Genomic DNA, 57,671 nt, shown 5'->3' with positions numbered 1-57,671 from the left:
GCCAGCATACCAATCATAGAAATGATATTTGAATAACCAGGAATGGAGCGTTTCACCATGTCTGGAAAGACTTCGGCGACCCGTTCGTCGAAACTCCAGTCTCCTAATTTAGCGATGGGAGTAGATAACAGGCTGTCCCGTTGATTGTGAGGATCTTGATTTGACATAACAACATTGGTTTTGGAAACAATTAAGAATTAGCTATTCTAACAGAATGCAAGAAAAGGCAGAAAGATCTAATCCAACAGAACCTTTTAAGCAGCCAAAAAGATGCCAATTCGAATCAATAATTGGCTTCTTTGTCAGTTAAATATAGGTTACGAATAAGGAGAAAATATCTGTTCCCAAGGCAAATAGTATATATTAGCCACAATCATTATTATCATTGACATAAATGTTGCCCCCATGCCCATTCGCCGCCAGCGGAACTCACGATGGTGCAAGCCATAGTAGTGTAATAACCTGCCTGCAAGTAACAATATGCCACAGATATGCAGCATCCATACTGCTGCGCCATTCATCTCCATTATCAATAATAAGAGTAGAGAAATAGGGATATATTCAACAGCATTACCATGAATGCGAATGGCTGTCTGTAATTCGTAAAAACCACCATCACCGTATGTAACTCGATACTGTGTTCTTAACTTAATCACATCAAAAGACAGTTTAATTACCAGTAATGCGCCCAATACGATATAAAGTGAGCTAACCATTTATAACTCCATTGCCTAACCAAAAACGGCTAACTGATGATAAACCTCAAAAGTAAAACTGTCGCTATAAATCATAATACTTAATGATAAATCCTATCTGATTTATCCGATAGAAAAAATTGTCCTGGCAGGAACCGTGTTATAGCCTTATCTCTGGCTGGAATTTCCAGTATAATGACCTCTTTTTTGACAATTCTTCCTAAAAGAACAATGCCAAAATTTCCGCAGCAGAATGCATAACGAGCTGAGTAAAAGGATATTGTATGCGTACTAATTATTGTGGGCAGTTGAGCCGGGCCCATGAAGGCCAAAAAGTGACTCTTTGTGGTTGGGTAAACCGTCGTCGTGATTTGGGTGGCCTGATTTTTATTGATATGCGAGATCGCGAAGGTATCGTTCAGGTATTCTTTGATCCGGATAAAAAAGACGCATTTGCTCAGGCTTCTGAACTGCGTAATGAGTTTTGTATTCAAATTACGGGGACTGTACGTGCTCGCCCTGACAGCCAGATCAATAAAGATATGGCGACAGGAGAAATTGAAGTTTTCGCTGAATGCCTTGAAATCTTCAACCGTTCAGAGCCATTGCCACTGGACAGCAATCAAAATAACAGTGAAGAACAGCGCCTGAAATATCGTTATCTTGATCTGCGTCGTCCTGAAATGTCACAACGCTTAAAAACCCGAGCAAAAATCACCGGTTTTGTTCGTCGTTTTATGGATGATGCGGGTTTTCTGGATGTGGAAACACCCATGCTGACTAAAGCAACACCGGAAGGTGCGCGGGATTATCTAGTACCAAGCCGTGTTCATAAAGGCAAATTTTATGCATTGCCTCAGTCTCCACAGTTATTTAAACAATTACTGATGATGTCCGGTTTTGACCGTTATTATCAGATTGTAAAATGTTTCCGTGATGAAGACCTGCGTGCAGATCGTCAGCCTGAATTTACTCAGATTGACGTCGAAACCTCATTTATGACTTCTGAGCAGGTTCGTGAAATCATGGAAAGAATGATCCGTGAGTTATGGCTGGAAGTCCGTAGTGTCGATTTAGGAACGTTCCCAATCATGACGTTTGCTGAAGCTATGCGTCGCTTTGGTTCTGATAAACCGGATCTGCGTAACCCGCTGGAATTAGTTGATGTAGCTGATCTGGTCAAGGAAGTGGAATTTTCCGTTTTCGCAGAACCTGCAAACGATTCAAAAGGGCGCGTAGCAACAATTTGTGTACCGGGTGGTGCTGAACTGAGCCGTAAGCAAATTGACGAATACGGTAAGTTTGTTGGCATCTATGGTGCGAAGGGGTTGGCATGGATGAAAGTCAACAATCGTGCAGCAGGTCTGGAAGGTGTCCAAAGCCCGATTGCTAAGTTTCTGTCTGCAGAAGTGGTTGAGGGTCTGTTGTCCCGCACTAATGCACAGGATGGCGACATCCTGTTCTTCGGTGCAGGTCAGAAAAATATGGTCACTGATGCAATGGGTGCACTGCGTCTGAAATTAGGCCGTGATCTGAACCTGACTGATCTGGCAAGCTGGAAACCGCTTTGGGTCGTTGACTTCCCGATGTTTGAAGACGACGGGGAAGGTGGGCTGGCTGCAATGCACCATCCATTTACTTCTCCACGTGATATGTCAGCCGAAGATCTGGAAAGCAAACCGGAATCTGCCATCGCCAATGCTTATGATATGGTTATCAATGGTTATGAAGTGGGTGGCGGCTCTGTCCGTATCCATCGTAATGACATGCAGCAGGCGGTATTCCGCATTTTGGGTATCAACGAAGAAGAACAGCAGGAAAAATTTGGTTTCCTTCTGAATGCACTGAAATACGGTACTCCTCCTCATGCCGGGCTGGCTTTTGGTCTGGATCGCCTCGTTATGTTGTTGACGGATACTGATAATATCCGAGATGTTATCGCATTCCCGAAAACAACAGCGGCAGCATGTTTGATGACTGAAGCACCAAGCTACGCCAATCCGGCGGCACTGGAAGAGTTAGCTATTTCAGTGACTAAAAAAGAGAGCGAATAATGAATTATAAGCGCCCTGAATCTGTACTGGTTGTTATCTATGCTGCCGACAGCAAAAGGGTGCTAATGTTACAAAGGCGGGACGATCCTGATTTCTGGCAATCTGTTACTGGTAGTCTGGAAGAGGACGAAACGCCTTATCAGGCAGCATTGCGTGAAGTACAGGAAGAGATCGGTATTGATATTGCCAGGGCGGATTTTGAACTGATAGATTGCCAGCGCTGTCTTTATTATGAGATTTTTTCACATTTACGTTATCGATATGCTCCCGGTGTGACGCGAAACAAAGAACATTGGTTTTTGCTGGCGTTACCTGAGGAGCGTGAAATTTTGCTGACGGAGCACCTGACTTATCAATGGCTGGTCGCGAAAGAGGCTGCTAAGTTGACTAAGTCATGGAGCAATCGGCAGGCAATTGAAGAATTTGTTATTTAGTCTATCAAGCCTGATGGATTTCAATTTGTAATAAACAAAGCAAGCAGATTGGGATGTGCAGGATAATAAACGTTTTATCGGAGATATTTTCATGGCAGGTCATAGTAAGTGGGCTAATACGAAACATCGTAAAGCTGCGCAGGATGCAAAACGCGGTAAAATTTTCACCAAAATTATCCGCGAGTTGGTAACCGCTGCACGTTTGGGCGGAGGTGATCCTGATTCTAACCCACGTCTTCGTGCTGCAATCGATAAGGCACTGTCCAACAACATGACTCGTGATACTTTAAACCGCGCTATTGCCCGTGGCGTTGGTAATGATGAGTCAGATAATATGGAAACTATCATTTATGAAGGTTATGGTCCGGGTGGTACTGCTGTAATGGTCGAATGCCTGAGCGATAACCGTAACCGTACAGTTTCTGATGTGCGTCACGCATTTACCAAAACGGGGGGTAACTTGGGTACTGATGGCTCTGTTGCCTATTTGTTCACCAAAAAGGGCGTGATTTCTTACGCACCGGGCCTGGATGAAGATGCTGTAATGGAAGCGGCTTTGGAAGCAGGTGCTGATGATGTTGAAACTTATGATGATGGTGCTATCGACGTCTACACTACACCAGAGACTTTTGGTGATGTTAAAGATGCGTTGGATGCAGCAGGTTTCAAAGCGGATTCTGCTGAAGTTTCTATGATCCCATCTACTAAAGCGGAACTGGATGCGGAAACTGCGCCTAAATTGCTTCGTCTGATTGATATGCTTGAAGATTCTGACGACGTTCAAGAGGTTTACCATAATGGTGAAATCTCTGATGAAGTTGCAGCTCTGCTGTAATCAACATCAGGATTCACAGCGTAGAGAAAGTGTACTTCGTGTCAGGGCACTTTCTCTAACGTTTTATTCCATGTTTTTTTGTTCCACTTTTTTTATTCCATTTTTTTATTCCATACTGCAGGTGAATAAATAGATATGGCGGTTATTCTTGGTATTGACCCTGGTTCCAGAGTGACAGGGTATGGTGTTATCCGCCAGCAGGGACGACAACTTATTTATCTTGGTAGTGGTTGCATTCGAACAAAAGTTGATGATCTACCCAGTCGTTTGCAGCGGATCTATGCAGGTATTACCGAAATTATTACCCAATTCCAACCTGATGCTTTTGCAATAGAGCAAGTTTTTATGGCAAAAAATGCAGACTCCGCATTGAAACTGGGACAGGCTCGTGGTGTAGCGATTGTGGCTGCGGTTAATGAATCTATTCCTGTATTTGAGTATGCGGCGCGTCAAGTTAAACAGACGGTTGTTGGGACTGGTGCAGCAGATAAGAGCCAGGTTCAGCATATGGTACGTTCGATGCTGAAACTATCAGCTAATCCACAGGCTGATGCGGCAGATGCTTTAGCGATTGCAATTACACATTGTCATCTGAGCCAGAATTTACTCCGTGTAGGCGATCCACGGTTAAATTTGACGCGAGGGCGTCTGAAATAGCCTTGCCTGGATATACGTCCAGTTTTTTTTATGCTATAAGCTGTATCGAATCATTTATTTTATTTTCAGGGGGTAAGTAGTGATAGGGCGTTTGAGAGGAACTGTATTGGAAAAACAGCCACCATTGGTTTTATTGGAAACGAATGGTGTAGGTTATGAAGTTCATATGCCAATGACCTGTTTCTATGAACTACCTGAAATCGGCCAGGAAGCTATTTTATTTACTCAATTTATTGTGCGTGAAGATGCTCAATTATTATATGGTTTTAATGATAAGCAAGAACGAGCACTTTTCCGCGAACTGATTAAAGTCAATGGCGTCGGGCCGAAACTGGCACTGGCGATCCTTTCTGGTATGTCTGCCCAACAATTCGTGACAGCCATTGAGCAGGAAGCTATTACTTCTCTGGTTAAGCTACCGGGAGTGGGTAAAAAAACAGCGGAAAGGTTAGTGGTAGAAATGAAAGATCGCTTTAAAGGGCTTAAGGGCGATCTGTTTAACCAAAATAGTGACATTAATTTGCCAGCGGCAACTCAGGCGGCTAATTCTGATGCTGATATTGAAGCAGAAGCAGCGGCAGCATTAGTTTCATTGGGGTATAAACCGCAGGAAGCCAGCCGGATGGTTAGCAAAGTTGCTAAACCGGGTACAGATTGTGAAACTCTTATCCGAGAAGCGCTTCGTGCGGCTCTGTAATTGCAGGAGTTAAGTGATGATTGAAGCTGACCGTCTGGTCTCAGCAGAAGTTCTGCAAGATGATGAAGCTATTGATCGTGCTATCAGGCCTAAATTGCTGTCTGAATATGTTGGTCAACCTCATGTTTGTGAGCAGATGGAGATCTTTATTCAGGCTGCGCGGCAACGGGGAGACGCGCTGGATCATTTGCTGATTTTCGGTCCTCCTGGATTGGGTAAAACCACGCTGGCAAATATTGTTGCCAACGAAATGGGTGTAAATCTCCGCACAACTTCAGGGCCGGTATTAGAAAAAGCAGGGGATCTCGCCGCCATGCTGACAAACCTTGAACCTCATGATGTTCTGTTTATTGATGAAATCCATCGGTTGTCTCCGGTTGTAGAAGAAATTCTCTATCCGGCAATGGAAGATTATCAACTGGATATCATGATTGGGGAAGGTCCGGCCGCCCGTTCAATCAAAATTGATCTGCCTCCGTTTACTTTAGTTGGTGCAACAACCCGCGCAGGATCTTTGACTTCTCCTTTGCGCGATAGGTTTGGTATTGTACAACGCCTTGAATTTTATAATGTAGATGACTTGCAAAGCATCGTTTCCCGCAGTGCCCGTTATATAGGGTTGAGTATTTCAGATGACGGAGCTAGACAAATTGCGATGCGCTCTCGTGGAACGCCCCGTATTACCAACCGTTTACTGCGCCGGGTACGTGACTTTGCTCAGGTAAAAGGTGATGGTTCCGTTAACAGCGACATTGCTGCGAAAGCCCTTGATATGCTGAATGTGGATTCAGCGGGCTTTGATTACCTCGACCGTAAGTTACTGGTTGCCATTATTGATAAATTTATGGGTGGGCCGGTTGGCTTGGATAACCTTGCCGCAGCAATTGGTGAAGAGCGAGAAACTATAGAGGATGTTTTAGAGCCTTTCTTAATCCAGCAAGGATTCATTCAGCGCACACCACGAGGCCGTATTGCAACCAATCATGCCTATCGACACTTTGGCTTAAGTAAAGAAAGCGAGTAAAAATTACCTGAAAAATAACTAACATGTACGCAAAAATCATGCTATTGTGACGAAAGTAGCAGTAAAGTCACACAGTTTTTTGACTTCTCAAGCCTCGCGATTGCGGGGTTTTTTATTTGCACACACAATCAAAGAGAAACATATGAAAAAAACACTGAGCGTTATTATTTTCAGCCTCTTTTCTTTTAATGCTTTAGCGCAGCAGGGCGGTTTCGTTTCCCCGGATAGCACTGGTTATTCTCAAGGAGGATTTAAAGGTCCAACTTTCGGCCTGACCAGCGTTGCGAAAGCAAAATCCCTTCATGATGACTCATGGGTTGTGCTGGAAGGTAACATTGTTAAACAGATTGGCCACGAACTTTATGAATTCAGGGATAACAGTGGTTCTGTTTACGTTGACATTGATGACAAAATCTGGCTGGGTCAGACGGTCACTCCGACCGATAAAGTTCATATCGAAGGTGAAGTGGACAAAGACTGGAACAGTATTGAGATTGATGCCAAAGTTATTCACGTTGTGAAATAACACAGGTATTTTAAATACAGCCCCGCATTCGCGGGGCTTTTTACTTGCATGGTAAAAAGGATAAACCATATCAATATTTGCCATTTGAATACTCTCCCAAATAGGAAGATGATACATCAATCAGTAAATTGATATTATTACCTATTTGCGAGGTTTTTTGTTTTTAAAATAAAGAAAACCTTATTATGATAATTTTCATTTCTTTGGTGGTTACTAATTAGTTTTTATAACTGGCTTTTATCTGAGCTAAGTTATCAATGTTATCCTTATTTTAATATGGCGCATTCAGATATCGTGTGGATAATACTTAGTCGATGTCTGAAAAGATTGACTTATATAAATAAGGGGGTTGCTATGATAAATAAAAAAGTGAGTGTTCTTGCGGGATTGTTTTTATCTCTGGTTACTGGCGCTGGGATGGCTATGGAGAAAGCAATAACTGAAAACCTAGGTGTTGTTTCGCCTGATTTCCACTGTACAAAAATAATGACTTCTGGAAATTATATAGGGAAATTGGATTATTTGATTTCTTTAGAACATTTGGGAACAAATGTTTATTGGTTTGTAGGATTAGAATCAAATGATATAGGATGTGTTAGTGTTGATGCATCAAAGGCAAGACATGCTGAAGTTGTTCATGATGCCTTTGTTCAAGGAAAAACCGTAAAAATTAAACTCGAAGCGCATTATATAAAGGCAATCGTATATTAATTTGCTATAAACTTGCACGAAATGTTCTTTGTCAAACCAGCATATTGATAAAATACTGGTTTTTAACTTTTCTATATATCAATAATTATTTACAGATGATCATAGCAATGTGAATAATGCCAAAGCTGATTAGCAGCTTAGATACCTACGTTTTAATATTAATATCTTGTTATGTCGATACTTTTTATCTTGAAATTTGGTCTTAAAAAAAGGGTCATCATCATTAAGATCATAACCCTTGTGTTTATCTAAACAAAGAAGCGAGATTTTTCTATTAACCTGAATGATTAACTTCTTACTTTACACGTTAAACTCAATGCAAATAACACGGCAGCACAAAGTACAACAGAAGGCCCTGCTGGTGTGTTATAAAACGCGGATAAAGTCAGTCCGCCAGTAACAGAGAACATACCTATACCAATGGCGAAAATTGCCATCTGTTCAGGTGTACGAGCGAAACGGCGGGCGGTAGCGGCGGGAATAATTAACAGAGAGGTGATAATCAGTGCACCGACAAATTTCATTGCCAGCCCAATAGTCAGAGCTGTCACCAACATCAACAGTACTCGCAGCCGTTGAATTTTAATGCCATCCACGAAAGCCAGATCCTGACTGACCGTCATCGACAGTAAAGCACGCCATTGCCATACTAATAACCCTGCAACAGTTGCAACACCTGCTGAAATCATCCAGAGATCTTCATAAGTCACAGAGAGTAAATCACCGAATAAATAAGCCATCAGATCAACCCGAATACTGGTCATAAAGCTGACAACCACTAAGCCTAATGACAAGGCACTATGGGCCATGATCCCTAGCAGGGTATCAACAGCGAGTTGTGGGCGTTTTTCCAGCCAGACTAAAACAACAGCTAATATCAGCGTAACAGCAATAACAGCATAAAATGGATTAATACTTAATAAAAATCCGAATGCTACACCGAGCAATGATGCATGTGCCAGTGTATCGCCAAAATAGGACATTCTGCGCCAAACGACAAAAGATCCAAGAGGCCCTGCGGCAATTGCCAATAAAATTCCGGCCAGCCAACCCGGAAATAGTAGTTCGATCATTAACGTGGCTCTCCACCCTTCTTCAAAATAATTTTTCCTCTTATATCATGATGATGATTGTGATGGTGGCGATAAACTGCCAGTTGTTCTGCACCATGACGACCAAACATCGCAATAAATTCTGGATGCATGGATACCACTTCAGGAGTACCCGAACAGCAAATGTGTTGATTAAGGCATAAAACCTCGTCTGTTTTCGCCATCACTAAGTGCAGGTCATGAGATACCATAAGGACAGCGCAATTAAGTTCTGTTCTAATTTGATTGATTAAATCATAAAGTGCTAGCTGACCATTCACATCCACACCCTGTGTCGGTTCGTCAAGAACCAGAAGTTGAGGATGATTGAGTAACGCTTTGGCAAGTAAAACTCGTTGGGTTTCTCCGCCTGATAGCTTCTGCATGGGGTATTGCAATAAATGTGTAGCGTTGACTCGTTCCAAAACAGGGATGATATCTGCTGATTTAACGCCCGGTTTTAGCATCATGAAACGTTTAACGGTCAAAGGTAAGGTGGGATCAAGATTAAGTTTTTGTGGGACATATCCTATCCTTAACGTATGGTTGTGTTCAATAGTGCCGGAAGTTGGGCGAATTAAACCCAGAACGATGCGTACTAACGTTGATTTACCTGCTCCATTGGGGCCGATTAACGTTAGGATTTTACCTTGTGTAAGGTTGAAAGAGATATTGTTTAATACCTTGCGGCTACCAAATTTAACTGTAATGTTTTTTAGGGTAATCATAGTTGACATGTTACATAACAGACATGTTAAAAGTGTCTTGCAGAATCAATGGAGTGTTATAATATAACATTTTTAGATTCAATGCATGGAATATTCATATTATGTTACACAAACCACAAAAATACGCGCATACATTTTTTCGTCAGGTAGCATTGGTTACTGTATTAACAATGGGTATTAATTACTCTGTTCAGGCAGATGTCGTCACATCTATGCGACCATTAGGTTTTATTGCTGCCGCGATTGCTGACGGTGTAACAGATACTCAGGTGCTTTTACCTGATGGAGCTTCTCCACATGATTACGCTTTGAGACCTTCAGATATCCGCAAACTTAATCAGGCGGATTTGGTTGTCTGGATTGGACCAGATATGGAAACATTTTTAGCAAAGCCAGTAGAAAAAATTGCACAGAATAAACAATTGGAATTGGCGGATTTACCTACTATTAAACCTCTATTACTGAAAAATAGCGAAGGTGAACATGATTCAAATGAATCGAATCAGCATAAACATGAGACCGATCACGAACATCACCACCACGGCCAATATAATATGCATATTTGGCTATCACCAGAAATTGCGGAGAAAGCCGCTCAGGCGATATATTCCCGGCTTGTTGAGCTGTATCCTCAACAGAAACAACAACTAGAAGTAAACCTACGTAAATTCAATGGACAGCTTGTACAAACTAACAAGAATATTACCCATATTCTGAAACCCGTGCTAGGACAGGGATATTTCGTTTTTCATGACGCTTATGGTTACTTTGAAACACACTATCAGTTATCACCATTGGGTGTTTTTACTGTGAACCCTGAAATACAACCTGGTGCGCAAAGACTACATTACATACGAACACAATTGGTTGAGCAAAAAGCAAAGTGTATTTTTGCTGAACCTCAATTCAGGCCAGCCGTCATTCATGCCGTAGCAAAAGGTACTAATGTGCGTATTGGAACACTCGACCCATTGGGAAGTGGCATCGTATTGAATAAAGACAGTTACATGAAATTTATAACTCAACTGTCGGAGCAATACTTTGGCTGCCTGAATTAGTATAATAAGGAATTTTATTAGTGCAGCAGATAGTTAAAACTATCGTTCTGGTATATAACAACCTGCCTAAGCCACACAAAATCATGCTCGGCTCTCTGACTTTGGTTACTTTGGCTGTAGCTGTGTGGCGGCCGGTTGTTTATCACGAACAAGAAGAAAGAATGGAAAGAACGGGGCACATTATCCTCACAACGCCCGATAGTATCCCTGATGCGACAGATGACACGATAGGTGATAGTAATGAACAATTCTCGGATGAGGGAATTAGGGATGAGGAGAGTGGCACTGATACAACGGCAAATATTCCCCACCAGTACGTTGTTTCCAGTGGTGATACTCTAAGTTCAATTTTAAACCAGTTTGGTATAGATTCGTCTGATGTCGCTTTGTTAGCAAATCAAAATAAAGCTCTGCGTGATTTAAGTATTGGTCAGTCATTATCATGGACTATTGACGATAATGGCAGTCTGAAAATGTTAACTTGGGGAGTGTCGCGTCGTGAAACGCGTATTTATACCCGTGAAGGTGATGTTTTCAAAGAGACAAAGGAATATCAGAAGGGAGAATGGATAAATAGTGTCATTACCGGTGCTGTGGATGGCAGTTTCACGGGAAGTGCTGTGTCGGCGGGTTTAACCAGTAGTGAAGTAAGGGAAGTGACCAAAGCATTACAATGGCAGATAGATTTCCGTCGGTTACGTAAAGGTGATCGGTTTTCTGTATTGATGTCTCGTGAAATGCTTGATGGGAAAAGTGAACAGAGCCAACTATTGGGTGTTCGTTTGCAAAGTGGCGGTAATGATTATTATGCATTCCGTGCAGAAGATGGTCGCTTCTACGATAGTAATGCATCAGGTTTGGAACGGGGATTCTTACGTTTTCCAACAACAAAACAATTTAGGGTATCTTCTCCTTTTAATCCTCGTCGCTTAAATCCTGTTACAGGACGGGTTACAGCCCATAAAGGGGTTGATTTTGCTATGCCAGTAGGAACACCTGTTCTGGCTGTTGGTGATGGAGAAGTCATCGTTGCCAAGTTTGATGGTGCCGCAGGTAATTTTGTTGCTATTAGACATGGTCGTCAATATACAACCCGATATATGCATATGAGAAAACTGCTGGTGAAACCAGGTCAGAAAGTGAAACGTGGGGAACGTATCGGCTTGTCAGGTAATACGGGTCGTTCAACAGGCCCTCACTTACACTTTGAGTTTTGGGATAATCAGCAACCGGTTAATCCACTTACTGCAAAACTGCCTCGTTCGGGCGGATTAAGTGGTAAAGAACGTTCGGAATATATTGCGATGGTTAAAGAAGTTAAACCGAAACTGTCGTTGAATTAAAAAGTTCAGGTTACTAACACATAAAGCGGATGATTGGTATCATCCGCTTTATGTTATTTTTGCTGAAAAAGAACATACTTTGGAACAAATATATTAGGAAAAAAGACATTGAAAGCGGGTATTGGTAGTCTATGTTGGAACCACCAGAGTTAGCTCATGAATAAAGAGAAAGATACAGATAGTAAATTGGGTTACATCCCAACGTTTCATTTATCTTATTTGCATCCTCGTTATTGGGGGCTTTGGGCTGGTGTAGGGATATTAGCGGGGTTGGCTTATATCCCGGTTAAATGGCGTGATCCCTTTCTGGCCAGAATTGGTATCTGGGCAGGCAGAAAGGCAAAAAGTGCCCGGCGCAGAGCGAAAATTAATCTCCTGTATTGTTTTCCTGAACTGTCGGAACGGCAGCGTGAAATATTAATCGATAAGATGTTTGCCACCGCACCACAATCTTTTGTCATGCTGGCGGAACTTTATTTGAGAGGTGCAGTGTCTACGCTTAAGCGAACTCAGTGGCATGGTGAGGAGATCATTCACGCTTTAAAAGAACAGGGTAAGAATGTGATTTTTATGGTGCCACATGGTTGGGCGGTGGATATTCCTGCTATGTTATTGGCCGCTCGTGGGCAGACAGTATCAGCAATGTTTCACCATCAGAGCAATCCGGTAGCAGATTATCTGTGGAACAAGGCTCGTTACCATTTTGGTGGACGTCTTCATTCTCGTGATGCGGGAATAAAGCCTTTTATTGCATCAGTACGTCAGGGATTCTGGGGATATTATCTGCCTGATCAAGATCATGGCGAAGAGCACAGCGAGTTCGTTGATTTTTTTGCGACTTATAAAGCAACGTTGCCTGCTGTCGGTCGTTTGATGAAAGTTTGTAAGGCTGCCATTGTTCCTCTGTTCCCGGTTTATAATTGTGAAACTCATCAGTTAGATATTTATATTCGCCCACCTATGGATGATATCGCAGGACAGGATGATGCTTATATTGCCCGTCGTATGAATCAGGAGTTGGAAGAATTGGTAAAGCCTAACCCGGAACAATATACCTGGATATTGAAACTACTCAAGACACGGAAAGAAGGGGATATCGAGCCTTATAAAAGGAATGATCTCTGATCTGGTCATTGAAAGGGGGCAATATATTGCCCCCTGAATTTTTACATCTGCTTCATGCACATGCACTTTTTAGTTTATTCCCGTATAGCGTAGTAGTGCCGTTATGAGCGCGGCAGCCAGAATCACTATAATCAGTGGTACTTTTCTCCAGGCAAGAAATACTGCAATAGCAACACCTATTGCGCGTGCCATACCAGCAAAATGTTCACCTTCGTAGAAAGTGGCAGCAAGTGCTACAGAGAACAACAACGTGGTTGCAGCATCGGAAAGAAGAGCCTGAGAACGTTCAGATAATGCAAGCCTGTTCCCCAGTTTTGCTCCACCGAAGCGCATTAAATAAGTACCTAGTGACAGAATCGCAATGCCAATAATAATCAGGGTATAGTTTGCCATTATTTTTTCCTTGTCAGTAAGCCCAGTAGTGACAGTAATACCGGTAAGCCCACGGGTGCGAAAGGTATGGCAGAGAGCGAAATTGCTGCGCCACTAGAAGCGCGAATAAGCGAGGTTTTATTTTTGAATGAAGGGATCACCATTGCCAGCAAAATTGTCGGGAAAACAGCATCCAGACCGATAGTCTCTGGTGTAGGAATAAATTTGCCAACCGTACTGCCAATTAGAGTACCGAGTGGCCAGAATATGGTGACACCGATACCACATAGCCAATATGCGGCTTTACGTTGTTCGGGAGTTGCTTGTGACATTCCGAATACCACACTTTCATCGTTCATAATATGGCAGCCTAAGAACTTTGCCATGTGATTTCCGACTAATTCGCGCACAGCCACCCCAAAGGGTAAATGGCGAGCATTCACCAATAAGCCCGCTGCAGCCGCTGCAAGTGGATTACCACCACTGGCAATAATACCAATAAACATAAATTCGGATGCTCCCGCCAGCACTAATATAGATAAGGCAATAGGAACCCATAACGGAAAACCATAAGCAGTAGCCAGTGAACCGTAAGAAACACCAACCACACCTACCGCCAGACAAACTAGAAATATCGATTTTTTAATGTCTCCTTTCAGACAGGAGAAGAAATGGTGAGTGGACATCTATTTTTCCCATACCGAACTAAATTTCATTATAATGAACAAAATGAAAATGCAAATCAAGACGAACATTTTGTTCGTTTTAATGAACATTGGAGCCATGATATGACACAGCCAATCAGCATAATAGCGAAGAGTTTAGCTCGTGAGCGTGCACGCATTGGCCTTTCTCTGGCAGAGGTTGCCCGGCGTGCAGATATTGCAAAATCTACGTTGTCACAATTGGAAGCAGGTAATGGGAACCCCAGTCTTGAAACACTCTGGGCATTGTGTGTAGCGTTGAATATTCCTTTTGCCCGTTTGCTGGAGCCACAAAGTAACAAAACGCAGGTGATTAGACGTGGTGAGGGTACTAAAATAACAGCAGAGCAGGCGAACTATCAGGTAGTTTTACTGGCAACTTGCCCACCGGGGGCGCGTCGTGACATTTATATGTTAATGACTCAGCCGGGAGCAGATCGTATTTCTAAGCCACATCCACCAGGTTCGGTGGAGCATATTATCATTACTAAAGGCCGAGCATTCGTCGGGCCAACAGCAGCACCAGAAGAATTAAATGAAGGTGATTACATCTGCTATCCGGCAGATCAGGAACATGTGTTCGAAGCGTTGGAGCCAGATACACAGGCGATTCTGGTAGCTGAACAAAATTAATATATTCTGCGCGCTACTTTCGGAAGCGCGCAGAATAATTTTCTTAATTATTTAATTCACTTTTTTATTCTACTTCAAGCACCCGGCAGGTATTGGTACTGCCAATAGTTCCCATTTGATCCCCTTGAGTAACCAGCACCAAATCTCCGGAAGTTAAATAACCTCTATCGCGCAGGCGGCTGACAGCTTCACTTGCTGCGGCGATGCCATCAATGTGGTCGCTACAATAAACCGGAGTAACACCACGGTATAATGCTGTGCGATTCAGGGTGGATTCATGGCGTGACATGGAGAAAATAGGTAAGCCGGAACTGATACGAGACATCATACGAGCTGTACGGCCTGATTCGGTCATGGCAATAATCGCTTTGACGCCTTTTAGATGATTGGCTGCATACATGGCAGACATCGAAATAGCTTCTTCAATGCTGTCGAATGTAATATCCATACGGTGTTTGGATACATTGATACCCGGCATTTTTTCTGCTCCCAAGCAGACTTGAGCCATTGCCGCGACAGTCTCTGCCGGATATTGACCTGAAGCAGTTTCCGCAGACAACATCACTGCATCAGTACCATCAAGTACAGCGTTGGCGACGTCCATAACTTCTGCGCGTGTTGGCATCGGGTTAGTGATCATAGATTCCATCATCTGGGTTGCTGTAATTACGACACGATTCAGTTGACGGGCACGACGAATCAGTTTTTTCTGAACTCCGACCAGCTCAGGATCACCAATTTCAACACCTAAATCGCCACGAGCTACCATGACAACATCTGATGCCAGAATGATTTCATCGATGATTTCATCGTTGCTGACAGCCTCAGCGCGCTCAACTTTGGCAACAATTTGTGTTTCGCAACCAGCATCACGTGCCAGGCGTCGTGCATAATTCAGATCTTCAGCAGAACGAGGGAAAGAAACAGCAAGATAATCAACCCCAATTTTCGCGGCAGTGATGATATCTGCTTTGTCTTTTTCTGTCAGTGCTTCGGCGGATAAACCACCCCCCTGTTTATTGATGCCTTTGTTATTGGAGAGAGGGCCACCCACCGTAACTTCTGTGAAGACTTTCATGCCCTGAACATCCAGGACTTTTAACTGAACCCGGCCATCATCCAGTAACAGGATATTACCGGGCGTCACATCGGATGGTAATCCTTTATAATCAATTCCGACTTTTTCTTTATCCCCTTCTCCTTTGCTCAGATTAGCATCAAGCAGGAACTTATCTCCGACATTCAGAAATATTTTTCCTTCTTTAAAGGTAGAAATACGTATTTTGGGGCCCTGGAGATCACCAAGTATAGCTACGTGGCAACCCAAACGAGCTGCAATTTCCCGTACTCTATTTGCGCGCTGGACATGATCTTCTGCTGTGCCATGAGAAAAATTAAGGCGGACAACATTGGCTCCCGCATTGATCACTTTCTCTAAGTTGTTGTCACGATCTGTAGCAGGGCCAAGTGTAGTAACGATTTTAGTTCTTCTGAGCCGTCTGGACATGTATTAACTCCGTTGACCTGTGAAGTATGGATTTTTGGTTACCGTGAGATAACCAGGCAACTTTTTTTGATTATCAACCCCACAATATAAATGATACTGACGGGGATAAACTTTCCATTATGCTATCAGGCTGGAGAGTTGATAAATAGTGAACAAAAACACAGTCTATTTTCCTGTCTTAATCATGCTTATCAAATCGCGAATCTCGTAATGCTTCTTTGACTTTCTTCAGGTTATCTCGGAATTTTGAGCCCCGGCGTAGTGTAAAACCCGTTGCCAGCACATCAATGATGGTAAGTTGAGCAATTCGGGAAACCATGGGCATATAAATATCAGTATCCTCAGGAACATCTAACAGAATAGAGAGGCTGGCTTCTTGTGCCAGTAGTGAGCCTGTTGAAGTGATGGCGATGACAGTTGCGTCATTTTTACGAGCCAGTCTGGCAAGTTCTACCAGATTTTTAGTACGGCCTGTATGGGAAATAAGTACAACAACGTCACCTTCAGTACTGTTGATACAGCTCATCCGCTGCATAACGATATCATCAAAATAGCTGACGGGGATGTTAAAGCGGAAAAATTTGTTCATGGCATCATGTGCTACAGCAGCAGATGCTCCTAAACCAAAAAAAGAGAGTTTTCTTGCCTGTGTCAGTAAGTCAACGGCTCGGTTAATGGCTGTGATATCTAGATTACTTTTAACTGTTTCCAGATTAGCCATTACCGATTCAAAAATTTTATTGGTATAAGATATGACGCTGTCACTTTCTTCCACATTGCGATTCACATAAGGTGTGCCATTCGCCAGGCTTTGTGCCAGATGTAATTTGAAATCAGGAAAGCCTTTAGTATTCAGGCGGTGACAAAAGCGATTAACCGTGGGTTCACTGACATTCGCCATTTTTGCCAGAGTGGCAATGCTGGAGTGGATGGCAGTATGTGGTGAATCAAGAATGACCTGCGCAACCTTTTTTTCAGACTTACTCAAAATATCAAGACTATTTTGGAGCTGTTCTAGTGTATTCATAAGACGCAGTTCAACCTCGGTTTTAACGATTTCATTAACAGGAGAAATCTATGTAATTTTCGTGAAAATATACTACTTGTTACTGAAAGCTGGCAGAGGGAAAATTCAATAACTTGATATTTTTCATGAAAATATGACAAACATCTAACTTTCAACTTGGTAAGATTACTTCTTATACGTTGTAAATTTTCAATTAATTACCGCTTTCCGATACAAATATCATTCATAATACAATATGAAATATAAATATTTTTACACAGAAAGTAGGGAAATGAGATCTATGCAAGTCATCATAATCGAAGAATGAGATGTTTACTGCATATAATCAAAAGAGTACATTACCTGCGAGTTCTGTAAAAAAATTACAATATCCCGTAATTGAGGAGATGCAACATGGCGGTGACGTCTACAGCTCAGGCTTGTGATTTGGTGATTTTTGGGGCGAAAGGAGACTTAGCACGCCGGAAATTGATGCCTTCCCTTTACCAGTTGGAAAAAGCGGGTTATATCCATCCGGATACCCGGATTATCGGGGTTGGTCGCGCTGACTGGGATAAAAAAGCCTATAAAAAGGTCGTTGAGGAAGCGTTAACAACATTTATGTCCGAAAAACTGGATGCGGAATTGTGGAAGAAACTCAGTTCACGTCTGGAATTTTGCAATTTGGATGTTAATGAAACAGAACATTTCACTCGGTTGGCGAAAATTCTCAATCAGGATAAATTGCCGGCTATTCATTACTTTGCTATGCCGCCCAGTACATTTGGTGCAGTATGTCATGGATTGGGGGCTGCGGGATTGAATCAAGAACCCAATCGTGTTGTGATGGAAAAACCATTGGGTACTGATCTCGCCTCTTCCCGTGATATTAATGATGAAGTAGCAAAGTATTTTAATGAAAATCAGATCTACCGAATTGACCACTACTTGGGTAAAGAAACGGTATTGAACTTGCTGGCGTTACGTTTTGCCAATTCTCTGTTTGTTAATAATTGGGATCATCGCACGATAGACCATGTGCAAATCACCGTTGCCGAAGAGGTAGGTATTGAAGGGCGTTGGGGTTATTTTGATCAGGCCGGTCAGATGCGCGACATGATCCAGAATCACTTGCTGCAAATCTTGACTATGATTGCTATGTCACCTCCGTCTGATTTGTCCGCAGATCGTATTCGTGATGAAAAAGTTAAGGTACTGCGTTCATTACGCCGGATTGATCAAACTAACGTGCGGGAAAAAACCGTTCGAGGGCAATATACCGCTGGTTTCGTGCATGGCAAGAAAGTGCCGGGTTATTTGGAAGAAGAGGGCGCCAATAAGGCCAGTAAAACTGAAACATTTGTCTCAGTTCGTGTTGATATTGATGACTGGCGTTGGTCAGGGGTTCCTTTCTACCTGAGAACAGGTAAGCGTTTACCGGCAAAATGCTCTGAAGTTGTGGTTTATTTCAAAGAGCCGCCATTGAATCTGTTTGCTGAATCCTATCAACAACTACCGCAGAATAAACTAACGATCCGTTTGCAGCCAGATGAAGGTATTGATATTGAAGTACTGAATAAAGCGCCGGGGCTGGAGCACAAACATCGTTTGCAGACAACAAAACTTGATTTGAGTTTCTCTGAAACATTCAACCAAACCCATCTTGCCGATGCTTATGAACGCTTGCTATTGGAAGCAATGCGCGGTATTCAGGCGCTATTCGTCCGTAGGGATGAAGTGGAAGAAGCCTGGAAATGGGTTGATTCCATCATGGATGCTTGGGCAGCGGATAATGAACCACCAAAACCTTATCAGGCAGGAACCTGGGGACCAGTGGCTTCCATTGCCATGATCACACGCGATGGGCGTTCATGGAACGAATTTGAATAATACATTGTATTTTTACTATTATAGGATCTGACCGTATTCACCGGTCAGATCCTATCTTGGCTTACTCTTTCTCGAATTTTTGAAACTAATCACGATAAAAAATTTCCATAAGTATATTTAGTTTCAGCCAACTGAAACGGGTTAGTTGTTTAGCTTAAAAAAACTTGCCCGCCAATTGCGTTTATTGTTTGAATATGTTAGATATATACGACAACTAATTACACCACCATTATGAGGGTTCGTAGTATATCACACAGTGATAATCGTGTGATGAAAGAATAAAATATCATGAATAACGCCAAAAGCGTCAAAATTCAACGTAGTACTAAAATCCAAAGTAATACCCACGTCTTATTTCTCTCTGCAATCTTATCCAGTGAACACTATTGGTGCGGCGCACTTTAGGGTGTTTCTCCTGTTATCCGGTTTCCTCCGGAAAATTCTAATTTCTGACTATATATCAGTTAACTATTAGTCAATTAATTTCTTGCCAAGACATCAAACTATCAAGCGCCGTTTGATATCGCGTTCTTAGATGATTTTATTGGCATTAATGGTTTGATGTCTTGGCATACTTATATAAGGTATGTTCAGGAGAAAAAATGATTTATTGGATATTTCTTGCATTGGCGATTGTGACAGAAGTCATTGGTACGTTGTCCATGAAGCATGCCAGTGTTTCGGGTGGTTTTATCGGTATGATCGTGATGTACACCATGATCACAACGTCTTATATTCTATTGGCAATTGCGGTTAAAAAGGTCGCCTTAGGTGTGGCCTATGCCTTATGGGAAGGGATCGGTATTCTTTTTATTACGGCCTTTAGTGTGATGTGGTTCGATGAATCACTCTCACCCATGAAAGTGGGAGGATTATCGCTATTGATAGTCGGAATAGCACTGATTAAAGCCGGGGCTAAAAAGGCACCAAAACCACAAATGAAAGAAAAGGAGGCATAATATGTCGGCCCATTTTGAATGGTGGCATGCTGCTTTCTTAATCTTGGCTGTTTTTCTGGAAATCGTGGCAAATATTTTATTGAAACTTTCCAATGGCTTTCAACGCTTCTGGATTGGAGTTTTATCGCTGGTGGCAGTTTTAGGTGCATTTAGTGCATTGGCACAGGCAGTAAAAGGTATTGAACTTTCCATCGCGTATGCACTTTGGGGAGCATTCGGAATTATTGCCACAGTTGCGGCAGGCTGGATCATGTTTAATCAACGTCTGAATTTTAAAGGTTGGGGAGGAATTGTGTTATTGTTGATCGGTATGATTATGATCAAAATGGCATAAATTCAATCCATCAAATCTGTAAGATGGCATTGAATAAGCAGATCTTTTTCAATGCCATAAAACAAATATGGTTGTTTAAAGGGCTGCGATGATTTTGATTTCCACTTTGTATGTTGGGTTCATCAGTTCAGCCTGAACAGTACAACGTACAGGGGCACTTCCTGCAACAACCCAGGCATCCCAGGCTGCATTCATGTCATTAAAATCGGCTTTATCTGCCAGAAAAATCGTCGCATCAATGATTTTACTCTTATCAGAACCCAGACGCTGCAACATGATATCAATTGCAGCTAGTGTGTCGGCAGTTTGCTCAATAATGTCTCCATCCAGATTTTCTGGCACACTAGTATAATAAATGGTGTCATTGTGGATAACAGCTTCTGACCAGCGGGTATCCGGATCAATACGTTCAATAGTCATTAAATCTCCTGTTAATTTATACAGTTTTAATGCTGAATTGGCTGGTTATTGCTATTCAGTCTTGGCATAATTCTGCCTTATTTTATTGAAAGAGACGATCTGTGTCAGACGATTTTGCGAAAAATGGTGTACTTGCCAAAGCCATACAAGGCTTCAAACCCCGTGATGCCCAGCGGGAAATGTCTTCTGCCATTACAGCAGCAATTCAAAAGCAACAGCAATTAGTGGTAGAAGCGGGTACTGGAACGGGAAAAACTTTCGCTTATCTGGTGCCTGCATTGCGTTCGGGCAAGAAAGTGATTATTTCAACAGGCTCCAAGGCACTACAGGATCAGCTCTATAATCGTGATTTACCTACTATCGCTGATGCGTTGAAATTTTCTGGTCGTTCGGCGTTATTAAAAGGACGTTCAAATTACTTATGTCTTGAGCGTCTTGAACAACAATCAATTGGTGGATCTCAGCTTGAGCCTGAAATGCTGTCAGAAGTGATTAAGCTGAAAAGCTGGTCATCTCAAACTGAAGATGGAGATACCAGCAGTTGTCATCAGATTGCCGAAGACAGTGCTGTTTGGGCGTTGGTAACAAGTACTAACGACAATTGTCTTGGCCGGGATTGTCCGAGTTATCAGGAGTGTTTCGTTCTGAAAGCCCGCCGCAGAGCAATGGAGGCAGATATTGTTATCGTCAATCACCATCTGTTTATGGCGGATGTGGTCGTCAAAGATACCGGGTTTGGTGAGTTAATTCCACGGGCAGAAGTGATGATTTTTGATGAGGCTCATCAAATCCCGGATATTGCCAGCCAATACTTTGGTCAGCAGCTGAGTAGTCGCCAATTGCTGGACTTATCACGGGATATCATCATCGCTTACCGTACTGAAGTCAGGGATCAGGCTCAATTACAAAAAAGTGCGGATCGTCTGAGTCAAAGTACACAGGATTTTCGTTTATCACTTGGAGAAAATAATTATCGGGGTAACTTCCGTGAAGCGTTGCAACAACAGGATATAAAACGTGCATTGGTGCGATTGGATGATGCACTGGAGCTCTGTTATGACGTAATGAAGCTCTCTTTGGGACGTTCAACGATGCTGGATGCTGCCTTTGAACGGGCAACAATCTATCGTAATCGTCTCAAGAGGCTGATTAATGTTGATGAGCCCAATCATAGTTATTGGTTTGAAAGCTATGGCCGGCATTTTTTATTAGCATTAACGCCTTTGTCTGTATCTGACAAATTCAGTGAAATGATCCGTGAGCAATCTGGTTGTTGGGTTTTCACATCGGCAACGTTATCGGTTAATGAGCAGCTTGAACATTTTACCGCACGTTTGGGATTAGAACGGGCTCAGACATTACTCCTGCCCAGTCCGTTTGATTATCAACGCCAAATGTTATTATGCGTTCCTCGCCATTTGCCACCACCTAATCAGCATGGCGGAGCAAAATTGTTGGCTCGTATGCTAAAACCATTAATCGAAAGCAATAAAGGGCGCTGTTTTTTCCTGTGCACTTCCCACCAAATGATGCGTTGTCTGGCAGAAGAGTTCCGGGCAAACATGACCTTACCAGTATTAGTTCAAGGTGAAACCAGTAAGAGGCAATTATTATCTCAGTTTCTTGCTGCGGGTAATGCTTTGCTAGTGGCGACCGGCAGTTTCTGGGAGGGGGTAGATGTGCGGGGTGATGCTTTATCTTGTGTCATTATCGATAAATTACCCTTTACAGCACCGGATGATCCACTCCTTAAAGCGCGGATTGAAGATTGTCAACTTAAGGGCGGTGATGCTTTTAATGAAATTCAGATCCCTGATGCGGTACTTAGCCTGAAGCAGGGTGTTGGTCGTTTGATCCGTGATGTTGATGATTATGGTGTGGTGGTTATTTGCGATAGTCGGTTGGTAATGCGCCCATATGGTGAAGTTTTTCTCAATAGTCTGCCTTTATCTCCCCGTACACGAGATTTGTCGAAAGCCGTGGCGTTTCTTAAGTCCCGGCAATCAGAGTCAGAGTAAAATCTTTGGGGGTATGATAGTATAATCCCTTATTTCGAATTCTATTCTTGCCGGAGTTAAGGCATGTCCATACGGATTTTAGCTATTGATACAGCAACCGAAGCTTGTTCTGTTGCGCTTTGGAATGATGGCCGCATTGAGGCACAGTTTGAAATTTCCCCACGGGAACACACTCAACGTATTCTGCCTATGGTAGAAACAATATTGTCCAAGAACGATATAAAATTACAACAACTGGATGCGCTGGCATTTGGTCAGGGGCCGGGGAGTTTTACTGGTGTGCGCATTGGTGTCGGGATTGCTCAGGGACTGGCATTAGGGGCTGACTTACCAATGATCGGTATTTCTTCTCTGAAAACGATGGCTCAGGGGGCATTTCGTCTGAAAAATGCAACAAATGTTTTAGTTGCTATTGACGCTCGTATGGGAGAAGTTTACTGGGCACAATATACCCGTAATGAACAAGGCGAATGGTTGGGGAATGAAACAGAGGCAGTTTTGAAGCCTGAACAGGCGCAGTTCATTATGAACTCTTTAACAGGAGAGTGGGCGATAGCTGGAACGGGCTGGGAGGCTTACCCTCAATTATTGGATAGTCACTTAACCCTGGTATCAAGTGGCATAACCTTACCTCATGCAGAAGATATGCTGCCGTTGGCGGTTCAGATGTGGGAAGCGGGGAAAACGATAGCTGTTGAGTCGGCGGAACCTGTTTATTTGCGTAATGAGGTAACGTGGAAAAAATTACCAGGTCGTTAACATTTTCAGGTAATACATTTTTAAGTAATTTGAGAAAAACGACATTGTGGAAGTTACAAAAGCTAATGCAACTTGTGGCAAAAAATGGTGTCCATGAAATATTGATGTCCATAAGATTAAGATATAAAACAGGCTGATTTTCCTGTATTGGAGGGGTTTATGCTTAATGGAACACACTACCGATTAATACTGCAATTAATTGCATTTATAGGAGCAATGATACTTACAGGTTGTGTATCAGTTCCTGACTCAATAAAAGGAACAACTAAAAACCCTGTAGAAAATTTACTTGATGTCAAAAAAACGCCGGATTCATACATAGGTCATGAAGGGAGATTCGGTGGAAAAGTATTGAGCGTCTTAAATGAGAAGGGACGCACACGATTGGAAATCTCTACACTGCCATTGGCAAGTGATGCAGCTCCACTTATTGATAATCCTTCTCTTGGTCGACTTTATGCTTACGTCAATTCTTTTTTAGAACCGAGTGATTTTCAGGATCATTATGTTACAGTTGTGGGATTGATTACGGGGCTGGAGAAAGGAAAAGTCGGGGATAGCCCGTATGACTATGTTTTGATGAATGTTAATGGGTTTAAACTTTGGAATGAGGTTCAGCGTATTTCCTTGGCTCCCTCCACAGGTAATATCTGGGGATATTATGGTAATCCCTATTTTATGGGTTGGGGGGGAAGTACTCCAATTTTGCCATCTCATATGAAAGATTTTGACTGAATAATGTCTTAAATTGAGAAATTGAAGAAAAAATGGTCTCATGCCTGAAAGTATCATGAGGCCATTTTTGTAATATGCTTCAAGAGTAACTTATTCTCGCTGGAAAGCGAATACCAAGGAAAGATATATATAAAACTTGCCGCACCAAATGCTGTAACTGTTCTGGATAAATAGAGATGGCTGATTTTTTCACTACAACCTGATAATAACAACCCAATCATTGAAATAAAAAAACCGATAACGATGGCAGGCTTTCTGCCATAGCTATCACTAAGACTTCCGTAAAAGAATTGAGAAATAAAGGCTGGTGTGATTTTTGCTTATTGAACAATCTGCAAATTAATATAATTCGCCAATTGAATTGAGTTACGTGGCTCATAACACCTGTTTCTTGTAATAAAAGTTGTCATATTTTAATTGGTTAGATAGTGCTCTTCTTTTGTGGCTTGGTGTAATCGTTTTTGATCATGAAAACATGATATCAACTTGTCGTATTGTGCAAATATCCTTCGTAGTATGTAACTACCCCTTAATAGTTATCATTCATTGGATTATTTTTATTATAACCATTTGGAATAATGAAATGAGTTTTAGTCAAAAATAGCTAAATCAGTGTATAATTAAAGGGTTAGACATTTAAATGTTAATTTTATTAGTAACTGATTGATAAATAATAAAAATATATGGCAGCATGGGCTGCCTTATTTTTTATCAGCGATTAAAGAAGTATTAAATTAGTGACGTGCATCGCCAACCTGAACAATGTTCCTTTTCAAACTGGTAAGCTGAGTTAATAATTTGTTAAATATACAGGTCTGGTTTTTGTTTCATGGTCAATGGTTGCACAGCAATTAGATTTCAGGAGTATTCAACTTGGAAAAAGTCTGGCTAAAACATTATCCGGCAGATGTTCCGGCAGAAATCGATCCCGATCGTTATTCATCATTGGTTGAAATGTTTGAGAATGCCGTGGCACGCTATGCCGATCAGGTCGCATTTATTAATATGGGCGAAGTAGTCACTTTCCGTAAACTGGAAGAACGTAGCCGTGCGTTTGCTGCTTACTTGCAGAATGGATTGGGACTGAAAAAAGGGGATCGTGTGGCATTAATGATGCCAAACTTGCTTCAATATCCTATTGCTCTTTTTGGTGTCTTACGTGCCGGAATGGTGGTTGTTAATGTCAACCCTCTATATACCCCGCGTGAACTGGAACATCAGCTCACTGATAGTGGTACATCAGCCATAGTTCTTGTCTCTAATTTTGCACATACCTTAGAAAAGATAGTTTTCAATACTCCGGTTAAGCATGTCATTTTGACACGCATGGGAGACCAATTATCTCGTCCAAAAGGAACTCTTGTAGATTTCGTCGTAAAATATATTAAGCGGCTGGTTCCGAAGTATCATTTACCGGATGCCATTTCATTTCGCAGCGTCATCCACAAGGGTTATCGCATGCAGTATGTCAAGCCGGATTTAAATAACGAAGATTTGGCATTTCTGCAATATACTGGTGGTACAACTGGCGTGGCAAAAGGTGCCATGTTGACCCACAGGAACATGTTGGCGAACCTTGAACAGATAAAAGCGAATTTCGCCCCTTTATTACGCCTTAGACAGGAGTTAGTGGTTACGGCATTACCGCTGTACCATATCTTCGCACTTACGATAAATTGCCTGTTATTTATTGAGCTAGGTGGACAAAACTTGCTGATTACCAATCCACGAGATGTGAACGGAACGATCAAAGAGTTATCACGCTATAAATTTACAGCATTATCTGGTGTTAACACGCTATTTAATGCGTGGCTCAATAACCCTGAATTCCAAAAAATAGACTTTTCTGCATTACGTATGACCGTGGGTGGTGGTATGGCTGTGCAGAGTTCCGTCGCCGATAAATGGGAAAAGCTGACAGGTTGTCATCTGCTTGAAGGTTATGGCCTGACTGAATGTGCACCTGTGGTTGCATGTAATCCTTATAATTTGACTCACTATAGTGGCAGTATTGGTTTCCCTGTTCCTTCAACGGAAATTAAGCTGGTGGATGATGAAGGGAATGAAGTCTTTCAGGGAGAGTCGGGGGAGATGTGGGTGCGTGGGCCTCAGGTGATGGAAGGTTACTGGAATCGTCCTGATGCAACAGATGAGGTGTTAAAAGACGGCTGGCTGGCAACAGGGGATATTGCCAATATTGATGAAAAAGGCTTTTTACATATTGTTGATCGGAAAAAAGATATGATCCTGGTTTCAGGTTTTAATGTCTATCCGAATGAAGTGGAAGATATTGTTTCTTCCCATCCTAAAGTGTTAGAGTCGGCAGCAATAGGTGTTCCAAGCGAAAACTCAGGTGAATCCGTCAAGGTGTTCGTAGTGCGTAAGGAGGCCAGTTTGACAGAGGATGAACTCAAGACACATTGCCGTCGTTATCTGACTGGATATAAGGTACCAAAAATTGTCGAATTCCGCGATGAGTTGCCGAAGTCGAATGTTGGTAAGATCCTTCGTAAAGAACTGCGCGACGAAGAATTAAGAAAAGCAAGCAACGCGAAGTGAATAGCTTGAAGAGTGATTTTTAAAAGGTAAATATTTTAAATTGCCTGTCACATCAACAACGCCGGTTCTTGCCGGCGTTGTTGTGCATATATTATGAATGGCTAAGAGAATGATGTTTTGAATTATCAGTTGATTACCTCCGATGCTCAGTTGCAGTCCATCTGTAATCGGGCAAAACAACATGCAAGAATTGCACTGGACACAGAATTTGTACGCACAAGGACGTATTATCCCCACTTAGGTTTAATACAACTGTTTGATGGTGAACAACTTTCTCTGATCGATCCCCTTGGTATTTCGCAATGGCAACCTTTGCGAGAATTATTGACTGATCCGGATGTATTAAAATTTATTCATGCTGGCAGTGAAGACTTAGAGGCTTTCTGGAATAGTTTTCAATGTATGCCCGCACCTATTATCGATACTCAGGCATTGGCCGCGTTTACTGGTCATCCATTATCGTGTGGGTTTGCAACACTGGTTGCAGAATATCTGAATGTGGAATTGGATAAAAGTGAGTCCCGTACTGACTGGCTGGCTCGTCCGTTGAGTGAAAAACAGTGTGAATACGCGGCAGCAGATGTTTACTACTTATTACCGCTGGCTGATATTTTGATGGCGAAAACAGAACAGCTAGGATATTTGGGGGCGGCAAAAGATGAAAGTGCTTTGATTGCCCAACGTCGTAAAGAAGTATTAATGCCGGAATGTGCTTACAAAGATATCAGTAACGCATGGCAATTGCGTCCAAGGCAGTTGGCTTGCTTAAAAAAATTGGCTGCATGGCGTTTGAATCAGGCCCGTGAACGGGATTTAGCTGTTAATTTTGTTATTCGTGAAGAAAATTTATGGCAGGTAGCCCGTTATATGCCGACTTCATTGGGAGAGCTGGATGCTTTAGGTTTAAGCGGGCAAGAAATCCGTTGTCATGGGCGTCGGTTACTGGCGATGGTCGCAGAAAGCAGAGATCTTCCAGAAGAAAAGTGTCCGGCTCAAATTATGAATTTGGTAGATTATCCGGGTTATCGCAAAGTGTTTAAAGAAATTAAGTCAATGATTGCTCAGGTGAGTGAATCTCATTCTTTTAATGCTGAATTGTTAGCTTCTCGTCGGCAAATTAATCAACTGCTCTGTTGGCATTGGAAATTGAAATCGCCAGAGCAGCAACCGGAATTAATTAGGGGCTGGCGTGGTAAATGGCTGGCTGAGCCTATTGCTGAAATATTGGAAAATTATTCAGCGTCATAGCTTCTGAGATATATATCTATATCTTTTAAGAGATAAAGGTACTGATCCCCTGCCTGATAAACAGGCAGGGAAGTAAATTTATTACTGTACCATTTTTATGGTGCTGTTATTTCCGCGACAGTGTCGTTTTCATCTTCACTGATAGTAAATAATATGAAAAAGAAAAGACAATAAATTAAATAGCGCTATTTGATAGCGTTATTTTGACGATTCCTCAACCTCCGGTAATGTTACATTAAGTTCCAGTACCGAGATGTCATCATTTTTTTGCTCAAACTGTACAGAAAGCATTTCCGGGTCAATTTGTACATATTTACAAATTACCGCCAGAATATCGCGTTTCATTTCGGGCAAATAGGCAGGCTCAGCATCACCACGGCGCCGTTCTGCCACGATGATTTGCAGCCGTTCCTTGGCAATATTGGCTGTCGACTTTTTTCTCGACAGGAAGAAATCTAACAAAGCCATGCGTTACCCTCCAAACAGGCGTTTCAAAAAACCCTTTTTTTCTTCCTCAATGAAGCGGAAAGGCCGTTCTTCACCGAGTAAACGTAAAACAGTATCTTCGTATGCTTTACCTGCATCAGAATCTTTATCCAGAATAACAGGTTCCCCCTGGTTTGAAGAGCGTAAAACGGATTGATCTTCTGGAATAACACCAATTAAAGGAATGCACAAAATTTCCAAGACATCTTCCATACTGAGCATATCACCACGGTTCACACGACCGGGGTTATAGCGGGTCAGCAAAAGATGTTCTTTGATCGGTTCCTCACCTCGTTCAGCACGACGTGATTTGGAAGCCAGAATACCTAAAATTCGATCCGAGTCGCGAACAGATGAAACTTCCGGATTTGTTGTAATAATTGCTTCATCAGCAAAGTAGAGAGCCATTAATGCACCACTCTCAATACCTGCTGGTGAATCACAAATAATAAACTCGAACCCTTGCTCAGTTAACTCATTTAGGATCTTTTCGACACCGTTACGTGTGAGGGCATCTTTATCCCGAGTTTGAGAAGCAGGAAGAATATATAAATTCTCGGTGCGCTTATCTTTTATAAGCGCTTGATTTAACGTGGCATCACCTTGGATCACGTTGACGAAGTCAAAAACCACACGACGCTCACATCCCATGATGAGATCGAGATTACGCAGCCCAATATCAAAATCGATGACTACGGTTTTTTTCCCTTTTTGTGCGAGGCCGGTAGCAATGGCCGCGCTTGAAGTGGTTTTGCCAACGCCACCTTTACCAGATGTAACAACAATAATGCGTGCCATGAAGCGATTCCTTGTTATAAGGGCTAGATTAAGGTTTCAATAGTTAATTCGTTATTGACCAGACGTAATTTTGCCGCTTTACCGACAAAATTTTCTGGAATTTCTTCACTGAGCCAATATTGGCCTGCAATAGACGTTAGCTCAGCGTTTAAATGAGTGCAGAAAATCTGGCTTTCTTTATCACCAGATGCGCCTGCTAATACACGTCCACGTAGCACACCATATATATTAATATTTCCATCAGCGATTAATTCTGCACCAGCACTGACATTGCTGGTGACAATAAGATCACTATTTGGAGCATAAATTCTTTGTCCTGAACGGACAGGCGTATTAATTATACGAGTTTTTCTGAAAATAGGTTCAGATGGTTTATTTTCTTCTTTAGGAACTTTTTGGCTTTTTCCTTCCTTTAATAAAGGAAGCCCGGATTTCAGCACCATTTCCCGTTGTTCTTCATCCTGGCAGCCACTGATACCCACAACCCGCAATCCTGTAGATTCAATGACCCGGTGGAGTACAAAAATATCTGCATTTACAGGCAGATGAGATATATTGATAACGACAGGTGCATTTTTCAGGAATTCAGGCGCTTGCTCTACTTTTTCTTGTATGGCCTTTTGAATGATATCCGGCTGGTCATCATGCAAATGAACGACCGAAAGCGTAAAATTACTGCCTTTTAGCTCAATTGGCGATTGTGACATCGATATTCAGACTCAGCAAGGTTAAGATCCCTGGAACAGCTCCAAGGATACGATATTCTTAAATATAATAAGCATGTTATAGTTACTGAATTATTCAAGCAAGTCGCAGTGTTAATTTAAAAGAGTTTATGACAATGATTTGTGTAATCTACAGAAGTCCAAAACGTGAACAAACTTATCTCTACATTGAAAAAAAAGGAGATTTTTCACGCGTTCCTGAAGCGTTATTGAAAACATTTGGTCAACCACAGTTCTCTATGATGATCTCATTAGCAGAAAGAAAAAAATTGGCCAATGCGGATATTGAAAAAGTGAAAGTAGCATTGAGCGAGCAAGGATTTTATTTGCAGGTTCCCCCTCCGGTAGAAAATTTAATCAATGAACATCTGGTTGCAATCAGGCTATGAAAAGAGTTACTGGTAGTGGCTTGATCCTGAATTAAGAGGAGAGGTTCATGAAATTAACCATCAATGTACCTTTATTGAGTGTAATATTGCTGACTGGATGTGCTTCACCCGATGGAAGAATATTGCAGAATTCAGGGTCAACAGTTTTATTACAAATGCAGGTCAAAACGCTGGATCAACAATTCCCACTTGCTTCCCGTGAACCCTCTCAGTTTCCTGCTTATGTGGCTTTGTTAAAACAACAAGCACGAAAGCAAGGCTTCAGTGAGAAGACGTTGACGCGTGCATTTGCCGATGTTCATTTTATTCCACGAGTTATTAAATCGGATCGCAATCAGCCAGAGAAAAAAGTGACTCTGGATGAATATCTAAAGCGTGTTCTGCCGGAATGGAAAATAAAGCAGGGTGTTGAGCAATATCAAAAAAATCTCCCTGAATTAGAGAAAATCAGTCGTAAATATGGCATCCCGAAATCCTATATCGTTGCCTTGTGGGGGCTGGAGAGTGGTTTTGGCCGTATTCAGGGCAAGGAAGATATTGTATCAGCACTGTCCACACTGGCCTTTGAAGGTCGTCGGGAAATTTTTTTTATAAAACAACTCATAGCGGCTCTTAATATCATAGAAAATAAATATATTGATGGTGATCAGACATTAAAAGGCTCCTGGGCAGGTGCGATGGGACAAAGTCAGTTCATGCCGACTTCCTATTTGACTTATGCTGCTGATGGCAATGATGATGGAAAAATTGATATCTGGAACAATAAGGAAGATGTTTTTGCCTCTACGGCTAATTATCTGCGTAAAGAGGGATGGCGGGAAGGGTTACCGTGGGGATACACCGTTTCATTACCGGATAATTTCGATAAAACTTTAGAAGGAATTAAAGTAAAGCAGGGCAAAACTATTTCACAATGGCAAGCATTAGGTGTTTTTTCCTCTGAGTTTGCACACTTACCTAATAAAACAAAAGGTTGGATTATAATCACTGACGGAGCTGAACCGAGGGCGTTTTGGGTGACGCAAAATTTCCGTACCATTATGCATTGGAATCGCTCTTACTATTTTGCTCTCAGTGTTAGTATGATGGCTGATGGTATCGAACAGAGAATTCATCACCTTACTGATTAAGTTTCATATCTTGAAAAATTAGTTGATAACAGCTAAGGAAGAATACTATGTACCAGCATAAAGACTGGCAAGGGGTATTGCTGAATTTTCCTGCTAATAAGGTCGTTTGTGTCGGTAGTAATTATGACAAACATATCAAAGAGATGGGCTCAGACATATTGGAAGAGCCGGTGATATTCATAAAACCTGAAACAGCTCTTTATGATTTGTGTCAGCCCATATCGATTCCAGAGAAACTGGGTGCTGTACACCATGAAGTTGAATTGGCTGTTTTAATCGGTTCGACGCTTAAAAATGCCAACGAAGAGCGGGTCAGTCAGGCGATTGCAGGTTTTGCTGTCGCGTTGGATCTGACGTTGCGTGATTTGCAGCGTGAATTTAAACAGTCAGGCCAGCCTTGGGAAAAGAGTAAAGCATTTGATGGTGCATGCCCGATTTCGGGCTTTATTCCTGTTAATGCTTTTGAGGATCCACAAAATATCCAGCTTTCTCTGGCAGTAAATGGTGAATTACGTCAAAACGGCAATACGTGTGACATGCGAATGCCAATCATTCCATTGATTAGCTATATGTCACGATTTTTTACTCTTCGCCCTGGTGACATTATCCTGACGGGGACACCTGAAGGCGTAGGGGAGTTGAAATCTGGTGATGTTCTGAACGTCTCTCTTAATGAGCATGTTTTAACAACCAGAGTGATTTAGTAATGAGGAATGACAGAAATTATGTCTCAACCTTTCTGGCAGGTGAAGACCCTGGAACAAATGACTGATCAAGAGTGGGAAACACTGTGTGATGGTTGTGGTCAGTGCTGTTTGCATAAGTTAATGGATGAAGATACTGACGAAATTTATTTCACTAATGTCGCCTGTAATCAACTGAATATCAAAACCTGTCAATGCAAAAATTATGAAGATCGTTTCAGTTATGAAGCTGATTGTATCAAATTGACCCGTGAAAATATGGTGACATTTGCATGGCTACCGAAAACGTGCGCTTACCGTCTGATTGAAGAAGGAAAAAATCTTCTGCCCTGGCATCCGTTAGTCAGCGGTTCAAAGTCAGCCATGCACGCAGAGCGTATTTCTGTCAGGCATATTGCTGTGCGTGAATCCGATGTCGTGGACTGGGAAGATCATATTTTAAATAGGCCTGAATAACCATTTTATCCATTGATATAAACTGTTTTTTATATCAATGGATATCTCCAGTTCTTAAATTGTCATTAATGCCGGATTTTCTTCTCGTTTTTCCCACTTTTATCAGTGAAGAAAAACTGATAATTTGTCTATTCGGTAGTCAAGACAAGGAAAGATAAATGGCAAGTTATTTAATTCGTGTGGAACTGTATGGCACGGGATCTACAGGATATGAAAAGCTGTATAAGAGAATGACAGCAAATAAGTTTAGTAGATCTATACGTTTTCCTAATGGAAAATGGCATCGTCTTCCAAGTGGAACTTATGTTGGCAATTCTTCATTAGGGTCCCTTCAACTGGCAGAAAAAATCAAATCCATTGCCAAGTCTTACTCAAGCAAAGAACCATCTATATTTGTCTGTACTTACAGTAACTGGAGTGCAGCCTTATACCCTGACAAGGAGCATCCTGAAAATTAATTGCTCAGATATATAAAAACATGATGGCCTAAATAGTAAATTTATTTGGATAAAACTCCTTGTGTTTCAGATTATTCTGCAAGTAATAAATAATGGAATGATATTTGGAATCATTGAATAAATATATAGGAAAAGGTTGGTAAAGTCTTAGTATGAAATAGTTAAAATTTTGTCTATGTGTTGCTGCCACTATTTTATTTGATAATAAGAGTTATTTGATAATAAGAGTTATTTGATAATAAGGGAGTCAGAAAAATGAACAGTAACGGGATGTGTTATATGAAGTTTTTAGGATTCTGGGTTGCTGTAACATTAACGATTGGGATTTTATTGTCATAAAAATAGCCAACACCAGAATAACTAATCGTACTTCAGGAGCATGAGGGATTAGCTGGTTTCTCTCCGAAAGGTATAGAGATAGATTACCCGACAGCACCCGGGTAATCTTGATTAGACTAAGCATGTGGAACAAAAAGTAAAATAGCTTTAATTAATTGGATTATCGAACAGGTTTCTTCAAAGTATAAACCAGCTTGTTTCTTTTATTCGTCAACATTAATTGCTTGTCTTTTAAACTCACACTTGCACCTTGGGTCAGAATATCAACCATGACCTGATCCCATTTATTGAGTTTTTCATTGACACAGAATATCTGAGAACTGCTTAATTTACTTACTGTTAAAACATCATCCTTTAATTTTCCCACCCCCATAAAGTTGTTACACATTGTCCCGGAAACAAACATTTTATCACCAAACGTAATGGACAATCTTGTATCTTCTTTATTGGAGACATCCTCACCATTTACACTAACCAAAGCAAAATTACGGTGTCGTAAATCTTTAGCAGTAATATTTCCTGTGGCACTAACCCCCGTAGATTGACATGCTGTAAGTAGCAAGGTGGCGACCGTTAATAGAATCGCTCTGTTCATTTGATCTCCTGATATTTATTACTTCATCCAACAAGATTCGGGCAGGGTTCACCAGAAGTGAGTTGTTGGATATTTTGTAACGTTGTTTCACTGATACTGGTTAATGCTTCTTCTGTCAAAAATGCCTGATGGCCTGTGAATAAGACATTATGGCAGGAAGACAAACGACGAAAAATATCATCTTGAATAACGTCGTTTGATTTATCTTCAAAGAATAAATCGCGCTCGTTTTCATATACGTCCATCCCCAATGCCCCGATTTTTTGCTGTTTTAATGCGTTGATAGCGGCAATAGAATCAATTAAGGCACCCCGGCTGGTGTTGATGATCATTACACCATCTTTCATTTTACTGAACGCTGTTTCATCCAGTAAGTGATGATTTTCAGGTGTCATTGGACAGTGTAGTGAAATCACGTCAGATTCAGCATACAAAGTCTCTAAATCCACATATTTCACACCAAGGTCTAACGCTTCCTGATTTGGATAGGGGTCATGTGCCAATAAATGCATACCAAAGCCTTTTAGGATCCTTAAGGTTGCAAGACCGATTTTTCCAGTACCGATAATACCTGCGGTACGGTGATACATGTTGAAGCCTGTCAGCCCTTCGAGAGAGAAATTGGCATCTCGGGTGCGTTGATAGGCGCGGTGGATACGCCTATTCAGACATAGCATCAACCCGACGGTATGTTCGGCAACGGATTCCGGTGAATAAGCCGGAACACGAACAACGTTGATACCCAGTTCTTTGGCAGCATCCAGATCGACATTATTGAAACCAGCACAACGTAATGCCAGGATTTTAATGTTCATTTCTGCCAGCTCTTCCAGGACCTCGCGCCCACCATCATCATTAACGAAAATACAAACAGCATCTGCACCAACGGCATTTTTCGCGGTTTGTAGGCTGAGGGGAAAGTCAAAGAACTCAATATGGTAATCAAGGCCAAGTTTTTGGTTGAGTAACTCAAAGTGTTTACGATCGTATTGTTTTGTACTGTAAACGACTAATTTCATCATATTATCTCCGCCATATATTGACTGTGTGATTCTTAATTTCATTCGAGCTACTCGTTGAATTCACTTTGCTATGTGTTAACTATTTATGTCTGCTAAACACAAATGTTAACTGCTGGCAATAATGGCATCTGCTGAGATAGGTTTTTAGCGCTATCTCTCGCTATACTCGAACAAAGCACTTGTTAAGCTATGATACCTAACCTGTATAATAAACCGACTTACTAGTCTGATATGAGACTATCATAACAGGAAGTTGTGTTCAGGTTGAAAAGAAGAGTTCAAGAACAGATGACCAGGATATTAAAAGTGTTCGCAGTGATGATAATACTGCTGGTGTTATCAGTGTTGATTGGTTGGTTCACACTTCCGCGTTGGCTGCCACTGATTGCCAGTCATTGGTTACCACAGGGGATGACTCTTTCGTTAACTCAACCAACGTTGGAAAAGAATATATTATTTATTAATCAGTTATCGTTGAAGATACAAGAATGTGAATTGCTCAAGATATCCGGTTTGTCTGCCGGATACTCGCATAATGAGCAGGGCGCAGAGCGCTATTGGGATATACATATTGCTGAAGTTTATAGTCAGAGCCCATGTTTATCACAACTACCCGCGACAAAGACACAGTCTGCGCCACTATCTATATCTGTTAATGAAATATTGTCTTCTATTCCGGCGATTAAATTGGTCATTGATCATTTTGTTCCTGCACCATGGCAGGAATTTGCCGGAAAGCTCAAATTCGACTCATCACTTCAGGGACATCGGATAGCCGTGCAGTTACCTGTCAGCCAGTATTCTGAACCTTTGCTGATCGCGTTGGAATGGCAAGGGCAGAATGGGAAATTCACAGTTACCCAACTCAATGTACATGAGAAAAATGAACCACAGATATGGGCTGAATTGCCATGGTCATTCAATCAATCTCAATTTGTGATCCGCAATGGTAAATGGCGTTGGATCACTGAGGCACAACCGTTATCCGGCGGAGTGAATCTTACCCTCGAACAGTGGAAGAAAGGATTTAATGGTATGAAGGTGAGCGGGAGAATGAATCTGCTCACTCAGAATAAATTTGGTAAGGGGAATGTTGTTCTTTCCATAAAACCGACACCAATCAGCTTAACGAATGCTCATATTCCTCTTCAGTTAACCGGGCAAATGAACAGAGGGAAAATGATCATGACGATGTCGTTACCGGCAATTGTTACAGGTTCACTGGCTACACCTAAAATTACATTCCAGCCCGGATCACTATTCCGGATCTGGGGAAAAGTCAGTGAAAATTTTACTGTTAAGGAAGCCCGCTTACCTTTGGCAGGTGTTTATTTAAGCCGTAATGGTTTCACTGGCCGTTTACAGGCGATAGTCACAGCAAAAGAGAGTGATTGGGGAACTTTCAGGCTGCATTTTGATGGTTATGCCGAAGATTTTATACCCGATAATGGAAACTGGAATTGGCACTATTGGGGAAATGGGGATTTACCGCCACTAAAGGCGAAATGGGATATTTCAGGTAAAGGAAGCTGGAAACAATCACAGATAACCGTAAATGCACTAAATACAGGGTTTGATACTATCGACTATGGCCTTGTGCAGATGAAGGCTCCGCGTTTACAGTTGGTGAAACCGTTGGTATGGGAACGTTCGTCCACCAAACCTGCATTGATGGGAGATCTGCAATTTTCGACGTTGAGAACGGATTTTCGTTCCGGTGGTTTTTTGCCTCCTGTTGAATTCCGGGTAACCTTGACTGGCCAATCACCCCATAATTTTAGGCTAAACGGTCAATGGCACGGAAAGGGGATTGGGCCAATTCCCGTTAATGGCCGTTGGGATGGTACGAGGTTAAGGGGAGAAGCACGTTGGCCGAAACAATCTTTGCTGGCGTTTCAAACTTTGATCCCTGCTGATTTAGGGATCACTGTGCGTGGTGGGAATATCTATGCACAAGCGGCATTTTCGGCGGCCAGAGGGCAAGGATTACGTGCCGGAGGGCACTGGGTAGTAAAAAATGCGGCTATGTGGCTGAGGAATGGAAACGTTGATGGGGTGGACTTTGTGTTACCGTGGCGTTTACAGGAACACACTTGGCAATTAGGTGTAACGTCATCTGTTAAGCTCAGGATAAAGGCTGTTAAGGGGTTGTTTGATATGGGTAACGTATCAGCGGATTTACAAGGTTTCTATCCTCCGACTGAAATACAGCCGCTAACCTTGTCTAATGTGAATATTGATATGTTGGATGGCAAGCTTAGGTTAAATAAGTTGCAACTGCCCCAAAAACAGGCCGCTGTATTGAACTTTAACAAGTTGAGTGTGAGTAAATTATTCGACGTATTAAAAGTTAAACAACTTGCCATGTCAGGGAAAATTAGCGGTGAATTGCCAGTGCTATTAAATGATAAACAGTGGATTATTCAGCAAGGATGGGTAGCCAACGATGGCGATCTGACATTAAGACTGGACAAGGACACGGTTGATTCTATAGGGAAAAATGACTTAACTGCGGGTTTGGCGATGGATTGGTTGCGTTATTTAGAAATTAGTCGTTCTAAGGCATATGTGACACTTGATAACCTGGGTATTTTGCTACTGCAATCAGAAATCAGTGGGGTTAATCCAGTTGTGGATAAAAAACGAGAAGTCAGACTTAATTATCGCCATGAAGAGAATATATTCCAGTTATGGCGCAGTCTGCGCTTTGGCAGTAATCTGGAAGAATGGTTAGAAAAAAATATATTTGTAGGTAGTTAACATTATTCATTTATTAAACCTCTAAACCAAACACTCGGTCATTGAACAAATCAATGACCGAGAAGACGATGATGAGAATATTAGGGATCTTTAATTGATGGAACCGCCTGATTTTATGAGCAACGGAATGATGACTACGATCAGTTAAAACTCCTTTTACTCATGAGGTTAAATATGAACATCAAACAGATTTTCGATGAACTCCGTTCCAGAGAAAAAATTGAAGATGCAAACGAATTGCTTCATTTTTTTGATTCACTCCCTGTGGTGCGAATTGATGAAATATTAAGCAAATGGAAAGGTGGAGACTTCAACACAGGCCACTGGGGTCATGGATCCTTGATCAAAATGAATTGGTTTGGTAAATGGTTTAAAAGCAAATTCGATGCAATTCCGCTGGTTTGTTTTAATGATGATGGGAAATACTATTATTTCTATCTTGAGAGACTATCCGACTTTCCGGTTGAATTCACTGAAGAGAAATAAAAAAATAAGTCGTTTCCATTTATTTTTGTAACCTCGTCAACAGACGGGGTTAACTGCTAATGTAAAACGGGAGTGATAAATGATAACAAAGAGTGGACTCAGATTTTCGATAGTTATTAGTGGTATGGTATTGCTCTGTTCAGGCCTGGCAGGGTGTATCAGGTTGGAAGTGGCAACTCCAGATAAACCTATCAATATCAATATGAATGTCAAAATTGAGCATGAAATTCATATCAAAGTTGATCGGCAAATTGAAGATATGCTCAAAAATAATTCTGATTTATTCTAAGGAGTGAGAATATGAAAAAAACGGGAGTAATACTTTTGTTAAGCCTGCTATTCAGCTCTTTTGCAATGGGTATGACGCTAAATGAAGCAAAACAGCAAGGTCTGGTAGGAGAAACATTTAGCGGTTATCTGGCAGCGGTCAAGCATTCTCAGGATGCACTATCCGTGGTCAGAAAAATCAATAGCGAGCGGGAAAAAAGATATGCTGAGATTGCCGCTCAGAACAATATGACAACGGATCAGGTGGCAAAAATAGCGGGTGAAAAATTAGTCAATCGTGCAGAGGCCGGGGAGTTTGTGCTTGGTATTAATGGTAATTGGGTGAAGAAATAAGCGCGCCATTGGTTTGTCTGACGCGCTAAGCCTGATTAAGCAACGATTTTTTCTGGTTGTTTCTTTGTCATTTTTTCGACTATCTCAGTTATCGCATCGCGGGCATTCTGATGTGCCTGATTTGCCAACTCTTCACCCATAGCCAGGCCTTCGGTAAACACAAATTCCACATCAGTAATACCAATAAATCCGAAGAAAACACTTAAGTATGGGGTTATCAAGTCGGATGGGCTGTTTTTATGAATACCACCACGGCTACTCAGCACAATGACACGTTTTCCTTGTAGCAAACCTTCTGGGCCTGTTTCGGTATAACGGAAAGTAACACCAGCACGCGCAATCAAATCGAAATAGGTTTTTAATTGAGTTGGAATAGAGAAGTTGTACATGGGGGCTGTAATTACAACAATATCATGCGCTTTTAATTCTGCGATTAGTTCATCTGATAAGGCTAATGCTGCTTTCTGGCGCTCTGTCAGCTCAGCACCATTTGGACGTAACGCACCAACTAATTCGCTATCCAATACTGGAAGCGGATTTGCAGCCAGATCACGTATGCTAATATGACTATTTGGATGATTGGCCTGCCACGCTTTGACAAAAGAGTCAGCCATTTTGTTGCTTTGTGAATTTTGCGCCATAATGCTGGATTTCAGAACCAGTACGTTGCTCATTTTTAATTCCTTCATAACACCAGTAACTAATGTATTGCCACTAATACATTGCCGATTGTTTCTATGTGTTAGCTATTTTAGTGAGGTTATCATTCAGACAATAGCTCAATATTTCGAGATTGGCGTTCAAAATTATTGAACAATAGATTTGTCAGCCGAATATGTAATAACATAACTAAAAGCGGTGTTAAGAAATAAAGACAGCGCGACTCAACTCAGAATGTCACAAGGATTTATCACAGTGGAATCACCTTTGACAGCACCCATTGCTGAATTATATGCCGAACTTGAGCACACACCGTTGCGCGATCAGTTCCGTTTAAAAAAACGGCTGCAAGGAGCAGCAAAAATAAAAAATCAAGCCTCCTTACAGGCTGTAGCGCAATCTATTACTGCGGATATTGTCGCAGCAAAACAAAAAGTTACCAATCGTCAAACTGCATGTCCTCCGATTAAATACCCTGAAAACCTGCCTGTCAGCCGGAAGAAAAACGATATCTATAAAGCAATCAGGGATAACCAGGTTGTCATCATTGCGGGGGAAACAGGCTCTGGTAAAACCACTCAGATCCCGAAAATATGTCTTGAATTGGGCAGAGGGGTTAAAGGGCTGATTGGTCACACACAGCCTCGTCGTTTAGCAGCTCGTTCGGTTGCCAGTCGTATTGCAGATGAACTGGAAACACCACTGGGTTCAACAGTGGGTTACAAAGTTCGCTTTAATGATCAGGTTAGTGACAATACGTTGGTCAAATTGATGACTGACGGTATTTTGCTGGCCGAATTGCAGCAGGATCGTTTGCTATTACAATACGATACGTTGATTATTGATGAAGCACATGAACGTAGTCTGAACATTGATTTTATATTAGGTTATCTGCGTCAGTTATTGCCAAAACGCCCTGATCTGAAAGTCATTATTACCTCCGCGACTATCGATCCTGAGCGATTCTCCCGCCATTTCAATAGTGCTCCGATTATTGAAGTGTCAGGCCGTACTTATCCGGTGGAAATCCGTTACCGTCCGATGGCAGGTGATGATAATGACAGTGATCGGGATCAGCTGGAAGCTATTATTGATGCGGTAAATGAGTTAAGCCGGGAAAGTTCTGGTGATATTTTGGTCTTTATGAGTGGAGAACGGGAAATCCGCGATACTGCGGATGCACTCAATAAACAGAATTTTTCACATACTGAAGTATTGCCGCTGTTTGCCCGTCTGTCCAATAGCGAGCAGAACCGGATCTTCCAACCACATGTTGGGCGGCGCATTATACTGGCAACTAACGTTGCAGAAACCTCATTGACTGTCCCTGGAATAAAATATGTCATTGATACCGGGTATGCACGTATTAGTCGTTATAGCTATCGGACTAAAGTTCAACGTTTGCCGATAGAGCCAATTTCACAAGCATCAGCGAATCAACGTAAAGGCCGCTGCGGTCGTGTTTCTGATGGGATCTGTATTCGACTCTATTCAGAAGAAGATTACTTATCCCGCCCGGAGTTTACCGATCCTGAAATTCTGCGTACCAATCTGGCATCGGTTATTTTGCAAATGACTTCGATTGGCTTAGGCGATGTCAGTGCTTTTCCATTTGTTGAAGCACCGGATAAACGTAATATCCAGGATGGTGTCCGTTTGTTGGAAGAACTTGGTGCCATTGATACGGAAACCTCATCTGGCGGGATTTACCGGCTGACACAAATAGGACGACAGCTTGCACAATTGCCTATCGATCCTCGTCTGGCTCGCATGGTATTGGAAGCAAGAGCTCATGGTTGTGTGCGAGAAGTGATGGTGATTACTTCAGCATTATCCATTCAGGATCCGCGGGAAAGGCCTCTGGAAAAACAGCAGGCTTCGGATGAAAAACATCGTCGTTTTGCCGATAAGGACTCTGACTTTATTGCTTTTCTAAAATTGTGGGATTTTCTGGCAGAACAGCAAAAAGCACTTTCCAGTTCCCAATTTCGCAAACTTTGTCGTCAGGATTACCTGAATTATCTGCGGGTCAGAGAGTGGCAGGATGTTTACACTCAGCTCCGGCAGGTCGTTAAAGAGATCGGTATTCCAGTCAATAGCCAGGAAGCGGATTATCGCAGCATTCATGTTGCGTTATTGACAGGGTTGTTATCTCACATAGGTCAGAAAGATGTGGAAAAACAGGAATATACTGGTGCCCGTAATGCCCGGTTCTCTGTATTTCCCGGCTCTGGATTATTTAAAAAACCGCCTAAGTGGGCGATGGTCGCTGAATTGGTAGAAACCAGTCGGCTTTGGGGACGTATTGCTGCGCGCATTGAACCGGAATGGATAGAGCCTCTGGCGGCGCATTTAATCAAACGTCACTATAGTGAACCGCACTGGCAGAAATCTCAAGGTGCGGTCATGGCATCGGAAAAAGTGACATTATATGGTTTACCGATTGTGACTGGTCGTTTGGTCAATTACAGCCAGATTGATCCGATGTTGTGCCGTGAATTGTTTATCCGCCATGCGCTGGTGGAAGGGGATTGGCAGACGCGTCATTCGTTCTTCCGTGCTAATCTCAAGTTACGTGAAGAAGTTGAAGAGCTGGAACATAAATCTCGTCGCCGGGATATTATGGTGGACGATGAGACTTTATTTAGTTTTTACGATCAAAGAATTGGCAAAGACGTAGTTTCTTCCCGCCATTTCGATCGCTGGTGGACAACGGTAAGTAAAGATCAGCCGGAACTGCTCAATTTTGAAAAGAGCATGTTGATTAAAGGCGATGCCAATAAAATCAGTGCGTTGGATTATCCAAATTACTGGCATCAGGACAATTTGAAATTCCGCTTAACATATCAATTTGAACCGGGAACCGATGCGGATGGTGTCACTGTACATATTCCGTTACCGGTATTAAATCAGGTCAGGGATGAACGTTTTGACTGGCAAATTCCAGGAATTCGCCGTGAGTTGGTTGTGGCGTTGATTAAATCGCTGCCGAAGCCAACCCGGCGTAATTTTGTCCCCGCACCTAATTATGCGCAGGCATTTTTGGAGCGAGTAACGCAGCCACAGGCGACCTTGCTGGATAGTCTTGAGAAAGAACTTCGTCGCATGACAGGCGTGACGGTGTCACGTGATGAGTGGCAACCGGAGCAGGTTCCTGACCATTTGAAAATGACTTTCCGTATTATTGGTGAAAAAAATAAGACTCTGGCGGAAGGAAAAGATCTTTCGGTATTGAAGCTGAAACTGAAAGATAAAGTACAGGAAACACTTTCGGCGGTAGCAGATGATGGTATCGAACAAAGCGGGCTACATATCTGGAGCTTTGGTGATCTGCCTGAACGCTATGAGCAGAAACGTGGTGGTTATTCCGTGAAAGCATTTCCTGCGGTGGTAGATGAAAAAGACAGTATTGGTATTAAATTGTTTGAAACGGAATCTGAACAGCAAAATGCTATGTGGGAGGGAACTCGTCGATTACTGTTATTGAATATTCCCTCACCGATTAAATACCTGCACGAAAAGTTACCGAATAAATCCAAACTTGGTCTCTATTTCAACCCGTATGGAAAAGTGTTGGATTTGATTGATGACTGTATTTCCTGTGGTGTGGACAGATTAATTGCAGAAAATGGCGGGCCGGCATGGAATGAACAGGCGTTTGCAAGTTTACAAAATAAAGTTCGCGCCGATTTGAATGACACAGTGGTTGAAATTGCCAAACAGGTAGAACAGATCTTGACGACGGTTTTTGCTATTAATAAGCGTTTGAAAGGGCGAGTCGATATCGCTCTGGCACTGGCTTTATCCGATATTAAAGAACAAATTTCCGGTTTGGTCTTTAAAGGATTTGTCACAGCCCACGGTTGGAAACGTCTGGCGGATGTTCTGCGTTACCTGAATGGTATCGAACGTCGGTTGGAAAAACTGGCGATTGATCCAAATAAGGATAGGGCACACATGAGCCGGATTGAAAATATCCAGCAACAATGGCAGCAGTGGTTAGCGAAACTTTCTGTCCAGCAGAAGCAATTGCCAGAAGTGAAAGAAGTACGCTGGATGATCGAAGAACTGCGCATCAGTCTGTTTGCTCAACAATTGGGTACAGCGTATCCGGTATCTGATAAGCGTATTTTGCAAGCAATGGAAAGTATTGCTGCATAATATTTTTGGGGCTTAGCGTTTTGATTGTTAAGGCGCTATAGCCCCATTTCTAACTTCTTATTTATTCGTAAGTCAACGTAATTGTTGTTGTTACATCTGCTTTTCCAGGTGTGATCCGTGGGTGAGTCTGAATGTAGCGTGCTCGCAGTGGAAATGAAAAGTGTGTGACGTATTCAGCATTTGCTTTAATTGGTTTACGTATCTCTAATAGCTGATTATAAAATAAAATTTGCAGACCAATCCCCGTTGCTGTGACGTTGTCACTACCATAATCCAATGCCCAGATATTATTGATGCCACTTTTGGCCGGGCGTCCATCCAATATTATGTTGACTTTGGCGTTTGGATCACAGCTAAATTCTAAGCGGAAATCTTTTGTCCCTGCGGTACTATTGATACCACGAAACTCACTCGCTCTGATTTCTCCCATATTGACTAGCGTCGTTTTACGAGCGAGGGAACAACTCGGAGTCGGAGTAACAACACGTGTTTCTGCTAAATAAAAAGAATGAACAATACTGCCACTGCCGTACCCAAATCTGGCTCTGGTTAGGATCCGTCCTTCAATTATCCCTGAACCCGTAGTGGGTGCAATTTTGATTAATTGAACCGTCAAATACCCCCATGTTTGACCACAATAATATTTGTAGTCAGGCCACCGGGGAGGAGGAGAACAGGTGAATGGGGTAGTTGATTTTCGAGGAAACCAATCAATACCATAATTAGTCGGCCCCCAATTATTGATACGGATTCCAACACCCGGTACACCGGATTCATAAATTGCATCATTATTATAATGTGCAGGAGCAAAATCGGGTTTATCCCATGATGCAGGAACTAATCTATTGCAATAAACGACATGACCTTTTGTATCCAATTGATCTAAACGGATTTCCTTTATCGTTGTCCCAATAGGATGATTTTTGGGTATGATTATTTGAGAGCCAAAAGAGACTCGCGTTGTGCCAGAATGAAAACCCGGCGAATATCGACAATCATAGCTCTCATAATTGGCCTCGCTGGCAAAACTGCTCATCATGCCGATGATAAATATGTTCGCCAATAATAATTTTAAGCCATTAACCATAACTCGTTTCCATAATATGTAAGAATATCAAATAAATGCTCAATTTCTGTTATTCACAGGCGGCGTTCAGCATGTACAGGCCAGATTCTGGTGTTTTCTCCGGGAGCTGATAATCAACACGGCATTCTTGAGCATCTTTGTGGCCCCATTTCACCCATATCTGCCCAGACTTAGGAATTCCGCTGAGGTACGCTTGACCATCATTACTGACAATGGTGCTATTGGGTTCATCTGACTCATTTTTTTGCACTAATGTGGCTGTTGCTCCAAATGGGATCTCTTTGCCTTTGTGAGAAAGCATTAGTAACACACGATAACCAATGCGGGTCTGGAAATTAGCTAAAGTCAGTGCACCTTGGGTAGGGACGATAGTTTGCGTACTGATATCGATATCAACGTTATCTCCCATTGAGTAAGTATCTAAAGAGATACGGTTTTTACGATAACTACTGGCATAAGGAACAATGGCATAACCTTTCCAGTCAGTTGCGATACCTGTGTAATTCTGAACCTTAACGCCTTTAGCACCATTGGCTCGCACTAACACTAATGTATCTCCCAATGATTGAGAGAAAGTGATGCCATAAGGATGAGCAACTATTCCACCATTTAAACCATAATTTAATTGTCTGGATTGCTTATCATAGTTATAACCCGCATTAAGCTGACCGTAAGCACCTTTGTATTCTGTGCTTATATTCCCACCAGTACTCCCGTTATGGTTAGTGTAGTTTTGCTGAAGACTATAAGTCAGATTGTTATCTTCCAGCGCTGTACCATTTAAGCTGATCTGATGAGATGTTTCTCTTTTTCTGCTATTGGTCAGGCTATAACTTGCCCAACTATTTTTCAGCCAACGCTCAAGAGGAATTTGTATGTTGAGTGATAAAATCTGATCATTATGATTAGTGCTTGGTAGCTTGCTGTATGTGTAATTCAATGTGTAATTGATGGAATTGTGGCTGGTACTATAACCTGCACTGATATTTCTTTCATGACCTTTTTGTGACCAATAATTTTGTTGAAAAGCAGATAAATAAATACCGCCTAAGTCTCCTAAAGATTGATTGATATACAATTGCAGTTTACTGCGTTTATTGGGGGTGTAACTATTATTGCTGGTAATATTAAACTCATTGGCTTCTTTAAAATCATAAAAATCATGCGTTGAGTAACGATAGCCCGCTAAAGTGAAATTAGTACCTGTTTGGGTAAGATCTTTTGCATATTGAAACCGATATGATTGCCCAGATGAGTAAATATTTGGGTTGAGTTCTGACCTTGCGTGAGTCACATCAAAAGAAAATGAACCCCAATCAGAGAGACTATAACCTGTGCCCAATGCAATAGAATGATATTTTTTTGAGAGAATTGTTCCACCATATACAGTGATATTATTGGAAACCCCGTAAGTGACCGTACCTTGCATAAAGTATGGTTCCTTACCACGGTGAGTGGGTGAATGATATTTCCCGAATGTCAGAGAATGACGCAGACTATTTTCTCGTAACATAACAGGCACAGCCGAAAAAGGCTGTACAGAACGATGCTCTTTCCCGTCAGCTTCTTTGACAATAACCTCTAAATTACCACTGGAAGTTGTTGGGTATAAGTCATTAATAATAAAAGGGCCGGGAGAAACATAAGTTTCGTAGATAATATAACCATTTTGCTTGATGGTTACTTGAGCATGACTTTGGGCAATTCCTCGTATTGTTGGTGCAAATCCTCTGAGACTATCAGGTAGCATATTGTCATCTGAAACTAATTGCATACCACGAAACTGAAACCCATCGAAAATGGGTGAAGGTGTATAACTGTCACCAAATATTAGTTGGCTTTTTAAGGAATGAATATCACGTTGCAGGTAAGTGCTCAGACTTTGCCACTTATTGTTTTGGCTGCTGTAAGTGGAATAATTTCGTAAACGCCAGGCATCCCAGTTAGCACCACTTCTGAGGTTGAGAAAGTTATTGCGGGTTGATCCGGGCTGACCATCCAGCCAGTTAATTGAGCCACTATAGCTATAATTAACTTGTAAAGACGTTAATCCTTGTTGCCACAGATGAGAAGGAACATAATCTCTCGCCTTATTAAGCAGAACTGCCTGGGGGATGCTGATATCCAACCGTTGCTTGTTGAAATCGAAAGAAGATGATGCAGCAGAAATATACTGACCAATATCTGTAATTTCAGTTTCTGGTGGTAAAGCCGACAAAGATGGGAATAAATCAATATCTACGCCCATCTCTTTGAATTGTTTAAGTCTAATTTTGGGTGATAACTTATTATTTACGATAACGAAATCAACATTTCCAGTATCTATCTTTTCGCGATTCAGATAAATATCAACCCAATAGCGGCCCGGTGGTTGTTGATCATCTTGAATGAAAATAGATAGATCAATATCTTCCGGGAGACCAGAGAGGCTCTCCAGCGCATTGATATTGAAATATTCTTCGCTATAAACCTCATTGGAAACCAAAAGCCATATAGTTGCTAATGCACATAAAAACACCTTAATTGGTTTAATAAATAACACCAAATTATCAGAAATATTATATTGAAGATAATGACCGCTGTTATCCATAATCATTTTCTAATCTTGATAGATTGTATGAAAGTTATGCTCAAAATGTATATTTTTCTTCTGGCGTTACCCCACCAAAATCGTTGATGGTTTTCCAGGAAACATGATTGATATTCTTAATAGGAATATCCCAGCTTAACTGACCAAAAGGAGTGATCATGCCAGCAGGTTGTATTTCATGGCTTTTTGAACTATTTCCAATACTTAAATAAGAAAACGAAACATAGTATGGTGTCGGGTTTTTGGCTGTCAGTTGACGGCCATCAACTTTGAACTTCAGTGCCTTATAAGCAATACTTGCGTTGTCGGCTAAATCAGCAGGGCGATGAAATAGCTTAAATCTTGATTTTACTGTGATTTGTAACTGATTTTGTTCAGATTTTACTATTGCGGGAATAGATTTAATATTGAGCCAGAAAAGAGATTCTCTGTCGTTGGGTAAATTATCTCCGGTTTTTACAATTCGTAATACAGTTTCATTTCCTGCCGTTAATTTAAAGAGTGGGGGAGTGATAATGAAAGGTACTTTAGTTTCATCATTTTCTCCCTGAACCCATGATTGAATAAGATAAGAAACATCTGTTTCTGGATTACTGATAGAAATTGAAGCTTCTTTTCGATCACTGTTATAGACAACACGAGTGCCACCAATAACGACACCAGCAAAAGAAACATTAGCGCTGAATATGTAGATGATAATAAGAATCAAAATACGAAAGTATTTCAAAATAGATACTCCGGGTAATATTATTTTTTATGATTATATATTAATCCCACTATTACCACTCACTGGTTATAGTAAATGGCAATAGTGTTTTTATCAGGTATTCTTGCTATATATTTTAGTTGTAAACGATAGTGAAATTAGCTATCGCATTACCAGTACCAGGAATAATCGTTTGTTTGGTTGCAACATACTTAGCAATGAAATTCATTTCAACCGTTTGATTTTCAATAATTTTTTTAGATGAAGTCTTTGCCATAGGAATTGGCGTATTGCTATTTTGTTCATAAATACCAACAGCAATCCCGTCAGCGGCTCCAGGCTTTGAATTGTCTAATGCTAAAAGTGTATTATTAATATTATCAAGTTGACCATCAAATTTAACACTTGCATATTGATTGGTTTTTGGGCAGTCAGTCAACTTAATGCTGAAGTGTGTCGCGGCTGCCGTGCTATTGACCCCACTAAATGAATTTGTACTGATTGTTCCCATATTTACAGTTTGATTTTTAGAGGTTGAATCAATTTTACATGCATCGGCAATAATTTTTCCTGTGAATCTGATTTCTCCATCTTGAATATTACCATTTGCGGCATGTGCCAAAGACATAAATACAGATGAAACAAATAAGGATGAAATAATTAACTTGGTTTTCATTTTTAATATATCCCATCCCTGGTGTAGTAATACAACAGGGATATAGCTGATTAAATTAACATTAAAGCCGTACAATTATAATACAGCAAATGAGTAGTCTCAGTTGATACCTGAAAAATGATAAAAAATGATATTAATATTTTCTATCTGACAGATATTTCGAAGAATATAGTAGCGATCAATAAGTAAAGATCAAAATAATAACTCAACAAAGCGCAATATTTGGAGTTTTGCTCTAATAACGTTCCATTAATAGCGTTGTAATTCATAAAATAGAATGTTTTTTAATCGTAAATAAATTTTTATTCTGTTTTATAAGATTAATTATTAATTGGAGAAAATCTGAGGGAATAAATATGAGGATAAAAGTGTTTATTTTTGTGATTTTATATTTTTACTATATATTTTACTAAATATTATTTATTTGTGATTAATATCCAATTCATGGAGTTAATGCCAAGTATTTTACATTCGTTAGATGATAAAACCAGCCTTTTTAGAATCACCAGTTAATATAATTAACATAAATTAACTCATAGCCAATAATAACTGACATAGAATAATTTGTATAATGGGGACTTAAAAAAATCCTGTAACAATAAAACAGAATAAATATTTATGTATAGAATGTTTTTTGATCTTAAAAATCCATATTAGTTACAACATACTTATTTAAAAAAAACACTCATTAACCAAACAAAAAAGCTCAGCAGGATAACATTTCAAAAAACGAAGAAAGGCTTGAAAGAAGCAGGAGAAAAGAGTAGGAGAGAAGCAAACTTCTCTCCATGATCTTGGCAGATAGGTGATTTAGACTAATAAATAGTTAATGAATGCAAAGAATAGGCTCTAATGAATCAATAACCATGTAGAGGGAATCGTTGTCAGTAATAAAATAGCAATCGCAGATTTTTCTAACATATTTAGGCCATTACACCCCTGGTTTTGCTTCCTTGCATATAGGAAAACCAATAATCCAGGGGCATACAATATAACAGAAAGCAGCAGATGCATTAAACCTGAAGCATAAAGTAACCATAAACCATAGCTACAAGCACCGATAGCGATGAACAATAAAACTCGATTACTACGCTCAAATGCTACTTTTACTAAAAACGCACCAACCAAAAAGTAAGGGACAAGTATCATTTCTGATGCGATAGAAAGCAATGTGTTGTAATTACTGCCACTTAACCAAATCAAGACCAATGCAAGCTGAATGGCCCCGTTTGTGATCCACAACGAGGATGCAGGTGCTTTTTTATCATTTTGTTTACTGAATTCCTTTGGAAATGAGCCATGCAGGGAAGCAATAAAAGGAACTTCTGCTGCCATTATTGTCCAGCTCAGATAAGCACCACAGACGGAAACGATTAAACCAGCAACAATAATCACTTCACCCGCTGAGCCAATTAACCCTACCATCAAATTTGCCATAGAAGGGTTACGCATTGCAGCTAATTCAGGTCTGGTAGCTAATCCCAATGAGAGTAGGGTAACAAGCACGTAAACACCTAATGCTGAAACAACAGCCAGTATAGTTGCAATACCAATATCTTTACGTTTTTTGGCTCTGCCAGAAACCACGACGGCACCTTCAACACCAATGAACACCCATAAGGTTATCAGCATGGTATCTTTGACTTGCTGCCAAACGGGGACACCCATCTCAATACCGGTGAAATCGAATGTAAATACGTCTATCTTGAAAGCGATGACAGCCAAAACGATAAACATTCCTAGAGGTAACAGCTTTGCCATTGTGGCCAATTGATTGACACCTGCCGCCGTTTGTACTCCTCTGAGCACAAGCCAGTGAACGAACCAAAGTAAAATCGATTCACCAATCAACGCTTGCCAAGTATTTCCATCACCGAAAATCACGGAATGTTCGGTATCAGTAAAAAAACTTAACGCCGCAAAGACGATCACCAGATAAGAAACATTGGCAATAATAGCGCAGAACCAATATCCCCATGCAGAACAAAAGCCAACTAATTCACCAAACCCTTCTTTAGCATAAGTAAAGATACCACCGTCTAAATCAGGGCGGAGGCGAGAGAGTAAGAGTAAAGACGTAGCTAAAAAGAGAATACCTATACCTGTGATCCCCCAACCAAGCATTAATGCCGCTGGGCTACCTGCGTATGCCATATTTTGTGGCAAGCTGAATACACCCGCTCCAACCATAGAACTGAGTACGAGAGCTGTTAGAGACGTAAGGCCTAATTTCTTTTCCAAAGATACGTTCCTAAAAGTAAGATAAAATCAACACGATTAGCCAGAATATTTATTCTGAATATCGAACACATATTGGACATTTATTGCATCCATGCTACGGAATGCAGAAATATTCAGTAGTTAAAACTAAAAAACAGGGTGATTCTACGGAGTGAAGGGGTTGTATGCAATGGGTGACTATGCAAAAAAATATAAAAATTATGCATAAAAATATATTTTCCTCTAAATAAATTACAAATGACTTTTCTGTTCTTCTCTATGCTCTTAAGAAACAAACCAGTGTTTATAATATAAACATTTTTAATGATATAGACTTGAATTTACCTTTGTGAATCAAATAATAAACAGTTATGAAAATTGTGTAAATGAATGTTAAATAATGAATTTTATGGATATGATAAAAGCGATCTATAGAAGAAAAAGAAGCACACTTAATAATGTGTGCCTCTTTCATAAATTGACTTGAGAAAGAAATTGATTATTTAAATAAATCTGCGCTAATGGTAACGTTACCACCATTAGACTGCCATTCTCTCGTAATATGGTAATATTTTGCTCCTTTTTCTGCTGCACGTTTAGCGACCTGATAAGACACTTCAGGTGCAGTTGTGTAATAGCCAGAGAAAGTGATGGAATCAAAAGGCACCATCTGAGCCGCAGATGCTTTATTCAATTCTTCAATTTTTGTTCCGTTAGGCAAGGTTACAGTGTAACGTCCGCCTTTTGATGACTGGGTCTCAAAAAAACGACCGATAACATGACTGGTTGATGTTGACGAGGCAACACCTGGAATTTCAACTTTCTCAGCAGCTTCCCCACCTTGTGCTAAAGACTGACGGCCTGCATCGGAATCGGCCGGGATCACTGCCTTATCAGATTGCACTTGGCGTTTCGGTGCATCTTCTTTATAGATGTAGGCTGTAACTACTTGATTACCACCATTGTTTGGGGCAATATCGCGAACGATAAAGAAAGAGGCCGCATTTTTCTTTTTAGCTGCTTTAGCAAGAGCTTCTTTTAGATCAGGATCAGTTGGAAAATAACCATTTACTGTTATCGTATCGAAAGGTTCCAGAGTGACAGCTTCGGTTTTAGGTAATTCTTTGATCCCACGATAGATGCGATAGTGAGTGGTTTTGTCTACTTTTTCTGCATCTTTATGATATAAATCAGCAACAACACGTAAATTACCACTTCCATTGAAATCGTCTAAACTCTGAATATAGAAACTATCAGCACCTTTTTTCTCAGCCTGACGGGAAACTGCATCGGCTGCTTCATAAATTGCATTAAAACGTCCGGTGACTGCGATTCGTTTAAATGGCTTAAATTCAGCAGCTTGCTCTGGTGTTAATTCTTTTGCTGCATGTGCTGCGGTAATTGTTGTTAATGAGAACATCACAGTTGCGATGATCGTGGTCTTCAGCTTCATAAAAAATCCTTTCGCCTTGCGCATTAAAATATTTATAACGTGCTGAACATTGTTCTGTATCACATAGATCGTAATTATTACATGTATTAATGCCAATTGTCGCAAGAATTTATTCTATTTAAATAACTGCTTATCTGTTTTTGGCACATGACGCCAAGAATTTTAATGAAAATAGTCATTTATATAAAAACAATCATCGATTACATTGAAGGTTATTTTATTTTCAGAAATATTGTCTTTCAGAATCCTTATGTTACCTTAATGGTATTATTTCATTTGTTATCATTTGGTATTTTTGTTGATAAATCTCATTGATAGGTTTTACTGATAGTAGTAATAAAAACAATCTAATCGTTAAATTGGCTTCAACAGGTAATAATCAGCAATATTTTATCCTTAAAGAAGGAAACATTATGTATATTGGTGTACCAAAAGAGCAATTTCCCAATGAAGCTCGCGTTGCTGCAACACCATCAACAGTGGAGCAATTACGGAAGTTAGGATTTAATGTAACAGTTGAAACAGGAGCAGGGTCTCTTGCCAGTTTTGATGATGTTGCTTATCAAAAAGCGGGGGCTGATATTGCAGAACATCATGAAGTTTGGCAATCAGACATTATTTTTAAAATAAATGCTCCGGAAGATAAAGAAATTAGATTAATGAAGGAAGGCGCAACATTAATCAGTTTTATCTGGCCAGCACAACATCCTGAATTAATGGAAAAACTAGCAAAACGCAAAATAACTGTTCTGGCAATGGATGCCGTCCCACGTATCTCCCGCGCCCAATCATTAGATGCCCTGAGTTCAATGGCAAATATTGCTGGTTATCGGGCCATTGTTGAAGCCGCTCATGAATTTGGCCGTTTCTTTACTGGCCAGATTACTGCTGCCGGTAAAGTACCACCCGCTAAAGTTATGATTATTGGTGCTGGTGTTGCTGGCCTTGCTGCTATCGGAGCGGCAGGTAGTCTCGGTGCGATTGTCCGTGCTTTTGATACTCGTCCGGAAGTTAAGGAACAGGTTCAAAGTATGGGCGCTGAATTTTTGGAATTAAGTTTCAAAGAGGAAGCAGGAAGTGGGGATGGTTATGCAAAAGTGATGTCAGAAGCCTTTATTAAGGCTGAAATGGAACTGTTCGCCGCTCAGGCAAAAGAAGTTGATATTATTGTTACAACCGCTTTGATTCCGGGTAAACCTGCACCAAAACTGATTACCAGAGAAATGGTAGAATCAATGAAGCGGGGGAGTGTGATTGTCGATCTGGCTGCACAAAATGGCGGAAACTGTGAACTTACAGAAACCGATAAACTTGTTGTGACAGATAATGGTGTCAAGATCATTGGTTATACTGATTTACCTAGCCGTTTACCTACCCAATCATCACAATTATACAGCACCAACTTAGTTAACCTGATGAAATTACTGTGCAAAGAGAAAAATGGGGAAATTGTCATTGATTTCGATGATATTGTTATTCGTGGTGTCACTGTTATTAAAGAAGGAGAGCTTACCTGGCCTGCGCCACCAATTCAGGTCTCAGCTCAACCTTCCAAACCTGATGTTACCAAGAAAGCCATTAAACCGACGGAAGCACCTAAATCTCCGTGGTTGAAATATGGGTTACTGGCATTGGCCATTATCCTTTTTGGTTGGTTAGCAAATGTTGCTCCGAAAGAGTTTCTGTCCCACTTTACCGTATTCGCTCTGTCTTGCGTGGTTGGATATTACGTTGTCTGGAATGTCAGCCATTCATTACATACTCCATTAATGTCTGTCACTAATGCCATTTCCGGGATCATTGTGGTCGGAGCGGTATTACAAATAGGCGAAGGTGGATGGGTGAGTTTCTTCTCTTTCATTGCAGTGTTGATTGCCAGTATCAATATTTTTGGCGGGTTCACTGTGACACAGCGTATGCTAAAAATGTTTCGTAAAGGATAAGGGGTAACTCATGTCGAATGGAGTAGTCACTGCGGCATATATTGTTGCTGCGATCTTATTCATTTTCAGTCTTGCAGGACTTTCTCGCCATGAAAGTTCCAGGCGAGGTAATCTCTTTGGCATAACCGGGATGGCAATTGCCCTGATTGCAACCATATTAGGGCCGGATACAGGTAACGTTGGCTGGATTGTTCTGGCAATGATTATTGGAGCAGTCATTGGAACTCGTCTTGCTAAAAAAGTAGAGATGACTGAAATGCCGGAATTAGTCGCCATTTTGCATAGTTTTGTTGGTTTGGCTGCTGTTCTGGTTGGGTTCAATAGCTTTATGGCCCACGATATTTTTGCTGATGCCATTATGGAAAATATTCATCTGACAGAAGTTTTCCTTGGGATCTTTATTGGGGCTGTGACCTTCACAGGTTCGGTTGTGGCATTTGGTAAATTACGCGGAAAAATTTCATCCAAGCCATTGATGTTGCCACATCGCCATAAACTTAATCTGGCTGCTTTGGTTGTCTCTTTTGTGTTGATGATTAGCTTTATCAAAACAGAAAGCGTCGGTTTACAGGTTTTCACCATGCTCACCATGACGGTAATCGCATTAGCTTTTGGTTGGCATTTGGTGGCATCCATCGGCGGGGCAGACATGCCGGTTGTTATTTCCATGCTGAACTCATATTCGGGATGGGCGGCCGCTGCGGCAGGTTTCATGTTGAGTAATGACTTACTGATTGTGACTGGTGCTTTAGTGGGTTCTTCTGGTGCGATCCTCTCTTATATCATGTGCAAGGCGATGAACCGTTCCTTTATTAGTGTTATTGCCGGTGGTTTCGGTAGTGATGGTGTCTCAGCGGACGATGATCAGGATATGGGAGAATATCGTGAAGCAGCCGCAGAAGATGTCGCTGAACTATTGAAGAATTCTACTTCGGTTATTATTACTCCAGGTTATGGAATGGCTGTTGCTCAGGCACAATATCCGGTACATGACATTACAGCAAAATTGCGTGAAAGAGGAATCAACGTACGTTTTGGTATCCATCCAGTGGCAGGGCGCTTGCCTGGTCATATGAACGTATTACTGGCTGAAGCTAAAGTGCCTTACGATATTGTTTTAGAAATGGAAGAAATTAACGATGACTTTTCTGAAACAGATACAGTTTTGGTTATTGGTGCCAATGACACAGTAAATCCTGCGGCACAGGAAGATCCAAACAGCCCGATAGCTGGAATGCCTGTATTAGAAGTTTGGAAAGCGCAAAATGTGATTGTTTTTAAACGATCTATGAATACCGGATATGCAGGTGTGCAAAACCCATTATTCTTTAAAGAGAATACACAAATGCTATTTGGTGATGCCAAAACAAGTGTTGAAGCAATTTTACGTGCACTATGATTGAATATATTTAATCGAGTTAAATTTGAGAGCTTCGTATAAAAATCGAAGCTCTTTTTTTGTTTAAAAATAGTATTTTTATATTTGATTATTTAATTAAATTAAAATTTATATAGATAGCGAAGTTAAAACTTAATTGTTATATTTTCCTCTGAATATTATTAGTTTTGATGTGAATTTTATATTATGCAACCATTAAAAAAACTTTATGTTTTTTCATTGTTTTGATAACTAAATCAAACAATACCGTTAAGGATTTTCGATATTCATATGCTAACATGGCTATTAATTTTTTCATTTTACCATTTTAAATATCATGAAGAATCACTTGAATAATGTTAAAATTAATTTCCCTTCTTACCTGTCTAATTCAATATTTCAAAAAATATCTATTGCACGGTATATGTTAATGCATCGGATTTATAATTACATAAAAACATAACTTACCCATTTCAAAAAATGATAAAGAAAATTATTAATCAATCTTTTTTCGAAAGATGACTGAAACGTGCCTGAAAATTATTTTTATGTAAAAGGTGTTATATATGAAAAATGCAGCGCAAATTGTCAATGAAGCTTTAAATCAGGGAATCACTCTATTTGTTGCTGATAACCGTTTACAATACGAAACTAGCCGCGATAGTATTCCAGCAGAATTGCTCCGTGTATGGAAACACCATAAACAAGAGTTAATCGACTTCCTGAGCCAAATCGATTCAAAAGAAGAAATTCAAACACATCAGTTACAGAATATTCAACGTGATGGCAATGCAGAACATTATCCACTCTCATTTGCTCAGCAACGTTTGTGGTTTATCGACCAACTGACCGAAGGGAGTCCCCAATATAATTGTCCCGGTTATTTGAGATTACGTGAATCACTCAACCTCAATGCATTTAAAACCGCGGTAAAAGCATTACTTGAACGCCATGAAGCATTACGTACTCATTTTAAAATTATTGATAATGAGCCACGACAGGTTGTAGCAAATTCCTATGATTTACCCATTAAGCTGCATGATCTAACGGCATTGTCTGAAGCTGAGCAGAAAAATGAAGTTAAACAACTGAGTAAAGAAGAAGATAATTTGGTTTTTAACCTCAGCACTGACTTGATGTTGCGTATTCGGTTGATTAAGCTGGCTGAAAATGATTATGTCATTATCTATACCATTCACCATATTGCCTGCGATAGCTGGTCAATAGAAATCTTTATCAATGAACTTATCACGTTATATCGCGCTCATAATCAAGGGGAAATAGCCCCATTACCGCCACTTAAAATTCAATACACCGATTATGCTCAATGGCAACGAAATTGGCTGCAAGGTGATATTCTGAAAAAACAACTGGATTATTGGCAAAACCAGTTATCAGGTATTTCTCCATTTCACCGTTTTCCATTGGATAGTCCACGACCGGAGAAACAGAGTTTCGAAGGGAAACTTAAGGAACAACGTATTTCAAAGGATTTGACTCAAGAAATCAGAGCATTATGTCACCAACATGTAGTCACTCTATTCATGTTTCTGGAGACAGCTTTTGCTGTATTATTAAGCCGTTACAGTAATGAAAAAGACATTCTGGTCGGAACCCCCCTTGCAGGGAGAGTACACCGTGATATTGAGCCTCTGATTGGTTTTTTTGTTAATTCTCTGGTGATCAGAACGGATTTATCCGGTCAG

At 41.0% G+C, this 57,671-nt stretch carries 55 protein-coding genes (1 of these 55 running past the window's edge); 33 read left to right on the top strand and 22 right to left on the bottom strand.

All coding sequences use genetic code 11. The features are described 5' to 3' along the window. A protein-coding gene (gene cmoA / locus AAC147_RS14045) for a carboxy-S-adenosyl-L-methionine synthase CmoA (protein ID WP_047682183.1) crosses the window boundary here: on the bottom strand, positions 1-167 show its 5' end (the start). It extends 589 nt beyond the left edge of the window; the window shows 167 of its 756 coding nt (coding positions 1-167); it begins with the start codon at positions 165-167; its stop codon lies off the left edge, out of view. 150 nt (positions 168-317) lie between these two features. After that, positions 318-716: an MAPEG family protein gene (locus AAC147_RS14040; protein ID WP_047682181.1), complete on the bottom strand. Its 399-nt coding sequence runs from the start codon at positions 714-716 to the stop codon at positions 318-320. A gap of 263 nt (positions 717-979) precedes the next feature. On the opposite strand from AAC147_RS14040, the gene aspS reads away from it, so the two are divergent. The 8 genes from aspS to AAC147_RS14000 all read left to right on the top strand — a co-directional run bounded on the left by aspS (position 980) and on the right by AAC147_RS14000 (position 7,633). Then, a complete protein-coding gene (gene aspS / locus AAC147_RS14035) occupies positions 980-2,749 on the top strand; it encodes an aspartate--tRNA ligase (RefSeq protein WP_047682179.1) in 1,770 nt (589 codons plus the stop codon). Next, positions 2,749-3,183 (top strand): dihydroneopterin triphosphate diphosphatase, encoded by a 435-nt coding sequence (gene nudB, locus AAC147_RS14030; protein ID WP_047682177.1) that lies wholly within the window; start codon positions 2,749-2,751, stop codon positions 3,181-3,183. Before aspS ends, nudB begins: the two co-directional genes overlap by 1 nt. 91 nt (positions 3,184-3,274) lie before the next feature. After that, positions 3,275-4,018 carry a YebC/PmpR family DNA-binding transcriptional regulator gene (locus AAC147_RS14025; RefSeq protein ID WP_047682259.1) on the top strand — a complete coding sequence of 248 codons (744 nt, stop codon included), beginning with the start codon at positions 3,275-3,277 and terminating at the stop codon, positions 4,016-4,018. Between the two features lie 135 nt (positions 4,019-4,153). After that, a complete protein-coding gene (gene ruvC / locus AAC147_RS14020; RefSeq protein ID WP_047682175.1) occupies positions 4,154-4,675 on the top strand; it encodes a crossover junction endodeoxyribonuclease RuvC in 522 nt (173 codons plus the stop codon). A 79-nt stretch (positions 4,676-4,754) separates the two neighbouring features. Continuing rightward, on the top strand, positions 4,755-5,372 hold the full coding sequence (gene ruvA, locus AAC147_RS14015; RefSeq protein WP_047682173.1) for a Holliday junction branch migration protein RuvA: 618 nt from the start codon (positions 4,755-4,757) through the stop codon (positions 5,370-5,372). A gap of 16 nt (positions 5,373-5,388) precedes the next feature. After that, complete coding sequence (gene ruvB, locus AAC147_RS14010) at positions 5,389-6,396, top strand: Holliday junction branch migration DNA helicase RuvB (protein WP_047682171.1); 1,008 nt, start codon at positions 5,389-5,391, stop codon at positions 6,394-6,396. 142 nt (positions 6,397-6,538) lie between these two features. Next, positions 6,539-6,922: a YgiW/YdeI family stress tolerance OB fold protein gene (locus AAC147_RS14005; protein WP_047682169.1), complete on the top strand. Its 384-nt coding sequence runs from the start codon at positions 6,539-6,541 to the stop codon at positions 6,920-6,922. A gap of 354 nt (positions 6,923-7,276) precedes the next feature. Next, positions 7,277-7,633, top strand: a complete 357-nt coding sequence (locus tag AAC147_RS14000; RefSeq protein ID WP_047682167.1) for a hypothetical protein — start codon at positions 7,277-7,279, stop codon at positions 7,631-7,633. Positions 7,634-7,920: 287 nt separating this feature from the next. On the opposite strand, the gene znuB is transcribed toward AAC147_RS14000, so the two are convergent. Further along, complete coding sequence (znuB, locus tag AAC147_RS13995; RefSeq protein WP_047682165.1) at positions 7,921-8,706, bottom strand: zinc ABC transporter permease subunit ZnuB; 786 nt, start codon at positions 8,704-8,706, stop codon at positions 7,921-7,923. Next, positions 8,706-9,461: a zinc ABC transporter ATP-binding protein ZnuC gene (gene znuC / locus AAC147_RS13990; RefSeq protein WP_047682163.1), complete on the bottom strand. Its 756-nt coding sequence runs from the start codon at positions 9,459-9,461 to the stop codon at positions 8,706-8,708. The genes znuB and znuC overlap by 1 nt, the downstream gene beginning before the upstream one ends. A 92-nt stretch (positions 9,462-9,553) precedes the next feature. On the opposite strand from znuC, the gene znuA reads away from it, so the two are divergent. From znuA to lpxM, 3 genes are all read left to right on the top strand, one after another. Next, positions 9,554-10,510 (top strand): zinc ABC transporter substrate-binding protein ZnuA, encoded by a 957-nt coding sequence (gene znuA / locus AAC147_RS13985; protein ID WP_047682160.1) that lies wholly within the window; start codon positions 9,554-9,556, stop codon positions 10,508-10,510. 20 nt (positions 10,511-10,530) lie between these two features. Then, positions 10,531-11,853 carry a murein DD-endopeptidase MepM gene (gene mepM / locus AAC147_RS13980; RefSeq protein WP_047682158.1) on the top strand — a complete coding sequence of 441 codons (1,323 nt, stop codon included), beginning with the start codon at positions 10,531-10,533 and terminating at the stop codon, positions 11,851-11,853. Positions 11,854-12,009: 156 nt separating this feature from the next. After that, complete coding sequence (lpxM, locus tag AAC147_RS13975) at positions 12,010-12,978, top strand: lauroyl-Kdo(2)-lipid IV(A) myristoyltransferase (RefSeq protein ID WP_047682156.1); 969 nt, start codon at positions 12,010-12,012, stop codon at positions 12,976-12,978. A gap of 69 nt (positions 12,979-13,047) precedes the next feature. On the opposite strand, the gene AAC147_RS13970 is transcribed toward lpxM, so the two are convergent. Next, positions 13,048-13,371: an AzlD domain-containing protein gene (locus AAC147_RS13970; RefSeq protein WP_047682154.1), complete on the bottom strand. Its 324-nt coding sequence runs from the start codon at positions 13,369-13,371 to the stop codon at positions 13,048-13,050. Beyond that, on the bottom strand, positions 13,371-14,036 hold the full coding sequence (locus AAC147_RS13965; RefSeq protein ID WP_047682152.1) for an AzlC family ABC transporter permease: 666 nt from the start codon (positions 14,034-14,036) through the stop codon (positions 13,371-13,373). The genes AAC147_RS13970 and AAC147_RS13965 overlap by 1 nt, the downstream gene beginning before the upstream one ends. Before the next feature lie 102 nt (positions 14,037-14,138). Between AAC147_RS13965 and AAC147_RS13960 the strand changes: the two genes are divergently transcribed. Beyond that, a complete protein-coding gene (locus tag AAC147_RS13960) occupies positions 14,139-14,687 on the top strand; it encodes a helix-turn-helix domain-containing protein (protein ID WP_047682150.1) in 549 nt (182 codons plus the stop codon). Positions 14,688-14,751: 64 nt separating this feature from the next. Here AAC147_RS13960 and pyk read toward each other — a convergent pair whose 3' ends face one another. After that, the gene (gene pyk, locus AAC147_RS13955) at positions 14,752-16,194 is read right to left on the bottom strand and encodes a pyruvate kinase (protein ID WP_047682148.1); all 1,443 of its coding nucleotides are present in this window, start codon (positions 16,192-16,194) and stop codon (positions 14,752-14,754) included. Between the two features lie 178 nt (positions 16,195-16,372). Next, positions 16,373-17,221 (bottom strand): MurR/RpiR family transcriptional regulator, encoded by an 849-nt coding sequence (locus tag AAC147_RS13950; protein WP_047682146.1) that lies wholly within the window; start codon positions 17,219-17,221, stop codon positions 16,373-16,375. A 393-nt stretch (positions 17,222-17,614) separates the two neighbouring features. Here AAC147_RS13950 and zwf point away from each other — a divergent pair, with 393 nt between their 5' ends. The 3 genes from zwf (at position 17,615) to mdtI (ending at position 20,383) form a co-directional block, all read left to right on the top strand. Further along, positions 17,615-19,090: a glucose-6-phosphate dehydrogenase gene (gene zwf / locus AAC147_RS13945; protein WP_047682144.1), complete on the top strand. Its 1,476-nt coding sequence runs from the start codon at positions 17,615-17,617 to the stop codon at positions 19,088-19,090. 602 nt (positions 19,091-19,692) lie between these two features. After that, positions 19,693-20,049 carry a multidrug/spermidine efflux SMR transporter subunit MdtJ gene (gene mdtJ / locus AAC147_RS13940; RefSeq protein ID WP_047682142.1) on the top strand — a complete coding sequence of 119 codons (357 nt, stop codon included), beginning with the start codon at positions 19,693-19,695 and terminating at the stop codon, positions 20,047-20,049. A 1-nt stretch (position 20,050) separates the two neighbouring features. Further along, positions 20,051-20,383 carry a multidrug/spermidine efflux SMR transporter subunit MdtI gene (mdtI, locus tag AAC147_RS13935; protein ID WP_047682140.1) on the top strand — a complete coding sequence of 111 codons (333 nt, stop codon included), beginning with the start codon at positions 20,051-20,053 and terminating at the stop codon, positions 20,381-20,383. Between the two features lie 75 nt (positions 20,384-20,458). On the opposite strand, the gene AAC147_RS13930 is transcribed toward mdtI, so the two are convergent. After that, positions 20,459-20,803 carry a RidA family protein gene (locus tag AAC147_RS13930; RefSeq protein ID WP_047682137.1) on the bottom strand — a complete coding sequence of 115 codons (345 nt, stop codon included), beginning with the start codon at positions 20,801-20,803 and terminating at the stop codon, positions 20,459-20,461. 101 nt (positions 20,804-20,904) lie between these two features. Between AAC147_RS13930 and AAC147_RS13925 the strand changes: the two genes are divergently transcribed. From AAC147_RS13925 to AAC147_RS13915, 3 genes are all read left to right on the top strand, one after another. Further along, positions 20,905-22,821, top strand: a complete 1,917-nt coding sequence (locus AAC147_RS13925; protein WP_047682134.1) for an ATP-dependent DNA helicase — start codon at positions 20,905-20,907, stop codon at positions 22,819-22,821. A 63-nt stretch (positions 22,822-22,884) separates the two neighbouring features. Then, positions 22,885-23,580, top strand: a complete 696-nt coding sequence (gene tsaB, locus AAC147_RS13920; RefSeq protein ID WP_047682131.1) for a tRNA (adenosine(37)-N6)-threonylcarbamoyltransferase complex dimerization subunit type 1 TsaB — start codon at positions 22,885-22,887, stop codon at positions 23,578-23,580. A gap of 159 nt (positions 23,581-23,739) precedes the next feature. Then, a complete protein-coding gene (locus AAC147_RS13915; RefSeq protein ID WP_047682128.1) occupies positions 23,740-24,315 on the top strand; it encodes a Slp family lipoprotein in 576 nt (191 codons plus the stop codon). A gap of 53 nt (positions 24,316-24,368) precedes the next feature. Here the strand turns inward: AAC147_RS13915 and AAC147_RS20195 are convergent, their stop codons facing one another. Then, positions 24,369-24,614, bottom strand: coding sequence for an MFS transporter (locus AAC147_RS20195; protein ID WP_369793153.1), 246 nt, complete (start codon positions 24,612-24,614; stop codon positions 24,369-24,371). Between the two features lie 574 nt (positions 24,615-25,188). Between AAC147_RS20195 and fadD the strand changes: the two genes are divergently transcribed. Both fadD and rnd read left to right on the top strand, forming a co-directional pair. After that, positions 25,189-26,874: a long-chain-fatty-acid--CoA ligase FadD gene (fadD, locus tag AAC147_RS13910; RefSeq protein WP_047682125.1), complete on the top strand. Its 1,686-nt coding sequence runs from the start codon at positions 25,189-25,191 to the stop codon at positions 26,872-26,874. A 117-nt stretch (positions 26,875-26,991) separates the two neighbouring features. After that, positions 26,992-28,122: a ribonuclease D gene (rnd, locus tag AAC147_RS13905; protein WP_047682122.1), complete on the top strand. Its 1,131-nt coding sequence runs from the start codon at positions 26,992-26,994 to the stop codon at positions 28,120-28,122. Positions 28,123-28,320: 198 nt separating this feature from the next. Here rnd and minE read toward each other — a convergent pair whose 3' ends face one another. The 3 genes from minE to minC are packed head-to-tail and all read right to left on the bottom strand — an operon-like array spanning position 28,321 to position 30,113. Continuing rightward, positions 28,321-28,590 (bottom strand): cell division topological specificity factor MinE, encoded by a 270-nt coding sequence (gene minE / locus AAC147_RS13900; protein WP_047682119.1) that lies wholly within the window; start codon positions 28,588-28,590, stop codon positions 28,321-28,323. 3 nt (positions 28,591-28,593) lie between these two features. Continuing rightward, positions 28,594-29,406: a septum site-determining protein MinD gene (minD, locus tag AAC147_RS13895; RefSeq protein ID WP_047682116.1), complete on the bottom strand. Its 813-nt coding sequence runs from the start codon at positions 29,404-29,406 to the stop codon at positions 28,594-28,596. Positions 29,407-29,429: 23 nt separating this feature from the next. Then, the gene (gene minC, locus AAC147_RS13890) at positions 29,430-30,113 is read right to left on the bottom strand and encodes a septum site-determining protein MinC (RefSeq protein ID WP_047682113.1); all 684 of its coding nucleotides are present in this window, start codon (positions 30,111-30,113) and stop codon (positions 29,430-29,432) included. Positions 30,114-30,247: 134 nt separating this feature from the next. On the opposite strand from minC, the gene AAC147_RS13885 reads away from it, so the two are divergent. The 5 genes from AAC147_RS13885 (at position 30,248) to ghoS (ending at position 33,268) form a co-directional block, all read left to right on the top strand. Further along, positions 30,248-30,520, top strand: a complete 273-nt coding sequence (locus AAC147_RS13885) for a YcgL domain-containing protein (protein WP_047682110.1) — start codon at positions 30,248-30,250, stop codon at positions 30,518-30,520. Positions 30,521-30,567: 47 nt separating this feature from the next. Further along, positions 30,568-31,650, top strand: a complete 1,083-nt coding sequence (locus AAC147_RS13880; RefSeq protein ID WP_047682108.1) for a lytic murein transglycosylase — start codon at positions 30,568-30,570, stop codon at positions 31,648-31,650. A 47-nt stretch (positions 31,651-31,697) separates the two neighbouring features. After that, entirely contained in the window at positions 31,698-32,354 is a 657-nt protein-coding gene (locus tag AAC147_RS13875) for a fumarylacetoacetate hydrolase family protein (protein WP_047682105.1), read from the top strand. A gap of 18 nt (positions 32,355-32,372) precedes the next feature. Continuing rightward, positions 32,373-32,810 carry a YcgN family cysteine cluster protein gene (locus tag AAC147_RS13870; protein ID WP_231571429.1) on the top strand — a complete coding sequence of 146 codons (438 nt, stop codon included), beginning with the start codon at positions 32,373-32,375 and terminating at the stop codon, positions 32,808-32,810. A 158-nt stretch (positions 32,811-32,968) separates the two neighbouring features. Further along, positions 32,969-33,268 carry a type V toxin-antitoxin system endoribonuclease antitoxin GhoS gene (ghoS, locus tag AAC147_RS13865; RefSeq protein WP_038269242.1) on the top strand — a complete coding sequence of 100 codons (300 nt, stop codon included), beginning with the start codon at positions 32,969-32,971 and terminating at the stop codon, positions 33,266-33,268. Between the two features lie 499 nt (positions 33,269-33,767). On the opposite strand, the gene AAC147_RS13860 is transcribed toward ghoS, so the two are convergent. After that, positions 33,768-34,202, bottom strand: coding sequence for an META domain-containing protein (locus AAC147_RS13860; protein WP_047682098.1), 435 nt, complete (start codon positions 34,200-34,202; stop codon positions 33,768-33,770). A 23-nt stretch (positions 34,203-34,225) separates the two neighbouring features. Further along, a complete protein-coding gene (locus tag AAC147_RS13855; RefSeq protein WP_047682257.1) occupies positions 34,226-35,221 on the bottom strand; it encodes a 2-hydroxyacid dehydrogenase in 996 nt (331 codons plus the stop codon). A 321-nt stretch (positions 35,222-35,542) separates the two neighbouring features. Between AAC147_RS13855 and AAC147_RS13850 the strand changes: the two genes are divergently transcribed. The 4 genes from AAC147_RS13850 to AAC147_RS13835 all read left to right on the top strand — a co-directional run bounded on the left by AAC147_RS13850 (position 35,543) and on the right by AAC147_RS13835 (position 39,091). After that, positions 35,543-37,984, top strand: coding sequence for a YdbH family protein (locus tag AAC147_RS13850; RefSeq protein ID WP_231571427.1), 2,442 nt, complete (start codon positions 35,543-35,545; stop codon positions 37,982-37,984). 174 nt (positions 37,985-38,158) lie between these two features. Further along, a complete protein-coding gene (locus AAC147_RS13845) occupies positions 38,159-38,470 on the top strand; it encodes a GXWXG domain-containing protein (RefSeq protein ID WP_052189558.1) in 312 nt (103 codons plus the stop codon). Positions 38,471-38,594: 124 nt separating this feature from the next. Next, positions 38,595-38,759, top strand: coding sequence for a YnbE family lipoprotein (locus AAC147_RS13840; protein ID WP_231571425.1), 165 nt, complete (start codon positions 38,595-38,597; stop codon positions 38,757-38,759). A gap of 11 nt (positions 38,760-38,770) precedes the next feature. After that, positions 38,771-39,091 carry a YdbL family protein gene (locus AAC147_RS13835; RefSeq protein WP_047682090.1) on the top strand — a complete coding sequence of 107 codons (321 nt, stop codon included), beginning with the start codon at positions 38,771-38,773 and terminating at the stop codon, positions 39,089-39,091. Positions 39,092-39,126: 35 nt separating this feature from the next. Here the strand turns inward: AAC147_RS13835 and AAC147_RS13830 are convergent, their stop codons facing one another. Further along, on the bottom strand, positions 39,127-39,765 hold the full coding sequence (locus AAC147_RS13830) for an FMN-dependent NADH-azoreductase (protein WP_047682088.1): 639 nt from the start codon (positions 39,763-39,765) through the stop codon (positions 39,127-39,129). Between the two features lie 241 nt (positions 39,766-40,006). On the opposite strand from AAC147_RS13830, the gene hrpA reads away from it, so the two are divergent. Further along, positions 40,007-43,912, top strand: a complete 3,906-nt coding sequence (gene hrpA / locus AAC147_RS13825) for an ATP-dependent RNA helicase HrpA (protein WP_047682253.1) — start codon at positions 40,007-40,009, stop codon at positions 43,910-43,912. 61 nt (positions 43,913-43,973) lie between these two features. Here the strand turns inward: hrpA and AAC147_RS13820 are convergent, their stop codons facing one another. The 6 genes from AAC147_RS13820 to ydgH all read right to left on the bottom strand — a co-directional run bounded on the left by AAC147_RS13820 (position 43,974) and on the right by ydgH (position 52,644). Further along, complete coding sequence (locus tag AAC147_RS13820; protein ID WP_047682085.1) at positions 43,974-44,999, bottom strand: fimbrial protein; 1,026 nt, start codon at positions 44,997-44,999, stop codon at positions 43,974-43,976. A gap of 49 nt (positions 45,000-45,048) precedes the next feature. Beyond that, positions 45,049-47,589 (bottom strand): fimbria/pilus outer membrane usher protein, encoded by a 2,541-nt coding sequence (locus AAC147_RS13815; RefSeq protein ID WP_047682082.1) that lies wholly within the window; start codon positions 47,587-47,589, stop codon positions 45,049-45,051. 40 nt (positions 47,590-47,629) lie between these two features. Then, positions 47,630-48,316: a fimbrial biogenesis chaperone gene (locus tag AAC147_RS13810; protein WP_052189556.1), complete on the bottom strand. Its 687-nt coding sequence runs from the start codon at positions 48,314-48,316 to the stop codon at positions 47,630-47,632. Positions 48,317-48,431: 115 nt separating this feature from the next. After that, on the bottom strand, positions 48,432-48,971 hold the full coding sequence (locus tag AAC147_RS13805; protein WP_047682079.1) for a fimbrial protein: 540 nt from the start codon (positions 48,969-48,971) through the stop codon (positions 48,432-48,434). Positions 48,972-49,820: 849 nt separating this feature from the next. Then, positions 49,821-51,212, bottom strand: a complete 1,392-nt coding sequence (locus AAC147_RS13800) for a basic amino acid/polyamine antiporter (RefSeq protein ID WP_047682076.1) — start codon at positions 51,210-51,212, stop codon at positions 49,821-49,823. Between the two features lie 478 nt (positions 51,213-51,690). Further along, complete coding sequence (gene ydgH, locus AAC147_RS13795) at positions 51,691-52,644, bottom strand: DUF1471 family protein YdgH (RefSeq protein ID WP_047682074.1); 954 nt, start codon at positions 52,642-52,644, stop codon at positions 51,691-51,693. Between the two features lie 413 nt (positions 52,645-53,057). Here ydgH and pntA point away from each other — a divergent pair, with 413 nt between their 5' ends. The 3 genes from pntA to AAC147_RS13780 all read left to right on the top strand — a co-directional run. Continuing rightward, on the top strand, positions 53,058-54,587 hold the full coding sequence (gene pntA / locus AAC147_RS13790; protein WP_047682072.1) for a Re/Si-specific NAD(P)(+) transhydrogenase subunit alpha: 1,530 nt from the start codon (positions 53,058-53,060) through the stop codon (positions 54,585-54,587). A gap of 10 nt (positions 54,588-54,597) precedes the next feature. After that, positions 54,598-55,986 carry a Re/Si-specific NAD(P)(+) transhydrogenase subunit beta gene (pntB, locus tag AAC147_RS13785; protein ID WP_047682070.1) on the top strand — a complete coding sequence of 463 codons (1,389 nt, stop codon included), beginning with the start codon at positions 54,598-54,600 and terminating at the stop codon, positions 55,984-55,986. Positions 55,987-56,531: 545 nt separating this feature from the next. Beyond that, a partial coding sequence (locus tag AAC147_RS13780; protein WP_047682068.1) for a condensation domain-containing protein occupies positions 56,532-57,671 on the top strand: 1,140 nt, incomplete at its 3' end.

Source organism: Xenorhabdus sp. NBAII XenSa04 (genome assembly GCF_963866145.1).
Taxonomy (GTDB): Bacteria; Pseudomonadota; Gammaproteobacteria; order Enterobacterales; family Enterobacteriaceae; genus Xenorhabdus; species Xenorhabdus indica.
The sequence above is the reverse complement of the archived record's forward strand: the minus strand, read 5'-3'. Positions and strand labels throughout refer to the sequence as shown.

Coding starts and splice junctions, on each gene's coding strand:
- AAC147_RS14040 (WP_047682181.1), bottom strand. CDS start 716: ATGGTTAGCTCACTTTATATCGTATTGGGCGCATTACTGGTAATTAAA.
- aspS (WP_047682179.1), top strand. CDS start 980: ATGCGTACTAATTATTGTGGGCAGTTGAGCCGGGCCCATGAAGGCCAA.
- nudB (WP_047682177.1), top strand. CDS start 2,749: ATGAATTATAAGCGCCCTGAATCTGTACTGGTTGTTATCTATGCTGCC.
- AAC147_RS14025 (WP_047682259.1), top strand. CDS start 3,275: ATGGCAGGTCATAGTAAGTGGGCTAATACGAAACATCGTAAAGCTGCG.
- ruvC (WP_047682175.1), top strand. CDS start 4,154: ATGGCGGTTATTCTTGGTATTGACCCTGGTTCCAGAGTGACAGGGTAT.
- ruvB (WP_047682171.1), top strand. CDS start 5,389: ATGATTGAAGCTGACCGTCTGGTCTCAGCAGAAGTTCTGCAAGATGAT.
- AAC147_RS14005 (WP_047682169.1), top strand. CDS start 6,539: ATGAAAAAAACACTGAGCGTTATTATTTTCAGCCTCTTTTCTTTTAAT.
- AAC147_RS14000 (WP_047682167.1), top strand. CDS start 7,277: ATGATAAATAAAAAAGTGAGTGTTCTTGCGGGATTGTTTTTATCTCTG.
- znuB (WP_047682165.1), bottom strand. CDS start 8,706: ATGATCGAACTACTATTTCCGGGTTGGCTGGCCGGAATTTTATTGGCA.
- znuC (WP_047682163.1), bottom strand. CDS start 9,461: ATGTCAACTATGATTACCCTAAAAAACATTACAGTTAAATTTGGTAGC.
- znuA (WP_047682160.1), top strand. CDS start 9,554: ATGTTACACAAACCACAAAAATACGCGCATACATTTTTTCGTCAGGTA.
- lpxM (WP_047682156.1), top strand. CDS start 12,010: ATGAATAAAGAGAAAGATACAGATAGTAAATTGGGTTACATCCCAACG.
- AAC147_RS13970 (WP_047682154.1), bottom strand. CDS start 13,371: ATGGCAAACTATACCCTGATTATTATTGGCATTGCGATTCTGTCACTA.
- AAC147_RS13965 (WP_047682152.1), bottom strand. CDS start 14,036: ATGTCCACTCACCATTTCTTCTCCTGTCTGAAAGGAGACATTAAAAAA.
- AAC147_RS13960 (WP_047682150.1), top strand. CDS start 14,139: ATGACACAGCCAATCAGCATAATAGCGAAGAGTTTAGCTCGTGAGCGT.
- pyk (WP_047682148.1), bottom strand. CDS start 16,194: ATGTCCAGACGGCTCAGAAGAACTAAAATCGTTACTACACTTGGCCCT.
- AAC147_RS13950 (WP_047682146.1), bottom strand. CDS start 17,221: ATGAATACACTAGAACAGCTCCAAAATAGTCTTGATATTTTGAGTAAG.
- zwf (WP_047682144.1), top strand. CDS start 17,615: ATGGCGGTGACGTCTACAGCTCAGGCTTGTGATTTGGTGATTTTTGGG.
- mdtJ (WP_047682142.1), top strand. CDS start 19,693: ATGATTTATTGGATATTTCTTGCATTGGCGATTGTGACAGAAGTCATT.
- mdtI (WP_047682140.1), top strand. CDS start 20,051: ATGTCGGCCCATTTTGAATGGTGGCATGCTGCTTTCTTAATCTTGGCT.
- AAC147_RS13930 (WP_047682137.1), bottom strand. CDS start 20,803: ATGACTATTGAACGTATTGATCCGGATACCCGCTGGTCAGAAGCTGTT.
- tsaB (WP_047682131.1), top strand. CDS start 22,885: ATGTCCATACGGATTTTAGCTATTGATACAGCAACCGAAGCTTGTTCT.
- AAC147_RS13915 (WP_047682128.1), top strand. CDS start 23,740: ATGCTTAATGGAACACACTACCGATTAATACTGCAATTAATTGCATTT.
- minE (WP_047682119.1), bottom strand. CDS start 28,590: ATGGCTTTGTTAGATTTCTTCCTGTCGAGAAAAAAGTCGACAGCCAAT.
- minD (WP_047682116.1), bottom strand. CDS start 29,406: ATGGCACGCATTATTGTTGTTACATCTGGTAAAGGTGGCGTTGGCAAA.
- minC (WP_047682113.1), bottom strand. CDS start 30,113: ATGTCACAATCGCCAATTGAGCTAAAAGGCAGTAATTTTACGCTTTCG.
- AAC147_RS13885 (WP_047682110.1), top strand. CDS start 30,248: ATGATTTGTGTAATCTACAGAAGTCCAAAACGTGAACAAACTTATCTC.
- AAC147_RS13880 (WP_047682108.1), top strand. CDS start 30,568: ATGAAATTAACCATCAATGTACCTTTATTGAGTGTAATATTGCTGACT.
- AAC147_RS13875 (WP_047682105.1), top strand. CDS start 31,698: ATGTACCAGCATAAAGACTGGCAAGGGGTATTGCTGAATTTTCCTGCT.
- ghoS (WP_038269242.1), top strand. CDS start 32,969: ATGGCAAGTTATTTAATTCGTGTGGAACTGTATGGCACGGGATCTACA.
- AAC147_RS13860 (WP_047682098.1), bottom strand. CDS start 34,202: ATGAACAGAGCGATTCTATTAACGGTCGCCACCTTGCTACTTACAGCA.
- AAC147_RS13855 (WP_047682257.1), bottom strand. CDS start 35,221: ATGAAATTAGTCGTTTACAGTACAAAACAATACGATCGTAAACACTTT.
- AAC147_RS13850 (WP_231571427.1), top strand. CDS start 35,543: ATGATAATACTGCTGGTGTTATCAGTGTTGATTGGTTGGTTCACACTT.
- AAC147_RS13845 (WP_052189558.1), top strand. CDS start 38,159: ATGAACATCAAACAGATTTTCGATGAACTCCGTTCCAGAGAAAAAATT.
- AAC147_RS13840 (WP_231571425.1), top strand. CDS start 38,595: ATGGTATTGCTCTGTTCAGGCCTGGCAGGGTGTATCAGGTTGGAAGTG.
- AAC147_RS13835 (WP_047682090.1), top strand. CDS start 38,771: ATGAAAAAAACGGGAGTAATACTTTTGTTAAGCCTGCTATTCAGCTCT.
- AAC147_RS13830 (WP_047682088.1), bottom strand. CDS start 39,765: ATGAGCAACGTACTGGTTCTGAAATCCAGCATTATGGCGCAAAATTCA.
- AAC147_RS13820 (WP_047682085.1), bottom strand. CDS start 44,999: ATGGTTAATGGCTTAAAATTATTATTGGCGAACATATTTATCATCGGC.
- AAC147_RS13815 (WP_047682082.1), bottom strand. CDS start 47,589: ATGGATAACAGCGGTCATTATCTTCAATATAATATTTCTGATAATTTG.
- AAC147_RS13805 (WP_047682079.1), bottom strand. CDS start 48,971: ATGAAAACCAAGTTAATTATTTCATCCTTATTTGTTTCATCTGTATTT.
- ydgH (WP_047682074.1), bottom strand. CDS start 52,644: ATGAAGCTGAAGACCACGATCATCGCAACTGTGATGTTCTCATTAACA.
- pntA (WP_047682072.1), top strand. CDS start 53,058: ATGTATATTGGTGTACCAAAAGAGCAATTTCCCAATGAAGCTCGCGTT.
- pntB (WP_047682070.1), top strand. CDS start 54,598: ATGTCGAATGGAGTAGTCACTGCGGCATATATTGTTGCTGCGATCTTA.